The sequence below is a fragment of the Rhodococcus sp. 05-2254-6 genome (assembly GCF_002258565.1).
Lineage (GTDB): Bacteria > Actinomycetota > Actinomycetes > Mycobacteriales > Mycobacteriaceae > Rhodococcoides.
In genome coordinates, this window is record NZ_NOZF01000145.1 from 1 (window position 1) to 56,449 (window position 56,449).

Consider the following 56,449-nt stretch of genomic DNA (forward strand, 5'->3'; position numbering starts at 1 on the left):
TGGTTCAACGCAGCAAGCCGGTGGTGGCAACCCAGTCGGGCGTAGCAGTGCTCCGTTTGGCGCGCCAGATCGACACTCTCACCGAGCAGACGCGGGCAGAACTGAGTGACGACGGCGTCGCTGCGCCCATTTCGCTTGCCGTCAATGCGGATTCGTTGGCAACCTGGGTGCTGCCCGCGCTCGCGCCACTGGCGCGCAACACCACCTTCGATCTGCATCGACAGGACCAGGACCGGACCGCGCAGTTGCTGCACGACGGGATCGTCTCCGCTGCAATAACCTCCGTGGCCGATCCGGTTCGTGGCTGCACCGTTCGACGCCTCGGTGCGATGCGCTACCGGCCGTCGGCAACGCCGGAGTTCATCGATCGGTGGTTCGCTGCGGGAGTGACGGCACAAGCTTTGCGCTGTGCTCCGGTGGTCGTCTTCGATGCAGACGACCGATTGCAGGACAACTACTTACAGCGCTTCGGTGTCGACCCACACGAGCCGCCGCGTCACCTGGTGCCTGCTTCTTCCGACTTCGCGCGTGCTGTCGACCTCGGCTTCGGCTGGGGCATGATCCCCGATCTGCAGGCTCGTGACTCGCTGAAGTGCTTCGACGACAACGGGATCGACGACGTGCTGCTGTACTGGCAGCAGTGGTCGCTGTCGTCTGTCGCACTTCAGCGAGCGGCGGACGCCGTGGCAGCGGGTGCAGAACGAATGCTGCTGTAATTCAGGCCGGACTGTCGTTCGGGACGACCTTGGGCAGTCCGTCGCCGACGGGATCGAGAATCGCAGCTGATCGGGCACCCCACCGCTCGTGAGCCGACTGCCGCGACATTCCGACGGCCGTTCCGATCGTCGCCCACGTTGTGCCCTGAACCCGAAGCACCACAATGGTTTCGATGCCATCGAGGCCGGCTGCGAGTTGCACACGCAGGCTCAACAGATGCCACGCGACGCTTCGCCGTGCGGGCAGGTCGGTCGATTGCTCGGCCTCCCAGTCCGGTGTGCCCGGCAGGGGCCCTGTGCCGATGATCTCGTCGGCGATGCGACCGGCCTCGGTGGCTGCTGCCGTCACGACGGCCCGCGCGCCGGCAGTGATATCTGCCTCGGTTGCGAGGGTGATGGGATCCATGACCGACCTCCTGTGTCAGGAAAAGCCTGACAGCAGGAGGTCAGATTGTCAAGAATTACCTGACACGGGGAACGAAAAGGGTGAGCCGAAAATCGCTGTACCCGACAAGTTGCCGTTGCTACTTTCGGCGGATGACCATTCGCTATCACGTGACCTCGGTACTCAACCGTGAGTCGATTCGGCGGCACGGACTCGACTGGCGTCGTATGGGTGCCGCTCGCGGTATTGCCGGTAGCAACCAACCAGAGCAGGCGGGTTGTTTTCTGGCAGCCGGTGCGTGGGAACGTGATTGGTTCGTGGGCATGAACAACACCGGTGGACCGGTCGATGTCTGGGAAGTCAGTGGAGTCGAAGACGATGATCTCGTGCAGTCGCCGGAGAACTTCTACTTTCGTCCCGGTGTCATTCCGACGTCACAGATTCGGTTGGTGCAGAGAGACATCCCTCCCGAGCGCTAGAGCATGCTCAGCACCCGGTCGATGGACTCGACTGCCTGTGTCAGTTCGGCTTCGGTGATGGTCAGTGCGGGACGGAATCGCACTGCAGCGTCACCGCAGCCGAGCGCCAGTACATGTTCCTCGGTACGCAACAGCTCGATCACTCGGTCGCGGGTGGAAGCGTCGGGCAGGGAGAAGGCGCACATCAGACCTCGTCCACGTACTTCGGATACCACTGTGTGTCGAGTTGCCAAGTCCTGCAACATTGTCAGCAATACGGCTCCGAGTTCACCGGCACGAGGAATGAGCTTCTCGGATTCGACCACTTCCAGGATTCGACGCGACCGCACCATGTCGGTCAGGTTGCCACCCCACGTCGAGTTGATGCGGGAGCTGACAGCGAAGACGTTGTCGTCGATGTCGTCGACGCGACCGCCGGCCATGACGCCGCAGACCTGAACCTTCTTGCCGAAGGCGACGACATCCGGGACGACGTCGAGCTGCTGGAATGCCCATGCGGTACCGGTCATTCCGGCTCCGGTCTGTACTTCGTCCATGACGAGCAAGGCGTCGAACTCGTGGCAGAGCTCGCGCAGCTTCTGCAGGAAGCGCGGCCGGAAGTGGTGATCTCCACCTTCGCCCTGGATGGGTTCGATGATGGCGCAGGCGATGTCGTGCGGGTTGGCCTCGAAGGCCAACCGAGCCGCCGCCAACGATGCGTCCTCGAGTTCGTCCATGTTCGCGTCGGATCGGATGAACGGGGACGGGATTCGCGGCCAGTCGAACTTCGGGAAGCGCGCGACCTTGTTGGGGTCGGTGTTGGTCAGCGACATCGTGTAGCCCGAGCGTCCGTGGAACGCATGCTCGAAGTGCATCACCTGAGAGCCCAAGGACGCGTCCAGACCATGACTTTCGTTCCATCGCGATTTCCAGTCGAATGCGACCTTCAACGCGTTCTCCACGGCCAGGGCGCCGCCCTCGACGAAGAACAGGTGCGGCAGTCGATCGTCACCCAGGACGCGAGCGAACGTGTCGACGAATCGAGCCATGGGGACGGTGTAGATGTCGGAGTTGCTGGGCTTGTTCATCGCCGCCTGCATCAGAGCGGCCCGGAAGTCCGGGTCGTCGATCAACGCCGGATGGTTCATGCCCAGCGCGTTGGACGCGAAGAACGTGAACAGGTCCAGGTAGCGGGTGCCGTCTCTGGCGTCGACCAGCGTGGATCCGGTCGATGCATCGAGGTCGAGCACCAACTCGAAACCGTCGGCCAGCAGGTGTTCACCGATCACGTCACGGACGTTGGCGGCATCGATGGTCACTCCGGTGCGCTGTAATACTTGCGTCATAAGGACGAAGATACGCGTTAATATTCCGTAAGCAAGTCCGTAAGACAGGAAAATATACGGTTCGAGCCTCGATCGGTAGGCTCATCTCCGACGGTTCGGTTCTCTCCACGGAAGGTGTACGCGCATGTCTGCATCCATCACCCACGACGAGTTGAGTGTGCGCACTCGCGCGATCCTCGACCGGCTGGGTGCCACGATCGCGCTCGACGCCCCCGCGGGACCGGACTCGATCATCGCGCGCTCGCCCATCACCGGCGGAAACCTGGCGTCGCTGGCATGTGCTTCGGCGGCCGATGTCGAGACCGTCGTCGCCGATGCGCGCACCGCCTTCGTGTCGTGGTCGCAGGTGCCTGCCCCCGTGCGTGGTCAGGTGATCCGGGAACTGGGCGAACTGCTGCGCGTTCACAAGGAGGATCTGGGCGCGCTGGTGTCCATCGAGGCCGGGAAGATCGTCTCGGAGGGGCTCGGTGAGGTGCAGGAGATGATCGACATCTGCGACTTCGCCGTCGGACTCTCCCGTCAGCTGTACGGCAACACGATCGCCACCGAGCGGCCCGGGCATCGCATGATGGAGCAGTGGCATCCGCTCGGTGTCGTCGGCGTCATCACCGCGTTCAATTTCCCTGTGGCGGTATGGAGTTGGAATACCGCTCTCGCTCTCGTCGCGGGAGACACGGTGATTTGGAAGCCCTCGGAGAAGACTCCGCTGACGGCCGTCGGTGTGCAGGCGCTGTTCGAGCGTGCCGCCGCCGCAGCCGGAGTGGACCCCAAGATCGCGCAACTGCTGATCGGTGACCGCGCGTCCGGCGAAGCGCTGGTGGATGATTCGCGTGTTGCGTTGGTCTCGGCAACCGGTTCGACGCGGATGGGCCGTGCTGTCGCGCCCCGTGTCGCCGAGCGATTCGGCCGGGTGTTGCTCGAGCTCGGCGGAAACAATGCAGCGATCGTGACGCCGTCGGCCGATCTCGATCTTACGACGCGTGGGCTGGTGTTCTCGGCCGCCGGGACAGCAGGTCAGCGATGCACCTCGCTCCGACGCGTCATCGTGCATTCCTCGGTCGAGGACGAGTTGGTCCGCAAGTTGGTAGCGGCATACGAGACGCTGTCGATCGGATCTCCCTTGGCCACAGACACTCTGGTGGGTCCACTGATCGATGCCACCGCATTCGCCGGTTATCAGAAGGCTCTCGAGGCGGCGGTGTCCGACGGCGGAACGGTCGTGGTCGGCGGCGAGCGAGTGAACGTGGTCGACGAGTACTCGTTCTATGTTCAGCCCGCGATCGTGACGATGCCCGCACAGACCGACATCGTCAAGCACGAGACGTTCGCGCCCATCATGTACGTGCTGACGTACGACACCCTCGACGAGGCCATCGCATTGCACAACGATGTGCCGCAGGGCCTTTCGTCGTCGATCTTCACCACCGATCTGCGCGAGGCGGAGCGCTTCCTGTCCGCCGCCGGCTCGGACTGCGGCATCGCCAACGTCAACATCGGACCCTCCGGCGCGGAGATCGGCGGCGCCTTCGGCGGTGAGAAGGAAACCGGTGGCGGCCGCGAATCCGGTTCGGATGCATGGAAGGCCTACATGCGGCGAGCGACGAACACGGTCAACTACTCCAACGAACTGCCCCTGGCGCAGGGAGTGAAGTTCGGCTGACGGCATGATCGGCAGTATGAAAGTACTGTCGATGCTCCTGGCCGGTCTTTCCGTTGGCTATTCGATCAGTGTGATGGCACTCCGAGAGCCGCTTCTGTACAACGATTTCGGCATCGGTGCGTCGGCAATTGTCGACGGTGTGGTCGTGCTCGCCATCGCAGCAGCAGCTACCGCAGTGGTGTTGGCACGCTCGGGCGGACGAGCCGCGCCCTGGATCGCGGTTGCCGCACTGCTGGTGATCGTCTTCGAATCTCTCGGCATGGCTCCGGGTTTGCTGGGCGATTGGGCGGCGGCGCTCAGCGCTGGTGTGCTGCTCGGTACGTCGGCGATCCTGGCCGCATCTCATCGGGGTGCACAGGCCGCTCTCGCGGTCGGACTCCTCGCCGCCGCGCGGGTGGGTGCCGAGCTCGGAACGCTCCTGACCAGCTCGTCCGGCCGTCAGTTCGCCTGGGAGGTCGCCGGCCCCGAGGACGCGGTGGTGCCCCAGAGGGCAGCCATCGCGGTGGTATTGGCTGTGCTCGCCGCGGTATTTCTCGTGGCCGGATATCGAACCTCGTCGGTTGCAACGTCGCAGGCGAGCACTCGAACGCTCGCGGTCGGTATCGCATTGCCTCTGGTGGCGGGCGGGTTCGGTTGGTGGGCCACCGAATACCGCGACAGCACCCTCGTGTGGTTTCTCGCGCTCGCCGGGCTGACCGTAGCGGCGCTCGTTGCTGCTTGGCTCTTACCGAAGCGCGACGGCTCGCTGATCCTCGTGTTGTTCGCCTCGTGGGCGGCCGGAGTCTCGTCATTCGATTTTGCCGACAGGTCCTACGCCTCGGTCGGTCTGACGGTGTTTCTGCTGGCCGTAGGCGGACTGATTGCCTGCCGCTTCCCGCAGATCTACCTCGGGCTTTTCGCGTTGCTGATGGTCGCGGCCGTGGATTTCGCGCAGAACATGGGCGTCGGTCTTCCCTTGTCCATCCAGCAGTGGGTGGTGCCCTTCATCGCGGCCTATGTGCTGGTGTCTGCATTGCCGACGGCACCGACCTCGTTGGCGGTCGGTATGACCGTTCCCTTCACTATGGCGTTGACAGTCACGATCTACGGGGGTAGTTACGGCCCGCTGGATTCGGCAGACGACTTCGAGTTCTTCGGTTCGTCGCAGCCGTCCGCAACCGCACTGTCGATCGGCGGCCTCGTCGTGCTCTCGGTCTGCGCGGCTGGGGTGTGGCTGCTGCGTCGCAGATAGCGGCACGCCCGAAACGCCCAACAGTCGCCGGTCTGCTCATCGGCTTGACAGGTCTGAGGACCTCGGCCGATCGTGCATCTCATGTCCGATCACAGCCGGAACACAGATCTGCCCGACGACGTCTCCGACGTGACTTTGGGTTTCTGCGTCGCCGTCGCGATGTTTCTGCCGTCGTATTTCGGCGCGACGCTCATCACCGACGCGTTGCTGGGCCGGGCAGGTCTGCCGCTGTCCCCGCTCCTGTGGCTGGTCGTAGCGGTACCTCTGGCGATTGCCATGGTGCATGTGGAAGACCGGGTCCAGAGTCGTTCTGACTGGAACCGAATCGAGTGGTTCTGGTACACCGGCGGCGTCGGTGCACTGACTCTGCCGCCGCTGGGGCTGGCGCTGCTCGCACCGCTTCCGACGTTGACCGGTCTCGACCGGGGCGGTCCGTCGATGGTGGTGTTCGTAGCAGTGGCGCTTCTGATCGTGGGCATCGTGGTCCGGGGGAAGCTGCGCGGCACGGCCTGAGTCACGGCCACTTCATGTGACAACACACGAGCCCGCCCACCGAATGAAACAGGTGGACGGGCTCGTGAGCGTTCTGCACGCACTGGACTACGGCGCAGGTACAGCCTCGGTGGTCGTGGGAACCACGGTCTCGGGTGCTGTCTCGACAGCGGTTTCGGTCGCGGTGACGCAGACCGGCGGTGCGCCCTCGGCGGGTGTCTCGCCCTCGACTGCGACCGTGCACTCGGGGGTCGTTGCCGTCTCGGTGGCGGGGGCCGGAGCCGGTGCCGGACTTTCAGCGGCCGGTGCCGGCGCAGCCGGAGCTGCCGGGGTCACGACCGGGCTGGTGGTGACAGGTGCGGTAGTCGTGGCCTTGGGGGTGGCCGTTGCCGAGGTGGTCACCGGTGCCACGATGGTTTCCACCGCTGCTCGTCCCGCCTTCTCCTGCACCTCTTTGGTCTTCACCGGCTCGCCGCGGTTGGCTTCCTCGGCGAGTTCGGTCAGCCATGCCGCGGCGTACTGCACCGAGGTCAGCGGCTTGCCGTTGGCGGCATCGGCGTCGCGCCAGTAATCGAAGTGGTGTCCCGTGCCGGGTCCCAAGGTCAGGCCGTACGGATCGTTCATGATGACCGGAACGGTGTTCTGATTGGACGAGATGAATCCGGTGATCTCGCGGAAGATCTTCTGCGGCAGGTACACGAGGTCGATCATCTGACCGGTTTCGATCGGTTCCTGCTCGCCGTCGACCTTGGCCGAGACGGGAGTCGTGACCGTGCCGGGCTTGTAGCCGGGCTCGGACACCTTGATCAGCACGTCGAGGAATGTCTCGTCGCTCTGCATCCAGTTGGGCTGCGAGGCGATGTCGTTGAAGGCGTTGACTGCGATACGTCCCAGGGCCAGTGCGAGATCTGCTCCGGTGGCGGGGGTGAGCTGCTCGTTCTGCAGTGCGTCGGCATTGACCTGACGACCGACGTTGGCGGCCAGATGAATCAGTGACGTGTTCTCCGGCAGTGCGCAGGTGAGGTCGCCGTCGGAGCAGAAGGACGCCACTCGGCCGTCGAGCGCTCCGAATCCGCCGGACGTGCCGGGCAGTGCGCCCTGTCCGGGAACTGCGGTGTTGCCGTTCTGGTACTTGGTGTCGAAGCCGTCCGGGTTGCCGAACGGGTTCTCGGCACCGGGGAACGGTCCGTCTCCCGACACGCGGCCGGCGTCGGCGAAGATGACGACCCCGACGACCTGGTTGGGATCGACGATTCCGTACGTGCCGTCGGCCGAAACGACCTGATTGCCGACCTCCATCGCGGTGCGGCGGGCAACGTCTGCGCCCTCGCTGTAGCCGACGATGGCGAATCGGGTGTCGGGGCAGGACGCCGAGATCGTCCGCATGATGGTCTGTGAGTTGGTGACGCCGGTCTGCACGGCGTTCTCGTAGCTCGCCAGGTCTGCCGGGTACTCGACGTACACCGCGGCGTAGGAGTCGGGAACCACGTTGCCGTTGTTGGGGGCTCGCACGGCCTGGTCGATCCAGTCGCTGGAGTAGTCGCCGGACATCGCTGCGGGGAGCCGCTCGCCCTCGGGGGTGGTGAGCCACTTGACGCCCTCGCGCGGGGTGTCACCGCGACCGCCGATCGCGATACTCACCATGTCGTAGCACGTGGCCGTCGACACCAGTTCGATGGATGCTTCGGTGGTCGTGGAGGGAGTCGACCACGGTGCGGCCACAACTACTCCGGCACCGAGGGCTCCGATCGCGAACGCGCTCAACGCAACGCGCGCACGCTTCGACTTGCCAACATTCATGTTTTCGATCCCCATCATGTCCGCCCGAACTGATCCCGACTGCAGTTGCCAGTGGGTTACCCGGCATTTCGTCCTCGGGATGGTTCGCGTTACAAAGTGGATGATTTACCGTCGTGCGCATGACAATTCACCCTCGAATTACATCGATGGAATTCGACCTGCCCGACGGGTCGACGTGCGTTGTGCGTGAAGCGGTGGCGTCGGACCTGGAATCGATCGTGGCATTGCTGGTCGACGATCCGCTGGGTGTCACGCGGGAGTCCGCAGACGAGATGTATCGATATCGCGCAGCGTTCGAGGACATCTCCTCGGACCCGCGAAACCTGCAGGTCGTCGTGGTGCACGGTGACGCGGTGGTGGCAACGCTGCAACTGACCTTCATTCCCGGGCTCGCGCGCGGAGGCGCACTGCGGGCACAGATCGAAGCAGTTCGGGTAGGCGCGCAGTGGCGCAGCCGGGGGCTCGGCGGTGCGCTGATCAGGTGGGCGATCGACGAGGCGGAGCGCTGGGGATGCGCTCTGGTGCAGCTGACCTCCGACGCCAGTCGAACGGACGCTCATCGCTTCTACACCCGACTCGGCTTCGTCGACTCCCACGTCGGTTACAAGATGGCCCTCGGAACTACCGCCTAGATACCCTGGGGGGGTAGGGTAGTGCTGTGAACTCAGCACGGCAGGAACTCGACGCACCCACCAAGCTCGTCGGCTTTGTCGTCGGGATCGCTTTCCTGTTCCTGGCGGCGCTGTTCGTCGGGGACAAGATCGGACCCGACGCCCAGGCGACCGCAGCCGCGTCACACACCGGTCACGACGCGCACGACGCGCACGACGAGCCGGCCGCAGTGCCTGCCGGGCTCCAGGCCACCCAGGACGGCTACACCCTCGAGCTCGATCGATCCGTCGTCGAGTCCGGACCGGAGGTACCGGTCACCTTCACGATCAGCGAACCGGATGGGTCTGCGCTGACCGACTACGACGTCATGCACACCGAGGAACTGCACCTCATCGTCGTTCGACGCGATCTGACGGATTTTCAACACGTACATCCGACGCGTGACGCGTCGGGAAGATGGTCGACGGCTCTCGATCTCATCCGGCCCGGGCCCTACCGTCTGTTCGCCGACTTCACCCCGACCGGCGGCGAGAACATCACCTTGGGAGCGGAGCTGACCGTTCCCGGCGACTATCGACCGCAGCCCCTGAGTGCGCAGCCCCTGAGTACGCAGCCCCCGAGTACACCGAATGTGACATCGAGGGTCGACGGTTACACCGTGATGCTCGCCGGTGCAGTGACTGCGGGCGAGAACTCGACCGTCTCTCTGACTATCGATCAGAACGGACGCGAGGTCACCGATCTGGAGCCGTACCTCGGTGCCTACGGACATCTGGTCGCCCTCCGCGCCGATGACCTCGCCTACCTGCACGTCCACCCCGAGGACGGGCCTCCGGGGCCGACGGTCGACTTCACCGTCGACGCGCCGACCGCGGGAACATATGCGCTCTATCTGGACTTCCAGCACCAGGGCGTCGTCCACACAGCCGAATTCACCATCGAGGCACAGGAGGGTGGGGCATGAGCCAGGAAACGGAACTTCTCCTCGGCGGTATGACGTGCGCGTCGTGCGCCAACCGCATCGAACGCAAGCTCAACAAGCTCGACGGGGTGTCGGCGACGGTCAACTACGCCACCGAGAAGGCCCGCGTCACCAGTGACGGCGTGGCCACCGAGGACCTGATCGCAGCCGTCGAAGCCGCCGGCTACACCGCATCCTTGCCGGCTGCCGAACCGGCGGACGAACCCCCGACCGATCCGCTGAAGCAGCGATTGATCCTCTCGGCAGTGCTCAGCCTGCCGGTGATCGCAATGGCGATGGTCCCGGCGTTGCAGTTCACCAACTGGCAGTGGCTCTCGCTCACGCTGGCCGCTCCCGTCGTCGTATGGGGAGCCTGGCCCTTCCACCGCGCTGCCTGGACCAATCTGCGGCACGGCACCTCGACCATGGACACCCTCGTCAGCATGGGAACCCTTGCGGCCCTGGGGTGGTCGCTGTACGCGCTGTTCTTCGGCACCGCAGGAACGCCCGGCATGACGCATCCGTTCGAGTTCACGATCGCGCGAACGGACGGGGCGAGCAACATCTACCTCGAGGCCGCGGCAGGCGTGACCACCTTCATCCTGGCCGGACGATGGTTCGAGAGCCGATCCAAGCGTCAGGCCGGGGCGGCGTTGCGCGCCCTGATGGACCTCGGTGCCAAGACCGTTGCTGTACTGAAAGACGGCAAGGAACAGCAGATTCCGATCGAGCAGTTGGCCGTCGGCGATCTGTTCGTCGTTCGCCCGGGTGAGAAGATCGCCACCGACGGAACCGTCGACAACGGTTCCTCGGCCGTCGATCGGTCGATGCTGACCGGTGAATCCGTGCCGGAGGAAGTCGGCGTCGGCGATGCGGTGGTCGGTGCAACGGTGAACGTCGGCGGCCGAATCACGGTGCGAGCGAGCAGAGTCGGTGCCGATACTCAGTTGGCACAGATGGCGAAAGCAGTCGAGGACGCGCAGACCGGCAAGGCGCAGGCGCAGCGTTTGGCCGATCGTATCTCCGGCATATTCGTGCCGATCGTCATTGCGATCTCGGTCGCGACACTCGGATTCTGGCTCGGTGCAGGCAATTCCGCGGCAGGCGCGTTCACCGCTGCAGTCGCGGTGCTCATCATCGCGTGCCCGTGCGCGCTCGGCCTGGCCACACCCACCGCGCTGATGGTCGGCACCGGACGGGCCGCGCAACTCGGCATCCTGATCAAGGGGCCCGAGATCCTCGAATCCACCCGTCGCGTCGACACCGTCGTCCTGGACAAGACCGGCACCGTCACCACCGGTGAGATGACTCTGCAGTCGGTGCACGTGGCATACGGCGAGGACGAGGACGTGGTCCGCGCCGTGGCGGCGGCGTTGGAAGCGGGTTCGGAGCACCCCATCGCCCGAGCCATCGCGAGTGCGACCCCATCGATGACCGTCGAGGAATTCACGAGCCTCGAGGGCCTCGGGCTGCAGGGTGTCGTGGACGGCCGTGCCGCAGTGATCGGCCGTCGCTCGCTGCTGGCCGACTGGTCGATGCCACTGCCGGCGGAACTGGCCGACGCCTTCGAGACCGCCGAGAATCAGGGACGCACCGCCGTCGCGCTCGGCTGGGACGGCAGGGCTCGCGGAGTGCTTGTGATCTCCGACTCGGTCAAGCCGACCTCGAAGCAGGCCGTCGCGGAACTGCGCGCACTCGGCCTGACTCCGGTCATGCTGACCGGCGACAACGAGGCCGCCGCCCGCACGATCGCCGCCGAGGTGGGAATCGATCAGGTCATCGCCGGCGTCCTGCCGTCGGGCAAGGTCGATGCCGTCCGAGAACTGCAGGCGTCGGGCAAGGTCGTGGCGATGGTCGGCGACGGTATCAACGACGCGGCCGCGTTGGCCACGGCCGATCTGGGACTTGCGATGGGTACCGGCACCGACGTGGCGATCGAGGCCAGCGACCTGACGCTCGTGCGCGGTGACCTGCGGGCCGTCGGTGATGCCATTCGGCTCTCCCGACGCACGCTGAGAACCATCAAGGGCAACCTGTTCTGGGCGTTCGCCTACAACGTCGCTGCAATTCCGCTGGCCGCTGCGGGCCTGCTCAACCCCATGCTCGCCGGTGCCGCGATGGCGTTGTCCTCGGTGTTCGTGGTGAGCAACAGTCTCCGATTGCGCAGGTTCCGCTCCGCGATGTGACTCGTTGGTAGCAGCGAACGGCGCGCTAGTACAGGATGGAGACATGTCCGACGCACACGATGTCCCCATTCGCGACGAATCGATCAGGCTGGGTCAGTTCCTCAAGCTCGCCAACCTCATCGAATCCGGTGCCGAGGCCAAGGGCGTCATCTCCGACGGTTTGGTGAGCGTCAACGGGGACGTGGATGTGCGGCGCGGACGGCAGTTGCAGCACGGTGATGTCGTATCGGTCCAGGGTGGGCCCTCGGCCCGCGTGAGCAAGGAAGAGGCACTGTGAAGGTCGGAAAGAGCGGACTGCCGCGAAACGAAGTTCCCGGGGCATTCGACGTCGGCGCGAAGGCGTACGACCGACTTGTCGGAGCGAACCCCGGTTACCACGAGCACCTGCTCAAGTCGGCCAAGCGGCTGCGGATCCCCGATCTCGGTGCCGGCCTGCGCTTGCTCGACATCGGTTGCGGTACCGGTGCATCCACTGCCGCGTTGCTCGAAGCCGCCCCGCACGCAGAGATCGTCGCCGCCGACGCATCCGCCGAAATGCTCGAGGTCGCTCGGAGCAAGGACTGGCCTTCGAACGTGACGTTCGTGCACTCACGCGTCGAGGATCTGGCCGTGAACGGGGTCGACGGTCCGTTCGACGCGATCCTGGCTGCATACCTCATCCGGAATGTCGACGAACCCGACACCGAGCTGAAATCGCTTCTGGCGCTGCTGCGTCCGGGCTCGACCATCGCGTTCCACGAGTACTCGGTACACGATTCGCTCCGCGCCAGGATCTCCTGGAACGTGGTGAGCTGGGGCATCATCATTCCGCTCGGCTGGCTCGCGACACGTGACGCCACCCTGTACCGACACCTGTGGCGCAGCGTCGTGACCTTCGACGGCGCGTCGGCATTCATGCGGCGGATGCAGCGTGCGGGCTACACCGGCGTCGCGAGAGAAACGATGACCGGGTGGCAGAACGGTGTGGTGCACACGTTCCTCGGCTCTCGTCCCAGGGAGGAAGAGCGTTGACCGACTCCAAGAAGGTCACCCATGCTGCCGCGCAGGGATATTCGGATGCCGGTCAGCTGGCTGACGTCCCGCACGTGGTGGTGGTCGGCGGCGGTATCGCAGGCCTGAGCGCCGCGACAGCGCTGGCCGAGCGTGGTGTGAAGGTGCACCTGGTCGAGCGCGAGAGCTACCTCGGCGGCCGCGTCGGCGGCTGGGACACGACGCTGGAGGACGGCTCGCCCGCGACCATGAGCCGCGGCTTCCATGCGTTCTTCCGGCAGTACTACAACCTGCGAAACCTGTTGCGCCGCACAGATCCAGGATTGTCTCGGTTGCGTCCGGTCGACGACTATCCGCTGATCGACGGCGACGGCCGGATCGACGGCTTCAAAGGGTTGCCCGACACTCCGCCGCTCAACGCGTTCGCGTTCGTCAAGCGCAGTCCGACGTTCCGGTGGAAGGATCTCACCGACCTCAACGGCATCGCCGCCCTGCCGCTGATGACGGTGAGTGTGCCGAAGACCTTCGACGAGCTGGACACCACTCCGGCCGCAGAGTTTCTGCGCAACATCAACTTTCCCGAGGCCGCGCGGCACCTGGCCTTCGGTGTGTTCTCCCGCAGCTTCTTCGCCGATCCCGAGAAGATGTCTGCTGCCGAGCTGGCGATGATGTTCCACATCTACTTCCTCGGCTCGTCCGAGGGCCTGATCTTCGACGTTCCCCGTGACCCGTATCCACAGGCGCTGTGGGACCCGCTGGGGGAGTACCTCACCGGACTCGGAGTCGACATCAGAACCTCCACGCCGTGCGGTGAGATCACCCGCGGCGGCCTGCGAAAGTTCCGCGTCGACGCGGGCGGCATCATCGACGCCGACGCGGTGGTTCTCGCCACCGACATCGCCGGATTGCAGCGTGTGCTCGAGCAGTCATCCGAGCTCGGTACGCCCGATTGGCGCAAACAGGTTGCAGCGCTGCAGAACACACCGCCGTTCCTGGTGCACCGCGTGTGGTTGAGCAAGGCCGTCAACGCCGACCGTCCCGCCTTCATCGGCACCGGAGGCATGCCCCCGATCGACAACATCAGTGTCCTCGAACGCTTCGAGGACGAAGCGGCGCAGTGGGCTGCCCGCACCGGCGGCTCCGTCGTCGAACTGCACGCGTATGCCGCCGAGGAATCCGAGGAGGTCACGCGGGCGCAGCTGATGGATCGGATGCATCAGATCTATCCGGAAACCGCTGATGCAGAGGTGATCGCCGAGCGATCCGAGTGGCGCGACGATTGCCCCATGTTCGGCCTCGGCGCGTTTGCCGAGCGGCCGACCGTCCGCACTCCGGAACCTGCTCTGGTACTTGCGGGTGACGGCATTCGTATCGATCTGCCGGTGGCGCTGATGGAACGTGCGGCCACCACAGGGCTGCAGGCCGCGAACACACTGTTGGCGAGCTGGGGTATCACCGGACACGACATCGAAACAGTGCCGACCAGTGGACGATTCAAGATGTTCGACGCCATCGAGAGACTCATGAACAGGTGACTTCGGGCATGCGGATCGAGGTCGACGATCTGTCGCGTCCGGAGGTGCACGCGCTACTCACCGAGCATCTCGAGGACATGCACGCCACCTCGCCTGCCGAGAGTGTGCACGCCCTCGATCTGTCGGGTCTGCGTGGGCCTGGCGTTACCGTCTGGACCGCCTGGGAGGCAGATGCACTGCTGGGAATTGTTGCTTTGAAGAAGCTTTCACCCGATCATGGTGAGCTGAAGTCTATGCGCACCTCGGCGGTAGCGCGGGGACAGGGTGTGGCATCGCGGCTGCTCGGCTTCGTATTGGACCAGGCTCGGGAGCGGGGCTACGTCAGGGTGAGCCTGGAGACGGGAACTCAGGACTACTTCGCCGCCGCCCGCAGATTGTATGTGCGACACGGATTCGTCGAATGTCCACCGTTCGCGGACTACGTGGTGGATCCATCGAGTGCGTTCTTCTCGTTGTCCCTGTGAACGTTCCGATGAGAAGGGCCGGCACCGAACACTCGGTGCCGGCCCTTCTCGTCAGGCTGCGTGCTGTGTGTGCGGGTAGAGATCGTCGTCGAGAGGTACGGCTCGACACTGATCGAGCGCATCCCCCGTCGAGCATTCCCTCATGCTCGTCTCCACGCCCACAACCGTGCGCCACCAGCGCTCACGGTCGGTCGATTCCGTCCACACCACCGCCTCGGACTGCATAATGCATCACCCCAATGGTTTTCGTGATCTGTTCGCCGGAGTGTTTGGGATGCCCGTGTGTTCTCGGATCAGGTCGACTCGTGTGCGATGGACTTCTGTTCGGCTGCAATGTCGCCGTGTGCGATGTCGACCTTGCGCGGCTTCGCGCGTTCTGCGAGGGGAATCGTGATCGACAGAACGCCGTTGTCGTACGACGCGGAGATGCGCTCGGTGTCGACGCCGTCGCCCAGCGATACTTGGCGACGGAACGTGCCGGCGAATCGCTCCGAGGTGATCCACTGCACGCCAGTGCTTTCCGGAGCGGATCGGTGAGCGGTGAGCGTCAACGTACCGCGATCGACGTCGACATCGATCGATCCGGGGTCGATGCCGGGCAGATCGGCACTGAGCACGTAGTGGTCGTCGACTTTGTAGAGGTCCATCGGCATGAATCGCGGGGCGCGGTCCGAACCGGAAGAGGCACCCAGCATGGCCGAGGTGAGGGAATCGACATCACGGAACGGATCGAAACGAAGCACAGCAACCACCTCCTGTACCCAGATGCACTCACCCCTGTGGTGAGTCGCTCCTCAACTGTGCAGAACAGAAATTAGCACTCTCACCCCTGGAGTGCCAAGAGGGATTTCGAAGGTTCTCAGAAATTTTTCAGATCCAATAGTGCTGTGTCGCAGTGGGCGTCGCGATCGCACGAGCTCGTTCAAACACTTAGCCCTTGCGCTAAGTATTGCGGGAGCGATAGTGTGCCTTATGGCTCAGTATTCGACCGTTCTCGACGATGTATTTCAGGCACTGGCCGACCCGACCCGGCGGGCAGTGTTGAGCAGGTTGGGATCCGGACCGGCCACGGTGGGCGAGCTCGCCGAACCGTTCGACATGACTCTCCCGTCGTTCATGAAACACATTCACCTGCTCGAGCGCAGTGGCTGGATTCGCACGCGCAAGGTGGGCCGCGTACGTGCATGCACGATCGAGCGAACCAATCTGGATGCGGCCGGTCACTGGCTGCAGGAACAACGCGCCGTCTGGGAATCCCGGACGGATCGCCTCGAAGACTTCGTCACCCGGACCTCGAATGAAAGTGAACCGCAATGACATCGATCGATCCTGCTACGGACTTGACCATTTCCCGCGTCATCAGGGCTCCACGGGCAGCAGTGTGGAGTGCGTGGACGGACCCGTCGAAGTTCGAGAAATGGTGGATTCCCGCACCGGCACTGTGTCGCGTGGATGCCTGGGATCCGAAGCCCGGAGGAGCATTCCGCACACTGATCAGTGAATCAGGCGGTGCCTACGAGCCACACATGGACGGCTGCTTTCTCGCCGTCGACGACGGTGAGCGCATCGTATTCACCAACTCGCTCGTCGAGGGTTGGCGGCCGGCACCGCAGTTGTTCATGACCGCGGTGATCACCCTCTCCGACCACCCCGATGGAACCGAGTACCACGCCCACGTGATGCACCGCAACGAAGAAGATCGAAAGATGCACGAGGAGTACGGCTTCCACGACGGCTGGGGCACCGTCATCGCACAACTCGCCGAGTTCGTCGAGGGTCAGGCGCGGCCCTGCGACCGCAACTCGTAACGTCGCTCGGCGTAGTCGAGGTCGTCCTTCCACAGCCGTGCAGCAGTGAAGTTCATCGCCGGCCGCAACAGACCGGATGCCTTGCGTGCCATCTGGAATCCCGGACGATCCGAGCTGGCGATCGTGGCCTCGATGACGGCGGTGCGCGGTGTGCCGTCGGCTGCGGGAGCGAGCGGCGTCGCATGCGTTTCGACGACGCTGCCCGCTCCTTCACCGTCGAGAATGCGCATGACGATGGTGCGGGGACCGGGACAGACGAACTCGGCCCGCACCGGAACTCCGACGCCCCGGCTGACACGGAAGGTCACGTCGACGAGGAAGCGGTCGTCCTCGTCGGGCACATCGATGTCGGTGGGCGCGCTGACGACCTTCAGTCTCGCGAACGAGTACGGGTGGAACCACGCTCCGTGCCAGGGGTCGAGTCGATTGGCGATGATGTCGTCGGGCTCGCACTTGCCGACGAGGGTGACCACTCCGGCGATGGCAGTCGAGGCCGGCGGGCGGATCGGGACCACGGGGACAGGCGTCGGCTCCTCACCGCCGAGCTCGTCGAGACGAACCCACACCAGAACCCCGTCGTCGAATGCGGGAACCGGACGCCAACCGGGCTTGCCCTTCGGCCCGAGTGCAAGACCGTGCCAGCGGCAGACCAACGTGTCGCATTCGATCTTCGCGGTGTCCAACGCGGCACCGAGATGCGGACATGCGCCCGGCCCGATGTGCACCTTGCCTGCCGAGTCACGCCAGGCGACCAGTTCGGTGGTGCCCACGTAGCGGCCGAACGGCTTGTCGGCCTTGACGTCGCGACTGGCAGCGAACACGAACCAATTGCCCGAGGTCCGCGTCTTCGCCCGCTTCAAAGCAGACTCGATGACCTGCGGATTCGCACCCTTCCAGGTGGGCTCCTGCTTGGCCCACGACTCCGACGGCAGCGGCTGCAACGGCATCGTCTTCGGCCAACGTCGTCGTACTGCATCCAGCGCGGTCATTGTTGCTCCCAAAGTCGACAATCGATTCCCGTGTTCTTTCACCATTGTTCCCGTTCGTGGGTACTCAATGTGACATCTGGTGGCCTTTTCGGGGGTCAATGTCACATCGAGTGGACTCGGGGAGCGGTTGTGGGAGGTTGTCGGCGGAGGGAAGTGTGGATGTTCAGGTCACCAGGTTCGCGGTATCGACCACTTGGCGACGCCATTTGCCGAATGATCGGGGCGAGGACACTGCGAGTACGGCGACCGGGTGATTGTCTTGTCGGTAGAGAGCGACGAAGGGTCCGGTGGCGGGGTCGCCCTCGACGATTTCGGCGACGCAGTGGGGTTCGTGGTGTCCGGCGAATTGGATTCGTGCGGCGTATTGGTCCGACCACACGTACGGCAGTCCGGTGAATCTCTTGGACCCACCGGTGAGGAGCGCTTCGACGGCGACGGCCGGTCGGGTGGCGGCGGAGGTCCAGTGTTCGTCGCGTCGAATCACCCCCGCGGCATCTCGCACCGCAGCGCAGTCGCCGACGGCAAGCACAGCCGGGTTCGAGGTGATGCCGCGCTGATCGGTCACCACCCCGCCGCAGATCTCCAGTTCGGACCCATCGAGCCAGCCGACGTTGGGCACTGAGCCCACTCCGAGCACGACCACGTCGGACTCTATCGTCGTGCCGTCCGCCAATTCCACCGCACGCACCCGGCCCGCCTCGACGACGAATCCGGCCACCGATACTCCGGTCAGTAGTGCCGCACCGGCGTTTCGATGCCACCCGGCGATCAGTGAGCCCAGCTCACTACCGAACACGCGGGCAAGCGGAGCCTTCGAGGCCTCGACGACTGTCACCGACGCACCCAGTCCCACTGCAGTGGAGGCTACTTCGCTGCCGATGAACCCGGCTCCGACCACCGTGACCCGAACTCCGGGCACCAACGAACTCCGCAGAGCCAGCGCATCGTCCAAGCTGCGGAGCACGTGAATCCCGTCGACGCCGATGGTTCCCGGCAGGCGGATGGCGGATGCACCCGTCGCGATCACCACGGCATCCGACGTCACATCGCCGGAGACGGTGGAGACCGTCGTTCCCGATAGGCCCGTCGCCGCACATCCGAGTTGCCAGTGGACATCGAGATCGTCGACGTCCAGCGGTACGGCAGATTCGTCGCCGAGCAGAAAAGCCTTGGACAACGGGGGACGGTCGTACGGCCGGTGCACCTCGTCGCCGATCATCGTGATGCGGCCGTCGAAACCCTGATCACGCAGGGCCCGCGCCGCGGCCACTCCCGCGAGCGAGGCCCCGACCACCGTCACCGATTTCACGGGGTGACCGCGATGCGGATGACCCCGTCCTCGACGTGTACGGCGTGCGTTCGCACGGGAACCTTGGCGGGCGCGCCGAGTGCCGCACCGGTGCGGAGATCGAAACATGCTGTGTGCAAGGGGCATTCGACGGCGCAGCCTTCCACCCAGCCCTCGGACAAAGAGGCGTCCTGGTGGGTGCAGGTGTCGTCGATGGCGAAGAACTCACCCTCGACGTTGAAGATCGCGATCGGCGGTGCCCCGGCCGGTGTGACGCGCAGGGCCTCCCCGTCGGGGAGATCCTCGGCGCGACCGACGTCGAGCAGGACGCGGGTGGAGAACGTTGCGGTCATGGTCGGGCCTCCGGGGACCTGAGGGTGTGCAGTGCTCGTGTTGTACCCAGCGTGAGATCGCCCCGTTGCGGCGATGGAACGCTCGAGTTTCGATCGTGTGAATCTGTTGCGCTATACGAAGTGCAGTTCGTATTGTGCAACTAAATCAACTCGACGTACACCCCCTAGGAGCGTGTCATGTCCTCGAGCATCCCGAGGGTTGTGATCGTCGGTGCCGGAATCGTCGGCTGCAGCCTCGCCGACGAACTCACCGCGCGCGGCTGGACCGACGTGACAGTCCTGGACAAGGGCCCGCTCCCGTTCACCGGCGGTTCCACCTCGCATGCGCCGGGCCTGGTGTTCGCCACCAACTCCTCCCGATCGATGTCGCGATTCGCGGCCTACACGGCGTCGAAGTTCAAGGAGCTCGGCTGCTTCCTCGACGTCGGCGGACTGGAAGTGGCCACGACGCCGGAGCGCGTCGACGAGCTGCATCGACGCCACGGCTTCGCGTCGTCCTGGGGACTGACGTCGGAAGTGGTGGACGCCGAGCGATGCCTCGAGCTCTACCCCCTGCTCGATCGCAGCCGCATACTCGCCGGCCTGCACACCCCCGACGACGGGCTGGCCAAGGCCGTGAAGGCCAGCGCGACGCAGGCCGAGCGAGCCACCGCCCTCGGCGCGCGCTTGATCGGCGGCATGGAGGTCACGTCGATAGACCAGAGCAACGGCCGAGTCACGGCCGTGCGTGCGGGCGAGCACACGTTCGAGGCCGACATCGTGGTCTGCTGTGCCGGGTTCTGGGGGCCGGAGCTCGGTGACCTCCTCGGCATGCAGGTACCCCTGCAGCCGCTGGCGCATCAGTACGCACACACCACGGCACTGGACCTGCCCTCGCGTCGAGCCGGAACCGAGGCCACGCTGCCCATCCTCCGGCATCAGGACGAGCGGTTGTACTACCGCGAGCACGGCGACCATCTCGGCATCGGCTCGTACCACCATCGGCCGATGCCCGTCGATTCGCGCGACCTCGGATCGAGCGAGAACGTGACCGCCGAGAACATGCCGTCGTCGATGCCCTTCACCGAGGCCGATTTCGCCGACGCCTGGCAGCGCAGTACCGAGCTGATTCCCACGCTCGGAGGAGCGAAGGTAGAACACGCGTTCAACGGCATCTTCTCCTTCACCCCGGATGGAGCGCCGATCGTCGGCGAATCTCGAGATGTCCAGGGACTGTGGGTATCCGAGGCGATCTGGGTGACGCATTCTGCCGGCGTGGCGAAATCGCTTGCCGAGCAGATGATCACCGGCCATAGCGAGATCGACATGCACGAGTGCGATCTGTACCGATTCGAGAAGACCGACCTGGTGCCGTCCAACGTCGCGCGGACGAGCGCGCAGAACTTCGTCGAGGTCTACGACATCATTCACCCGCTTCAGCCGAAGGTGGAACCACGACCACTGCGAGTGAGTCCGTTCTACGGCCGCCAGCAGGAACTCGGCGCGATGTTTCTCGACGGTGCCGGCTGGGAGCGGCCGCACTGGTACGAATCGAACAGTGTTCTGCTCGAACAACTTCCGGAGCAGTGGCAGGCACCCAAGCGCGAGCCGTGGTCGGCGCAGTTCTGGTCGCCGGTCAGCGCTGTCGAGGCCTGGCGCACTCGTGAAGCCGTCGCGATGTACGACATGACGCCGCTACGACGCCTCGAGGTCGGCGGACCCGGTGCACTCGCGCTGCTGCAGAAGTTGACGACCAACCAGCTGGACAAGAAGGTCGGCAGCGTCACCTATGCCCTGATGCTCGACGCGACCGGCGGAATCCGGAGCGACGTGACGGTGGCGCGGGTGGCCGTGGATCGTTTCCAGGTGGGAGTGAACGGCCCGCTCGACGAGGACTGGATGCTCCGCCATGCCGGGAGCGATGCCTACGTTCGCGATATCACCGGTGCGACAGCCTGTATCGGACTGTGGGGGCCGCTGGCCCGAGAGGTGCTGGCACCCCTCACCTCGGCCGACATCTCGCATTCGGGTCTGAAGTATTTCAACGGCAGAGCGATCGCTGTGGGCGGAGTCGACGTCCTGGCGCTGCGACTGTCCTATGTGGGCGAGCTCGGCTGGGAGCTCTACACCGACGCCGATACCGCACTGCGCCTGTGGGACACGCTGTGGGAGGCCGGGCAGGCGCACGGCGTCGTGGCCGCGGGACGGAGTGCGTTCAACAGCCTCCGGCTCGAGAAGGGCTACCGGTCGTGGGGTACCGACATGACGACCGAACACGATCCGTATCAGGCGGGGCTCGGGTTTGCGGTGCGAAAAGCAAAGGGCGACTTCATCGGAGCCTCGGCACTGCAGGAAGAACGCGGCGGTCCGGTGTTGACCTGCCTGACGTTGGACGACCCGTCGCACGTGGTGATGGGCAAGGAACCGGTCTTGATCGACGGTACCGTGGCTGGCTACGTCACCAGTGCCGCCTACGGCTACACGATCGGCAAGACGGTGGCCTACGCCTGGCTACCGGCAGGGCTGCAACCCGGCGATCACGTTGCAGTGCAGTACTTCCGTGACCTACTACCCGCGACGGTCATGGCCGAACCGCTGGTGGATCCCGATATGAACAAGATCAGGTGTTGATATGACCTATGACGTGATCGTCCTCGGTATCGGCGGCATGGGCAGCGCCGCCGCCTGTCACCTCGCCCGACGCGGACAGCGGGTGCTGGGTATCGACCAGTTCGGTCCCGCGCATGCGCTGGGATCGAGTCACGGTGGCTCCCGCATCTACCGGCAGTCGTACTTCGAGGACCCGGCCTACGTACCGTTGCTCCTGCGCGCGTACGAACTGTGGCACGACCTCGCCTCGGACAGTGGACGGGACGTGTTCACCGAAACCGGAGGCCTCTATGTGGGAAGGCCGGACGGGCTCACGTTCGGCGGTAGCCTGCGTGCCTCGGAGAAGTGGGGTCTGAAGCACGATGTTCTCGACCCCACCGAGGCGCAGCGGCGCTTCCCGACGGTACGGCTGCAGCCCGACGAGTTCGCCCTCTTCGAGGAGAAGGCGGGAATCGCGCGACCGGAGACGACGGTCGCCGCGCATCTCGATCTGGCCGAGGCTGCGGGTGCCGAACTGCGATACGACGAGAAGGTGCTCGGTTGGGAATCCACCGACTCCTCGGTGACCGTCACGACGGTCGCCGGCACGTACACCGCTGGTGCACTGGTCATCTCACCGGGAGCGTGGGCACCGAAGCTGCTGGCCGAGATCGGCGTACCGATGGTGGTCGAACGGCAGGTGATGCACTGGATCACCCCGGAGTCCGGTGAAGCACCGTTCGACAGTTCGCACCACCCGGTCTACATCTGTGGCGACGGGCCGGATCAGATCTACGGCTTTCCGGCCATCGACGGGGAGGGCGGCGGCGTGAAGATCTCGTTCTTCCGCGCCGGAACGCCGTGCGATCCCGACACCATCGATCGCACAGTGCATCCCGAGGAGATCGCACGACTGCAGCAGCGCATCGTCACCACGTTTCCGGCGCTGTCCGGGCCACACCTGGACGCCAGGACGTGCATGTACACCACGACACCCGACGAGCACTTCGTTGTCGCCAAGCACCCGGACCACGCGAATGTGACGGTGGCGTGCGGGTTCTCGGGGCACGGCTTCAAGTTCGTTCCGGTGATCGGAGAAGTCCTCGCGGACCTCGCGATCGACGGCGAGACGAAGCACCCGATCGCGCTGTTCGATCCCGCCCGATCGATTGCCGACCAGGTGGTGTCGGCATGACGATGCTGGAGCCGGAGTTGGATCCCGAGCCGACCTTACTTCCCACGTTGGGAGGTGACACCTACGTCGATCCGGCATATTTCGTCCGCGAGCAGGATCGGATATTCGAGCAGATGTGGTTCTGTGCCATCAGGTCGGACGACATCGTCGAGCCGGGCAACTTCCGGACGGTTCAAATCGGGCGAGAGTCGGTTCTGATCAGTCGCAATCGAAAGGGCGGTGTGACCGCGTTCTTCAACATCTGCCGTCATCGCGGCGCGACACTGTGCACCGAGGAGTCGGGAACGGTGCGTCGAAACTTCCAATGCCCCTATCACGCATGGACGTACGACCTCGACGGGAAACTGATCGCAGCTCCGAACCTGATCGACATGCCGATGATCGACCGGGTGGAGTACGGGCTGCGAAAGGTGCACGTTCGGGAATGGCTCGGGTACGTCTGGGTGTGCGTGGCCGAGGATGTGCCGTCGTTCGAGGACACGGTGCAGGGTGATGTTCGCGAACGGCTCGGCGGTGTGGGTGCCATCGACTCGTACGACATGGACTCGCTCGCCCTGGGGCGTCGGATCGTCTACGACGTCAAGGCCAACTGGAAGCTCATCGTCGAGAACTTCATGGAGTGCTATCACTGCGCAACGATTCACCCCGAGCTCACCGAGGTGCTTCCGGAGTTCGCCGATGGCATGGCAGCGCAGACGTACGTGGGCCACGGTGCCGAGTTCGGCAGCGACATAGCCGGTTTCACGGTCGACGGCTCCCATGGGTTCGACGCCCTCGACGGTGTGAGCGAGGACCGTGATCGACGGTACTACGCGATCACGATCAGGCCGACGGTGTTCGTCAACCTGGTTCCCGATCACGTCATCATCCATCGGATGTTCCCGATGTCTGCGGATCGGACGGTCGTCGAATGCGATTGGCTCTATGCCCCTGCGGTGGTGGCAGATCCGCACAGTGCGGCGACGATGGACAAGTCGGTGGAGCTGTTCCATCGCGTCAACGAGCAGGATTTCGAGGCGTGCGAGCGGTGTCAGCCGGCGATGTCGTCACGGATGTATCGCGACGGAGGCGTGCTGGTGCCGGCCGAGCATCACATCAGGGTGTTCCACGACTGGGTCGGATCACGCGTGTCCGGACCAGCCCAATAGCTTCGAAACGCGCTGCGCAGCAGCGAGAACGGATACCCCTGCCGCCGAGAGGCGGTCCTCGTCCAGTCGATAGGCGGGACCCGAGACGGTGATCGCACCTACCGCGGAACCGTCATAGCTGATGATGGTGGCTGCTGTCGCGTTGAGTCCGATCTCCAACTCTTCACGGGCGTAGGCGATTCCGGTGGCACGGACCGTCTCGATCTCGTCGAGCAGATCGGCCTTGGTGGTGATGGTGTTCGCGGTGAACAGTTCGAGATGACCGTCGACGCCGGCTTTGAGGAGCGAGTCGTCGTACGCCATCAGGGCTTTCCCGCTCGACGTCGCGTGCAGAGCCGACCTTTCGCCGAGCCAGTTGTGACTGATGATCGACGAGCCGCCCCGCACCTGATCGATGTTGACCGTGACGTTTCCGTCGGGCACAGCGATGTTGACGGTCTCGCCGATGGTGTCTGCGAGTTCCTGCAGGATCGGTCGGGCTATGCGGGTGATGTCGAGTTGAGCGGATACGGATGTGGCGAGGCGGATCAGGCCGATGCCCAGGCGATACTTGCCGCGTTCACCCGGTTGCTCGACGAGTCGGCGAAATTCCAGTGCGCTGAGCAGGCGAAAGGCCGTGGACTTGTGGACCTCGAGGTGCGCCGCAACGTCTTGAACCCCGGATTCGCCGTGGTCGGCCAGGTATTCGAGCACCTCGATCGCACGGTCGACGGACTGGACAGGGGACTCGGACACCACCCCAGTCTTGCAGACTCAGCTGACGCCGACCCATCGAAGTCCCGCAGTGGTGGCAGCCGCGGCGAGAACGATGACGACGAACGGCGCTCGTCGCCAGGCAAGTACGGCGGCAACGGCGACTCCTGCGGGCAACGCGAATCCGGCGAAGTCCTTGCCCACGAGGAGGGTCGATGTGGCGACCAGTGCCACGAAGATGACGGCGACGGCAGTGGTCATCGCCTTGTCGATCCGGGGTGAGATGGCGACTCGGGTTCTCAGTGCCGGACCGGCGATGCGGAGCGCGTAGGTGCCGATGACCAGTGCGAGCAGGGGAATCGTGAGGTTCATGCGGATTCCTTCTGTGCAACAGGAGTATTGGAGAGCATGACCGGTACGACGGCGACCAGTGCCAAGAGCACGGGTAGTCCGCTGGGCAGAAACATCGAGGCGACGAGCGCAATGCATGCTCCGACGAGGGCTGCGTTGCGGGTGGCCCGGTCTCGGAGCGCGGGCATGATCAGTCCCAGCAGGATCGCCGGGAATGCGGCATCGAGACCGAGTGCGGCGGTATCGGTGATCGCACCGCCGCCGAGCGTGCCGATGACGACGCCGATGTTCCAGGTGACGAACAGTCCGATCCCGCACAGCCAGAACGCTGTTCGACGGCTGCCCTCGTCCTTCTCGGCAACGCTGAAGGCGACTGCCTCGTCGGTGATGAGGTGGGTGCCGAGCAGTCGCTTGACCGGCGACAGGTTCTGAAAGACCTCGCCGACGGAGAAGCCGAGCGGCACCAGTCGAGTGTTGGCGAGCAACGCGCTGGCGACGGCGGCAACGGGATTGCCGCCTGCCGCCAGAATGCCGACGAAGATGAACTGGGACGACCCGGCGAAGACCACCAGTGACATCACGACCGGCAGCCAAAGGGGCAGACCCGCTGCCACCGAGATGGCACCGAACGATGCCCCGACCAGAGCGTCGGCCAGGCAGACCAACGCGATGTCGCGGATGTTGACCCCGGGAAGGGTTCGCCATGTCGAACGCATGGTCGTTATAGTGGACGATGTTAGGCTGTTCGTCAAATCAAACGAACGTACCGATGGAGTGAACGAATGGCGGATACCGGTCCACCGATCGCGGCAATAGCTGCCGCTCTCCAGCAGGAACGACGACGCGTGGGGCTTTCGCTCGCAGAAGTTGCGCGTCGTGCAGGGATTGCGAAATCGACTCTGTCGCAGCTCGAATCGGGTACCGGGAACCCGAGCCTCGAAACTCTCTGGGCGCTCAGCGTCACCCTGGACGTGCCGTTCTCCAGGTTGGTCGAGCCCGCGAAGCAATCGGTCCGCCTGATTCGTGCGGGGGAGGGTCCGAGATTCGCGTCGGACAGAGCGGACTACACGGCGACGCTGCTGGCGTCGTCTCCACCGAACGCTCGACGGGACATCTACCTGATCAGCGCCGACGTCGGTGAACCGAGGCGCTCGGACCCACACTCGCCGAATGTCGTCGAGCATGTGGTGCTCAGCGCGGGACGGGCGATGGTGGGCCCGATGGGGGAGGCCGTCGAACTGGTGCCGGGCGACTACGTTGCCTACCCCGGCGACGTGCCGCACATCTTCGAGGCCCTGGAGCCGAACACCATGGCAGTGATGATCACCGAACACAGCTGACGTAGGGGGAATAGTCGGCGGGCATGCCTCGTTGGACTCTTTCGACGGCGTTCGCTTGGCAAGCCCCGGGCCTCACCCCATTTGTCGCTTCGAGCGACCACTCGCCGAGAGGCGTTTGCAGCGGACGTCGTCCCTACTTTTGTCCGCACATGGAGAGGGACAGGATTCATGGCACCGAAGACGTGGTTCATCACCGGCACATCCAAGGGATTCGGACGCGAGTGGGCCATCGCGGCCCTCGAACGCGGAGACCGGGTGGCAGCAACGGCTCGCAACACCGACACGCTGAAGGATCTCGTCGAGCAGTACGGGGACGCGATTCTGCCGATCGAACTCGACGTGAACGACCGGGCGGCCGACTTCGCGGCCGTGCAGCAGGCTCACGAGACGTTCGGCTCACTCGACATCGTGATCAACAACGCCGGCTACGGCCAGTTCGGCATGATCGAGGAACTGTCCGAAGAGGACGCCCGCGCGCAGATCGAGACCAACGTCTTCGGTGCGCTGTGGGTGACCCAGGCCGCACTGCCGTTCATGCGTGCGCAGGGCAGCGGCCACATTCTGCAGGTGTCGTCCATCGGCGGCATTTCCGCGTTCCCGAACGTCGGTGCGTACCACGCCTCCAAATGGGCCCTGGAAGGATTCAGCCAGGCACTGGCGCAGGAGGTCGAAGACTTCGGCATTCACGTCACGCTGATCGAGCCGGGCGGATTCTCCACCGACTGGTCCGGCCCGTCTGCGAAGAAGTCCACCGACATCGCCGCATACGACCCGATTCGCGACAAGGCCACGAAGCTGCGCAGCGCCAGGCAGGCGACTCCCGGTGATCCGACTGCAACGCGGTCGGCTCTGCTGAAGGTCGTCGACGCCGAGAAGCCGCCGTTGCGAGTCTTTTTCGGCGAGGCTCCGCTGAAGATCGCGACGAAGGACTACGAGTCGAGGCTCGCGAGCTGGCGCGAATGGCAGCCCGTGGCCGTCGAGGCACACGGAGGCTGATCAGCCCGCACCTGAGCGTTCACTATCGCATCTGATCGGCGACTTCCCGCGCATCGATGTCGATGGTGAACCGTCAGGTCCGGTTGGGGCCACCCCTTTCGCGTTGTGGTCGATCAGTTCTCCGGAGTCAGCGCAGTGATGTTCGCCGACGTTCGCTCATCGGTGTCGGACGTCTCCTGGAAGTAGCGACGGAAAAGCATCCGCATCGATTCGATGACGTCGATGTGCTGCTGAAGAATGATGTCGAGAGAGCGATCTGTGCCGGTGGCCAGGCTGAGAAACTTCGCCTGCAGATCCTGAGCGGACTTGAGGTCGCCCCAGGATGTCGTCATGCTCAGCTTCGTCGCGTCAATTTTCATTTTGTCGAGGTGCGCAAGGTAGGCGGCACAGGCCGCATCGCATTTCGCGGCAACGTCGGCGGGAATGGTGACAGTGCCGTCGTCGGCTTGGGCATTGAGATCTCGCCAGTACGCAATCAGGTCCGGCTGTGAATCGGTCACGGTTTCGGCATCCTTCATTTCGACACTTCTAGCCCGGGAGCTCGGGATCGAGCCGGACTACGAGTTCACTGAGTTCTGTGCATGGGTCGTACTGCAGGGAATCGGCCAGTGCGCTCGTGTTCAGCGTCGTCATGATCAATTCGGCTCCAACCGTGAAGGCAAGGGCGCAATTCAGGGATGCATCGGCACCGAACTGCTGGTACTGGGTGGCGTCCCGCGTTCCCACTCGAGTCGGCTGGAGTCGGTCGAAGGTGGTCGCATCGCCTATGTAGTCGAGACCTTTCAAACCCACGAATATCGAGAAGTAGTATTTGCTCGCCGTCGGCTGGTTCTCCCAGCCGCAGATCTTGAATCCATTTTGATCGCGTCCGAATATCCCCGATTCCTTTGTCTCGGCGTTCAATCCCGCTCGCTCGATGGCCTCGTCGGGGATGGTGCAGGGATCCCATGGCATCGTGGGTGCTGCGATGGTAGTGCTGGCCGCGGTCGGAGTCGCGTCGTCCCCTGTAGCGCTTGCACAGCCCGTGAGCAGCAGAAGTATCGCCATTGCCGGGAGCCATCGACGTGCCCTGTGCATCGCTGTCGTCCATTCCTCGAGAACACCTATGTTCTTGGACGCAGTTCCGCCTCGTCCGGTTCCCGAGACATTCGAATTCACGCCCCTCGTCGGAATTCACACCGCGTTCAGGGGGTGAGGATTCCCACGAGGGGCGTAGATCGGCGGTACTCGAGCGCTATCACCCGATGGGCCGCCATCGTAGGTGCGTCTCCGCTGCGCAGATAGTAGGGCTGACCCCCGAATATTGTGTAGTGCGTGCGTCACTGTGCGAGGCTGCTGAAACAGGTTCGATCAGTTCATGATTCGGCAGAAGGAGCCTGCGGTCCGGCTCGACGAAGTGCGAAAGGTGCACGGCGCGAACGATCGCGCCGTTACCGCTCTCGACGGGATAACGATGGAATTTGCGCGGGGTACTTTCACCGCGATCATGGGCCCGTCCGGCTCGGGTAAGTCGACGCTGTTGCACTGCGCAGCAGGCCTCGACCGCCCGACCAGCGGCACCGTCACGATTGCCGGTACCGACATCGGCGAGCTGAACGAGAATGCCCGGACGCAATTGCGTCGACGCCACGTGGGATTCGTTTTTCAGGCGTTCAATCTCGTGGGTTCGTTGACCGCGGCGCAGAATGTCGAGTTACCAGCGAGATTCGCCGGTCGGCGTGTCCCGGCACGCGAGGTGGCGGCAGCGCTGGAAGCGGTGGGACTCGAGGATCGCGCGTTGCATCGCCCTGCCGAACTATCGGGTGGTCAGCAGCAACGCGTTGCGTTGGCGCGTGCGCTGATCACCCGGCCGGACGTCCTGTTCGCCGATGAACCGACCGGTGCATTGGACTCCCGGTCGTCCAAAGACGTTCTTGCGCTGATGCGTAACCTTGTCGACGATCACGAGCAGACCGCGTTGATGGTCACTCACGACCCGCATGCGGCCTCCTACGCCGACGCAGCGATCTTTCTCGACGACGGCCGCATCGTCGACTCGATGGAGGTCGAACGCGGACGGCCGGACAACTCGGCCGTGATCGCGGCACGGATGGCCGGACTGGAATCATGATGCTTGCGGCGGCAAATCTACGCACGCATTGGCGAAGCTTTCTGGCCGCGCTGCTGGCCACCACGTTCGGAGTCGCCGTGATCAGCGCGACACTCATCGTTTACGACTCATCCCGGCCGGTGGTGCAACCACGATTGGAGGGCGCGGACGTACTCGTACTGCCGGCGCAGGCCGACAACGAGTTCGGCAACGAGTCGGACCTCATCCCGTGGAGCGCGGACGGAGCCCGCCAGATTGCCGCCGATCTCGGGGGAGTGCCCGGTGCGGAGGCCGTCGTCACCGATCGGTCGTTCTACGCCCAGCCGTTCATCGACGGTGTGCCGATCGAGGACGAGGGAGCGCAGGATGCCGGACACGGTTGGTCGAGTGCGCTGTTGTCGCCCTATCGACTGACAGCCGGTGTAGCGCCGGCAAATCCAGACCAGGTTGTCGTCCCGAGTTCGTTGGGCCCGACTGCCGGCGAATCGGTAACGGTCAATCTCGCTGCGGGACTGAAGAGTTTCACGGTGTCGGGAACAATGGACGGGCCGGGCATCTACTTCACAGACGATCGTGCCGAACAGCTCGACCCCGGTGTGCGTGCGATCGGCATCGTGGCGGCGTCGGACGTGCGGATCGACGACCTGGAGACGACGGCCGAAGAACGGCTAGGTGACCGCGGACGCGTTGTCACCGGGATCGATCGAGCAGCACTGGAACCGGAGTTCGTCTCTCACCGGCGAAATCTGGGCAATCAGCTGATCGTCGCAATGTCCACGATCGGCCTGTTCACGACGGTCTTCGTCGTCGGTTCGACTTTCTCCCTCGCCACGGCCGAACGCCGACGGGAGATCGGATTGCTTCGCACCGTCGGTGCTGCAACGGGCCAAGTTCGACGCATGGTGCTCGGTGAGGCTGCAGCGATCGGGCTCATCGGTGGCCTCGTCGGTGCGGCCCTCGGCGTGGCCGCGGCACCTGCGCTGCGGGCACTGCTGCTGAATCTCGACGTCCAGCCACCCGACTTTCGGATTCAGATCTCGGCGTGGCCGTTGACGTTAGCTGTGGGGATCGGAATCTTCGTGGCGGTGATCGGCGCGTGGGCGGCGGCTGGATCGGCCACCAGAGTTGCTCCGATGGAGGCGCTGCTCGCCGCTGCCGTGGAACGACGGCCGATGACTCCACTGCGTTGGACCGCTGCGCTTGTCGCGCTCGCCGGAGGTTCGGGCGCGACGGTGCTGACAACCACAGCGGCAACGGACAGCAGAGTCAACATTGCCGTCGGTGCAGCCATGTTGCTGATCCTGGCGGCCGCATTGCTCGCACCGGTGGTGATCGGTCCGATTTCCTGGACGGTCACTGCGCCGCTCGCGAGCCGGTTTCCCTCGGCCGCAGCGATGCTCGTCGGAGCCGAACTGACCACGGGGACCAGGCGCGCGGCCGCTACGGCTGCTCCCGTCATCGCTGCCGTCGGCTTCGCGGTGCTGTTGAGCGGAATCGTCCAGACGATGGCCGTGGCGTATCCGGCCCAGCAGACCGAGCAATTACGAGGTCTTGCGCTCGTGACACCCGACGGAACCGCGGGCCTGAGTGATCAGGTGGTCGCCGAAACGGGCGCCGGACCGGTCGGAACGCGCGCCGGACTGCCTACCCGTGTGTTCGTGCCCGGCGAGCACGGCGGGGTGACCGTCGTCGACGCCGTGGGCAGCCTCGACGAGCGGTACGCGGCACCGGGTCGGGCAGTGTTGGACGAGGCAACCGCGGGCCTGCTCGGTGCGCAGAGCGGCGAGACGATGTCGGTGACATTCGCAGATGGGAAATCCGAGAGCGTGGTGGTGTGGCAGGTGCTTCCGCTCGATCCCGCTCGTGGACCGTTCGTGCTGCCCCGAGATCTGGTCCGCGAGCACGACCCGTCGGCTTTGACCGATACCGTCTTCGTCCCGCAGGACAGGGCACCGACGCACTTGACCGTCGGTGCCAGGGTCGAGGATGCATACAGTTTCGCTCTGCAGGACTACAGGGTGGACGCGCGGCTGACCAATTGGCTTGCAGCCGTTCTCATCATCATGGCTGTCGGCTACAGCGGGCTTGCGGTTGCGAACAGCATGGCGATGTCGGCGTATCGGCGCAGGCTGGACACCGCTGTCCTGAAGATGTCCGGGGGCACCGACCGGCAGCTGATGTCGATGGCCGTCGGCGAGACTGCTGTGGTCGTTCTGATCGGTTCCGCCCTCGGTCTGATCGTCACCGTACCGCCGCTGCTGGCAATGGCGGCCGGTCTGTCTCGGGTGACGGAAACCCAGGTGGGTCTACAGATCGAGTGGTCGACGGTGCTGGGGGTGATCGCGGGGTGCTTTGCTCTCGCCTCGGCGGCGACAGTAGCGGTAACCCGCCGGGGACTTCGAACGCGGTCGGGAACGTCATCAGCAGTGTGACTACCCTGTGTCGGGCTGTGTCACAGTCGCTTTCGCGCTTGCAGACGCTCCACGAGTCCCGGATTGAATCTTTCGATGTCCTCGACGGCGAAGGTGTCGTCGCCGACAAGTGCGAGAGAGGGGCGTCGCAGGAAATGCTCACCGCCCACGGGGATGCTCACCAGTTCGACCAGGCGCTGGAGCCATCGAACGACCCGCAAGGACGAGGGTACGTGGTCGGCCAGCAGAAGGGTTCCGCCGGGCCGCAGCACTCGTGTCATCTCCGCGAGAGCGACGTCGGGTGAGGGGATCGCGCACAGGGAGAAGGTGCAGACGACGGTCTCGAACGATGCGTCGGGGAACTCCAGTCCATGCGCATTGCCGAGCATCAGATTGGCATCGGGCATCACCGACTCTGCACGAGTTCGACCGCGCGCCAGCATGTCCGGGCTCAGTTCGATCCCGGTCAAGGCCGTCCGCTCCGGGTAGTGATCGAGGTTGAGGCCGGTTCCCACCGCGATCTCGAGCACTTCGCCGGTGGCTCGAGAGCAGATCCAGGATCGGGTGTCTCGAAACAGAACGCGGTCGAGAAAGTTCATGTGCTTGTCGTAGTGGACCGACTGTTTGTCCCAGTATCGCTGCCACCTGTCATGTCGTCGATTCATGGCTTCGCGCACGGTGTCGATTGCTCCATGCCCAATCGTCGCATCACAAGACTCGCCGGACACCATCCCACTGCCGAGTAGAACACGAGGTTTCCGCCGACGAACGCCGTCAGTGCTTGCCATCGACGGTCGTGTAGTCGGGTGAGCGCGAGGCTCGCGAGCACCACGGTGCCTGCCAATGCCGGTACTGCGCGATCGATACTCGGGCGGACGGATCCTGCAGCACATGACATGAGGAGATGCTCGATTCTCTGAGTGAACGGGGTTGTTGATGTATACCCTAGGGGGTACAAGTTCAGGTGTCATTGATACCCCCGGGGGTACCGTGCTACCGTTCGGACACCGCCCCCGACCTTTAAGGACACACAGTGAGTTCTACGGACGTTCGAACCGACGAGAGTTCTGCAGACAGCTCGCCGCCAGGGATCACCGGGGGGCCGTTGGCGCGCTTCGGCGCGCGCATGGCAGGCAATTTCAAGTGGGTGGTCACCGCGTGGCTCGTGGTCATCATCGGATTGGGAGCGTTTGCCCCGTCGGTGTTCGGCTCTCTCGCCGGTGCCGGTTGGCAATCCAACGGATCGGAGTCGGTCCAGGTTCGCGAACTCGCACAGGAGCACTTCGGCGGGAACTCTTCTGCCGCGATACAGGTGGTCGTGCACTCGGACACCGAGCAGGTGACGGATCCCGCTGTCGCGGCAGTCATTTCCGAGGTCACCGACATTCTGGCCGCTGACTCGCGGATTTCCGAGGTGATCCCCCCGCAACCGGGGATGTCGATCAGTCCCGACGGGCACACCGGAATCCTCATCGGTGGAGCGAACGGGACGACCGACGAGATGGTGAAGGCCGTCGACGATCTCAAGGGTGACTTGACCGCAGCCTCCACGGACTCGATCGAGGTCTACCCGACCGGAGCATCGGCGCTGTGGAGTGACTTCAACAAGGCCAACCACGACGCGATGATCAAGGCCGAGATCATCTCCTGGCCCGTCACTTTGGCGATCATGGTGCTTGCGTTCGGATCGCTCGTCGCGGCAGGTCTGCCCCTGCTGTTGACGCTGGCCGGTCTGGTCGCATCCGCGGGTGGCTTGGTTCTGCTGAACGAGATCACGCCGATCTCGGTGTGGGCCATGAACTTTGCGATGATGTTCGCGCTGGCGCTCGGTATCGACTACGCGCTCTTCCTCGTCGTTCGATTCCGGGATGCGCTCCGAAAGACCATCGACGCCGGACGGATCGACCCGCAGCGTGCAGTGGCAGAAACCATGGACACGGCAGGCAAAGCCGTGTTGCTGTCCGGTCTGACCGTGCTGATCAGCTTGTCTGCCGTGCTTCTCGTACCGGCACCTGCGGTACGCACGATGGCCGTGGGCATCATGCTCGCGGTGGTGTTCGTGCTCGCGGCCACCCTCACACTGCTCCCCGCAGTTCTGGGCAAGCTCGGAGCCAAGGTCAATGCCGGCTCCCTCCCGTACGCGAAGCGTCAGGTGCACCGTTCGCCGAAATTCGCGTCCTGGGGTCAGTTGCTGCACAAGCATCCGTGGCCGTTCGCCATCGGCTCGCTGTTGATTCTGGTGGCGCTGTCGATTCCGGCTCTGGGTCTGAAGGTCGCCATGCCGTCCATTTCGGTTGTGCCCGAGGACGCTCCGGTCCGGCAGGGCTACGAACTGGTGCAGGCACAGATGGGCGAAGGTGCACCAGGCATGCTGCAGATCATCGCCCCCACATCGGAGGCGGAGCAGACCGCGCAGATCGCAGCGAGCGTCGACGGCGTATCGATGGTGACGCCGCCCATGCCCGCCATGGACGGATCCGACTTCGTCATGCTGCAGGCCATCCCAAACGTGGACCCGTCGGACCCCGCACTCGAGACCACACTCGACGCCTTGCGCGCCGAGCTGCCCGAGGGAGCGATCGTCGGCGGTGCACCCGCGGAGAACCTGGACCTGCAGACAGCGTTGAACGAGTATCTGCCGATCGTGGTGTCGGTGATCCTCGTGCTCGGATTCCTGCTGCTGCTGATCGCGCTGCAGGCACCGCTGATCGCTCTGCTGGGGACCGTGGTCAGCCTGCTGTCCACCGGAGCGGCATTCGGTGTGGCGAAGCTGATCTTCCAGGACGGTCACGGCTCGTCGCTGCTCGGATTCACGCCGCAGGGATTCCTGAACGGTTGGGGCCCGGTGTTCTTCTTCGCGATGATCTTCGCAATCGCGATGGACTACACGGTGTTTCTGCTGTCGAGCGTCAAGGAACACTACGAGAACACCGGTGATCCGCACGGTTCTCAGGTCGACGGAATGGCGCATTCGGGTCGGGTGATCTTCGCGGCGGCAGCGGTGATGATCGCGGTGTTCTTCTCGTTCGCGCTCGCCGAACCACTGCCACCCAAGGAGATGGGAATCATTCTGGGTGTCGCCGTATTGCTGGACGCGATTCTCATCCGCTTGGTTCTGCTGCCGGTGTTGTTGCGCTTGACCGGCCACGCCGCATGGTGGTCACCCGCGTGGTTGCGTGCGGTACTCCCCAAGATCGGCTTCTCGCACAGCTGAGTGTCACCGATCCAGAGCAACACGGTGGTGGCCGAGGCCGTACGGCTTCGGCCACCACGACCACTCTTACCCCTAGGGGTAAACTGGAGTTTCATCGAACGAAGGACTGAACGACATGACCGGTGACACCGAAAGCATCGCATTGGTATTGAACCGTCTGCGGCGTGCGCAGGGTCAGCTTGCAGGGGTGATCGCCATGATCGAGAGCGGTCGTGACTGCAAGGATGTCGTCACCCAGCTGGCCGCGGTGTCGAAGGCTCTCGACCGGGCAGGCTTCAAGATCGTTGCCACCGGACTCCGTGAGTGCATCACGGGAGCGGAGACAGGCGAGAAGATGAGCGAAGCGGAACTCGAGAAGCTGTTTCTCGCCCTCGCCTGAGAATCTTCTGCCCACCCCGCAATGGAACGGGGTGGGCAGGACTATTTTCTGGAGAACATGCGGGACAGGAACCCTGGAGACGGCGGATCGGCATCGTGACCTTTGCATCGATTCGACGAGGGAACGCCCCGCATCACCTGGTCGATGTGCTGGCCGCACCCTGCCCACGTCGTCTTTCCGCACTTCTTGCACGTGACGGCTCTACACATGATTTCTCCTCTGTCACTCGAACACCTGACTCCACTATACCCAAGGGGGTATAGCGGTCAGGTCGAGTGGTCGTTCACACGACGGCGCTGTCGCCGCCCAACGTCATGATTGCCGCCTGCAGCAGCGCAGTGGCCTCGTCGGCCACGTCGGCAAGTCCGGAGGCATCGGACAATCCGACCATGACCTGCGGATTCATCGCCTCCACGATCGTGCTGCCTCCGTCGGCTCGGACGACTACGTTGCAGGGCAGCAGCAACCCGACCTGCCGATCCGTATCGATCGCTCCCTTCGCCAATCGCGGATTGCAGGCACCGAGGATGACATAGCGTTCGATGTCGGCGTCGATCTTCGACTTCAACGTGGCCTGCATGTCGATTTCGGTGAGGATGCCGAAACCTTGTTCGGACAGCGCTTTTCGAGTGGCGTCCACAGTGTCCTCGAACGTGGTGCTCACTCGCGTGCTGATGGCCAATTCGGTCATGATGTTCCGATCCTTCGGTTGTCGAGGGTGACAATCTCGAGCATACCCGCATGGGTATCGCACAGCCGGTGAGATGTCGCGTATCCCGCTGACAGACCGGCGTCGATTTGGCATGGTGGAGGTATGCAGCGGCGTGCGGGCGAGAGTTGGTCCGCGGGACCGGTCTCAGTGTTTTGGGTCGCTCCGCGGGCTCCGCTCTCAGGGGCAACCCCTGGGTACAGCACGAGAATCGATCACTGCGTCCGAAGCAGCTCGGCACGCTTCGCGTGCTTGACTGCTCCGAGGACGAAAGATTTCGGTCGCCCCGCGCCGTTGCATGTCACAGCGCTTCACCTGATCGACAGCCGTCCATGACCGAACGCGAATTGTCCCCACGGGCCGCTGCGACACTGGCTCGATTGGCGGCCGATGCCGAATGGACGCGATCGGGCCTCGAGGTCGCGTTTGCGCGTCTCACGCCTGAAAAGGCGTCGTGGTTGGCCGATCGCATCATCAATCTGTATCCGAGCCCGCCGTTCGACGAGGCATCGATATTCGTTCTGTTGCGCGACCTTCCGTTCATCTCGGAGCCTTCGAGGTCTTCGCAGCGACCGCAAGTGCGCACCGGCCGCAAACCCTGGCGATTCGAGGTGCCGCGCTACGAAACGACCGGTCAGCTCGCGCGATCCCTCGACCTGACGATCTCCGAAATCGAATGGTTCGCCGATCTGCAGGGCAGACTCCGAACCGCACCGTTCCCGTTGCAGCACTATCGGTCTGCGCGACTCGACAAGCGGCAGGGAATCCGCCTGCTGGAGGTTCCGAAACCGCGACTGCGCGAGATCCAGCGAAAGATATTGCGCCGCATCCTCGACCGAATACCGGCGCATCCGGCGGCGCACGGCTTTCGAAAGGCGCGGAGCCCGCGAACCTTTGCGATGCCCCACGCCGAACGCGACGTGGTGATCTCGGTGGATCTCCGACGCTTCTTCCCGTCCATCGGCTTCGATCGAGTGGTCGCGATCTTCGAGGCGGTCGGCTACCCACGGAGGGTTGCGGCAAATCTCGCAGCGCTGTGTACGACGGTCACCCCCGCCGGCGAGTTGATCGGGATGGACCGTCCCACCGCAGCGAGACTTCGTGCCACACATCTGCCGCAGGGTGCGCCCACGTCTCCTGCGTTGGCGAATCTCGCTGCGCGACAACTCGATATCCGAGCCAGTGGACTGGCCCGATCTGTTGGAGCTCGCTACAGCCGATACGCAGACGACCTGGCGTTCTCCGGCGGTGCGGATATCGACATCGACAGACTGCTGTGGCTGACCTCCCAGATCGCCCACGACGAAGGCTTCACGATCCATCCGGACAAGACCAGGGTCCGACGCGCGCATCAGAGACAACAGCTCACCGGACTCGTCGTCAACTCGTGGCCGGCAGTGCCCCGAGAAGAGTACGACAATCTCAGGGCACTGCTGCACAACTGCATCACCGCCGGCGTTGCCGAACAGAACCAGAGCGATCACAACGACTTTCGTGCTCACGTCTACGGACGTATAGCCCGAATCGGCGAAACGAACGAGACCCGTCGGGCAAAGCTGCTGCACATGGCCTCACAGGTGGAGTGGGAGAGGTCGGTGTTCGAGTAGGGGAATTCGGGTAACCGGACCGAACACCCCACTGCAGGAGGAGACTCGATGAACGACCTGACCTTGACCATCGGGCACGAAGAACTCGTGATCCGTCAGCGATGGGAAGTCGTCAGCATTATCAACGACATTCTGATTGCAGTGTGGTTCATCATCGGCAGCATCTTGTTCTTCCACGAAAGCACCACTGTGGCCGGAACGTGGCTGTTTCTTCTCGGGAGTATCGAGCTGCTGATCAGGCCGATGATCCGGCTGGCCCGACGCGTGCACCTGACGAGGATCGGCCGCGGCCGGTCGGCCTCGGACAGCGACGAGGACTACTGACCGGGGCACCCGACGCGCGTCAGACGGAGTGCACCCGTAGCAACACACCGGTCTGCGGGAACAACACCGGGACTGCCACGCCGGCTCGGGCGAGTGCCGATCCCGAGAGTTCGATCACTCCGGAGTCTGCGATCCACGGTGGCAGCGCAATGCCGTTGCCGAGATCGCTGAGCTCACGTACGAATTCGATGCGATACCTGAGGGAGGGATCGAGACCCGGGAGGCGCACGCGATCCGTGCGGTCCTCGGCCGAGGTGTCCATCCGCACCACTGCGTACGCGGCCTCGGAGAAGTCCGCTGCCACGACTCCGTGCACCCAGACGCTCGGGTCGGGGTGGTCGGAGCGCACCACGTCACCGGTGTGCAGTAGCCCGCGCAGTTCCTTGTACAGCGTGGTCCAGGTTGCCAGGTACTCGTGATCCTCGGACGATAGTTCCGTGACGTCCATCTCCAACCCGGCGTGACCGAACAGCGCTGTCAAGCAACGGAATTGGAGAGTGGACCACCGGCCGGATGTGTGCGCGATCTGCGGCCCGACATGGGATCCGATCAACTCCGGCGGCAGCAACTGCGTCGTCCACCGCTGCAGCCGTTGACGTTCGAGTGGATCGTTGGTGTCCGACGCCCAGACCCGGTCGGTGTGTTCGAGGACCTCGAGGTCGATGCGGGCTCCGCCCGATGCGCAGGACTCGAACTCGACCTGTGGATGTCGGGATCGCAAGGCGTCGAGTAACCGATAGAACGCCGAGGTCTGGGCGTGCACAGCAGCGCGTCCTTCGGTATCGACCGCGAGCATCAAGTCGCGGTTGTGATCCCACTTCACGTAGTCCGGCCGCTCGGTCGCCAACACGGTATCGATGGCCGAGAGGAGATAGTCGAAGACATCCTGGCGCGTCAGATTCAGCACGTGCTGATGACGCCACTCGAGTGGAACTCGACCCGGTGCTGCGAGCAGCCACTCCGGATGCGCCCGAGCGATATCGGAATCCAGGTTCACCATCTCCGGCTCGAACCACAGGCCGGGGCTCATGCCGAGCTCTCGGACGTGATCGAACAGCGGAGCCAGCCCATCGGGCCAGACGCCCTCGTCCACCTGCCAGTCTCCGAGACCGGCCCGGTCGTCGCGTCGGTGGCGGAACCAGCCGTCGTCGAGAACGAATCTCTCAACGCCCACTCGTGCGGCGACGTCCGCGATGCCGCGCAGCCGGGTGAGATCGTGATCGAAGTAGACGCCCTCCCACACGTTCAGCACCACAGGCCGCGGGGATGTGGGATGTGCTGGGCGGGAGCGCATCCAGCGATGCAGCGACTGCGCCGAACCGTCCAATCCGGCAGAGGAGTACACGAAATGCACCCACGGAGTCGTGTACGTCTGACCTGTCTGCAGCACCACCTCGCCGGGGGCGAGCAGCTCACCGCCGCCCAGCACGCCCGAGGCCTGACCGGCACGCTCGGGCAGACGCTCGGCCAGGTGCAGGTGATCGCCGCTCCAGGCGACATGGGCACCCCACACCTCGCCGCTGCGGAAGCCGAAGCCCTCGCTGCCTGCGGTGAGTACCAGGGTGGCGTCGTGCCCGGTTCTTCCGCGACGCGAGGCACGCGCCACCGTGCCGTGATCGAACCGTCGACGCTGCGGGGTGCGTTCGCGGCAGTGCCGGCCGGTGAGGTCGAGCAGTTCGGTTGCCGTGTCCGGCAACGGCATCAGGGTCACGACGCCGTCGACGGTCAAGGGTTCGCCCGAGACGTTCCGGACACCCTGACGCACCCGCAGTGATCCGCCGACCTCGAGCGACAGTTCGATCGACCACGAGATGCCCAGCTGGCTGTCGGAAGCGGCCACAGTGCAACCGAATTCGGTAGCGGAGACGTTCACGTCTGCCCACCGCGGGTACTGCACCGAACCGTCGCGATGCATGGCCAGAGCTGGGGTGCCCTGCCAGGCGTCGTCGCCACCGGGTGCCAGGGTGAGCCACCGAGGTACGTCGACACTCGAATGCGGAACCGCGGGTATTGCGGCTCGGCGCAGTTCGGTGAGGTCGTGATCGGAGAGTTCACCGAGATCGGTACCCCAGTGCAGCACGGCCGGAACTGCGGTGGAGGACGGGCCGAGGATCACCATGACTCCGTCACGGCGCAGGACGGTGAAACTCACTTGTTGGCACCCATCGTCAGACCGGATACGAAATGTCGTTGCAGCGCAATGAAAACCAACACCGTAGGCAGTGCCACCAGCACCGATCCGGCCGCGAGTAGATTGGTGTCGGTGAAGAAGCTGCCCTGCAGATTCTGCAGCGCCGTCGTCACCGGGAGCTTGTCACCGCTGACCATCAGGGCCAGAGCCCAGAAGAAGTCGTTGTAGATCCACGTCACCATGAGTGTCGCGAGGGCAGCCAGTGCGGGCCGGCACAGCGGCATGACGACCTGCCAGTACTGCCGGAACAGCCCGGCTCCGTCGACGGTCGCCGCCTCGAGCAATTCGTGGGGCACGGTCTTCATGTAGTTGCTGAGCACGAAGACGCAGAACCCGGTCTGGAATGCGACGTGCACGATGATCAGGCCCCAGTAGCTGTCGTACAGCGAGCCCGAGGAACTCATCCAGTACGGAACCGGAATTGCGTTGTACAGCCGGAACAGTGGGGTCAGCAGCGTCTGCTGGGGTAGCAGGTTTCCGGCGATGAACACCGCCAACATGAAGATGTTGAACTTCCAGCTGAACCGCGCCAGGATGAACGCCGCCATCGAGCCGAAGAACAGGATGAGCAGCACCGACGGAACGGTGATGATCAGCGAGTTGAGGAAGTAGTGCGGGATGCCGCCGATCTGCCACGAGTCGATGTAGTTGTCCAACGTGAATCCGCCCACCGACAGGTAGCCGTTGAGCAGCACGTAGTCGTAGCTGCGGAACGAGTTGTACACCGCCCACGCCAGTGGAAACAGCCAGGCCACTGCCATGACCGTCAGCAGCACGTAGATCGCGATCTGCGCGGTGCCCGCGCGTCGACGATTGGCGACGGCCGCGCGATTGCGGGTCAGCGGATCGCGCTCGGGAGGTGCTGTGCGCGTGAGTGAAGTGGTCATCAGTCTTTGCTCCGAAGAACGATGGCGAGGTACAGGGCGATGAAGACGAGTGAGATGCCGAGTATGATCGTGGCCAGTGCCGAACCGAAGCCGATGCGGCTCGCCTCACCGACCACGTTGGCCGTCACGAGCGCCGAGATCAGCTCGAGTCCGTTGCGGCCCTTGTTGATCACCCACACCAGGTCGAAAGCGCGTAGCGCCTCGATGACGGTGATCACGATGATCAGTAGGTTGGTGTTCTTCATCAGCGGGAAGATGACGCTGAAGAACGTGCGAATCGGTCCGGCGCCGTCCATCACCGCGGCCTCGCGGACGGACGGGTCGATGGCCTTGAGGCCGGCCAAGTACAACAGCATGATGTAGCCGGTGTGCCGCCAGCCTGCTGCGACCATGACGGCCCAGATGTTGATGTCCGGATCGCCGAGCCAGTCGACGTCGGTACCGAGCAGGCTGTTGAGGACGCCGCCCTCGGTGGAGTAGATGAGCTGCCAGATGAAGCCGATGAGGGCCATCGACAGCACCACGGGGATGTAGAAGATGCTCTGGTAGAGCCGAGATCCCTTGAGGTTCTTGTCCAGCAGGATCGCCAGCAGGATGCCGATGACGGTGGGGACGAGGAACAGGAACACGAGCCACAGCACGTTGTTCTGCAACGCCTGCTGGAACGGTGGGTACGCCTGGACCGCGTCGACGTAGTTCTGGGTACCGATCCACTCGATACTCGACGTGCCGCCGATGCCGTCCCACCGTGCAAACGACAGGATGACCGTGAAGACCGTGGGGATCCAGACGAGTCCGATGACGATCATCGCGGGAACGCCGAGCATCATCGCGATGGTCCACTTCTCGCGAACACTGCGCCTGATCTTCGGCGACTTGACCCGTTCGGGTGCGGTCATGGCATTACCTGATCTCGACGTGGGTGAATGAATTGGGGGCAAGCGGGATTCATGTTCCGAACACCGCCGACTTCTGACGCTCGATGCTGCGGACCAATCCGTCGACGTCGTTCGGGTTGCCGATGAACTGTTGCAGGGCCGGGATCATGACGATCGACGCGAAATCGGGGCGAGTATCGCGGTCGAAGAACTGCGTGATCTCTCCGGCGTTCTGGACGAGGTCTGCCGACTTACGCACCAGCGCAGGGAAATCCGACAGGTCGGCGTCGCGGTGGGCGGGGATGGCCTGCGGATCCTGCTTCGCGTAGGCGACGGCAGGTTCGGGGCCGGTGAGGAAGGTGAGCAGCTTCTCGGCACCGGGGAGATTGCGCGGATCGGCCCGCATCATGAAGCCGTCCATCGGGGCCTCGACCGCGGAACTGCCGATGGCGGAGTCGAGTTCGGGGAAGGGAAAGAAGTCGAGGTCGTCGCGGTCGGGCCCGGCGGGAAAGCTTTGTGCGACGAACATGCCGGCGACCAAGGACCCTACGCTCTTGTTGAGCAACGCCGTCTGAGCGTCGGCGATCTTTCGACCCAGCGGTTGTGGCTGATGGAACGGCAGAAGCTCACGCCACGTGTCGAATACGGTGCGGACTCGATTGTCGGTCCAGCTGACGTCACCGGCCAACAGTGTGCGGTGGAAGTCGACTCCGTTGAGGCGCAGGTTCAGGTAGTCGAACGTCCCCATCGGCGGCCAGCCGTCACGCGCACCGAAGCCGATCGGGGTGACGCCGTCGGCCTGCATCTGCTTGCTCAGGGTGACCCACTGGTCGTAGGTCCTGGGCGGTTCGTACCCGCGCTCGGCCCACAGGCTCGGGCGGTAGAACACGGCCCACGGGTAGTAGAAGAACGGAATCAGATACTGATTGCCGTCGGATCCGGTCGAGTTCTCCTTGAAGGAGTCGCTGTATCCGCCGCCGTTGCTCGCCCACACGCTCGAGACGTCCTCCACCAGACCCTTGTCTGCGAAGTACTTCATTCGATAGCCGCCCATCCAGGTGAACACGTCGTCGGGCGTGCCCTGGAGGTAGTTGTTGACGTTCTCCTGGAACGACGTCGAGTCGACGGTGTTGACGCGGATGTCGCCACCGGTCTGCTGCCGATACATGGCGACGACATCTTCGACGCCGACCTTGGAGTTCTTGTCCGACAGCCGTGAGCCGAGCGTGATCGTGTTGGGATCGAGACTGCTCGAGCACGACGACAGCACGCCACCTGCGGTGATCGCACCGGCGGCGACGAGCGCAGACCTGAGGAAATCGCGCCGGGACGGCTGCCAGGTACGCGGCCACTCGTGTGGGTTCATGAGAGTCCTTCGACGGAAAATATCGATAACGATCAGAAGTGAACATTCCGCTGTGCGTTCCGCGGTACTCGTCTGACCGTTCGGGGTGATGCAGGTTACAGAAACACGACGCCACGGCGTCTGTCAAGCTCTTCGAGGCCCGCTCACCAGCATCAGTAAGAAAATGTTCATTCATGTTGACATCTGAGGACGTCTCGTTCATATTGTGAGCATGGACACAGCGCGACGCAGCACCTGGCCGACCCAGGGAATCTCCTTCGGGGGCGACTACAACCCCGAGCAGTGGCCCGAGGACGTCTGGCGACGTGACGTCGAACTGATGCACGAGGCCGGTGTCGACTTCGTGACCGTCGGTGTGTTCTCCTGGGCTCGTCTGCAGCCGACCGCCACGACGTGGGACTTCGAGTGGCTCGATCGCGTCATGGATCTGATGCACCAGGGCGACATTCGCGTGGACCTGGCCACGGCCACCGCGTCGCCGCCGCCGTGGTTGGCCACTGCGTACCCGCAGATGCGTCCGGTCGACGAGCGCGGCTACCGCTACGCCATCGGCAGCCGTCAGACGTGGAGCCCCAGTTCCGCTGTGTACCGCGAACATTCACTGGTACTGGTCGAGAAGATGGCCTATCGTTACGGCGAGCACCCCGCGCTCGCGATGTGGCACGTCTCCAACGAACTCGGTTGCCACAACGCCCTGTGCTACTCCGACGACAGCGCGCACGCGTTCCGGGAATGGCTCAGCGCCAAGTACATCGACCTCGAAACCCTCAACACCGCGTGGGGCACCGACTTCTGGAGCCAGCGGTACAGCGACTGGGACGAGATCGTTCCCCCGTCGGTGAGCACCACGTTCGGTAATCCCACGCACCAACTCGACTGGCGCCGTTTCTGCTCCGACGCGCTCCTCGAGCAGTACCGCGCCGAGAAGGCGGTGCTGAACCGCATCACCCCTGGCGTGCCGGTCACCACCAACTTCATGGTGGGTATGGGCCAGGGCCCCGCACTCGCCGGCAACATGGACTACGCGTCCTGGGCCCCCGAGCAGGACATCGTCTCCACCGATCACTACCTCGTCGGTCCCGAGACCGGCGATGCCGCAGCGCATCACAAGCTTTCGTTCTCGGCCGACCTCACTCGTGGCGTTGCCGGCCGTCGACCCTGGTTATTGATGGAGCATTCCACCAGCGCCGTCAACTGGCAGCACATCAACCGCGCCAAGGTCCCCGGCGAGATGATGCGAAACTCACTGGCACACATGGCTCGCGGAGCAGACGGCATCGCCTATTTCCAGTTCCGCGCCTCCAAGGCCGGGGCAGAGAAGTTCCATTCGGCTCTGGTTCCGCACGCAGGCGAGGACTCCGCCCGCTGGCGCGAGGTCGTCGAACTCGGTGCGGCACTGCGTCGCATGGCCCCGGTGGCAGGCAGCACCGTCGACGCGCGGGTCGCCGTGCTCTTCGACTGGGCCTCGCAGTGGGCGTGCGAGCAGGAGGGTCATCCGTCGATGGCGATGCAGCCCATGGAGATTGCCCGCCGCGCCCATCACGGGTTCACCTCTGCTGGCGTGACGTGCGATGTCGTTCCGTCGTCGACGGACCTGAGCGACTACGACGTGATCGTGGTTCCGGCCCTCTACCTGTGCAGTGATGAGACCGCTGCACGGATTGCCGACGCGGCCGAGGCGGGTGCGCAGGTGCTCGTCACTGCTTTCTCGGGAATCGCCGACGAGGACGACCACGTGCGACTCGGCGGCTACCCGGGAGCTTTCCGAGAGTTGCTCGGAGTCCGCGTCGAGGAGTTCTTCCCGCTCGCCGAGGGCGAGACCCTGCCCCTCGACGACGAGACCGTCGGTGAGATCTGGAGCGAATACCTCGCTGCGTCCGAGGATGTCGATGTCCTCGCGCGGCATACCCAGGGCCATCTGCGCGGTGTTCCCGCGCTGACCAAGCGAACCGTCGGCACCGGCGCTGCCTGGTATGCGGCCACCGTTCCCGACGCGGCGGGCTGGGCCACGCTGGCCGACAAGCTCTGCGCTGGAGCCGGTATCGAGACTCGACGAGATCTGGGATTTGATGTGGAGATCGTGCGGCGCTCGGCGGGGGAGCAGTCCTGGCTCTTCGTGCTCAACCACGGAAGTGACAAGGTGAGTGTGCCGGCCACCGGCACCGATCTGGTCAGCGGCGCACACGTCGACGGCGAGCTGATCGTGGCTGCCGGCGGTAGTGCAGTGATTGCCGAGAACAGCTGATGCTCGCCCATCAGCGTCAGCAGAAGATCCTCGACCAGGTGACGGCGCAGGGTGCGGTCAAGGTCGCCGATCTGGGCACTGCACTGTCGGTGTCGGACATGACCATTCGACGCGACATCAACGAATTGGTGGCTCGCGGTCTGGTCGAGCGGGTGCACGGCGGTGTCACGCTGCCACGATCGGCGAGCGTGTTCGAGCCGGGCTTCTCCGCGAAGTCCGAACTGGATCGAGATGCCAAGGCGGACATAGCCAAGGCCGCAGCGCGATTCGTGCGACCGGGGACCTCCATCGGCATCTCCGGCGGTACCACCACGCATGCGCTCGCTCAGGAACTACTCGACATCCCGGACATCACCGTCGTCACCAATTCGCTTCCCGTCGCCGAGGTCTTCCACACCGGTGGCCGAACGGATCAGACCGTCCTGCTCACCGGCGGACAACGCACGCCCTCCTATGCGCTGGTCGGACCACTCACCGTCAGCGCGTTGCAGAGCATCCACCTGGACATGCTGTTCCTCGGAACGCACGGAGTGGACATCGAATCAGGGCTCACCTGCCCCAATCTGATGGAAGCACAGACCAATCAGGCGCTGGTGGCATCGTCCCGACGCGTCATCGTGCTGGCCGACCACACCAAATGGGGCGTCCGCGCGCTCGCCAACACCATCCCGCTCTCCCGCGTCGACGTGTTCGTCACCGATGCCGGGCTCGACCCCGGCGTGCAGGACGCGTTGTCGGAGGTGGTCGACGACGTGGTGATCGCCGGAGGACCCGTCGACACGAACGAGGAACGAGTACTCGATGACCGCGCATGACGCCACGACGCACGCACTGCGCAAGACGTCGACCACTCTGGCCGACGGCCGCGAGCTGATCTACTACGACGACACCGAGCCCTACGTCTCCGGCGGAGCCACCCGAGACTTGGTCGATACCCGCGCTCTCTCACCGTCGATGTCGCAGTCGCAGATGCGATTCGACGTCCTCACGGGTGAATGGATCGTCATCGCGGCGCAGCGAATGGACCGCACGTTCCTGCCCCCGGCCGACGCGTCGCCGTTGGCACCGAGCCGCCCCGACAGGCCGGCGACAGAGATTCCAGCTGCGGACTACGACGTGGTGGTGTTCGAGAACCGGTTCCCATCACTGTCCGAAACTGCTGCACAACAGACGCTTCCGACAGAGGTGGACGGCGAGGCGCTGTGGCCGCTCGCGCCAGGCACCGGACGCTGCGAGGTGATCTGTTTCGCCAGTGATCCCGACGCCTCCTTCGTGTCGTTGGAGCTCTCTCGCGTCCGCACCATCATCGACGTCTGGGCCGACCGTACGGCTGCCCTCTCGGCTGTCCCCGGTGTGGAGCAGGTCTTCTGCTTCGAGAACCGCGGAAAGGAAATCGGCGTCACGCTGACGCACCCGCACGGTCAGATCTACGCCTACCCCTATCTCCCGCCCCGCACCGACGCGATGATGCGACAGTCGCGCACACACTTCGAGCGCACCGGTCGAGTCCTGCTCGCCGATGTACTCGCGGCCGAGCTGCGTTCGGGTCGACGCATCGTCGTCGACGCCGAACACTGGGTCGCGTACGTCCCGGCGGCGTCGCGCTGGCCCGTCGAGGTACATCTCGCTCCTCGTCGTGACGTGGCGGACCTGGCCGAGTTGAACGGTGCCGAGCGGGACGAACTGGCCGGGGTCTATCGCGATCTGCTGCGCGGCGTCGATGCATTCTTCGAAGGCGTCGACGAAGTGCCGTACATCTCGGCGTGGCATCAGGCCCCCGTCGGAGCCGATCGCGAACTGGGACGTCTGCATCTGCAACTGTTTTCGATGATGCGCTCACCGGGCAGGATGAAGTTTCTGGCCGGGTCGGAATCGGCGATGGGCGCGTGGGTCAACGACACCACGCCCGAGCGGATCGCCGATCGCCTGCGCGAGGTGCTGGCATGAATTGGCTCGAGGTGGTGCCCGAGGAGGATCTCGCCGACGCAGCAGCGGCGTTGTTCCGCAGTGCATTCGGCGGCGAACCCGACGGCGTCTGGATCGCTCCCGGACGCGTCAATCTCATCGGTGAGCACATCGATTACGCAGGCGGACTCGTGTTGCCGTTCGCGCTGCCGTACGCAACCGCAGTCGCTGTCCGGCGCCGCGAGGACACTGTGATGCGCGCCGTATCGACACATACCGACGAGTCGTGGACGGGTGAGCTCGCGGAGATCGGTCCGGGCACGCCGTCGGGTTGGGCCGCGTACGTGGCAGGTGTGTCCTGGGCACTGCAGGTTCACGGCGTCGGCGGAGTCGATGTGGCCGTGCACTCCTCGGTACCGGTGGGCTCGGGGTTGTCGAGCTCGGCGGCCCTCGAATGCTCGTTCGCGCTGGCGCTCGACGACCTCTTCGATGTGCAGGTCGATCGGAAAGTGTTGATCGACGCCAGTATTCGGGCCGAGAACGAGATCGCCGGTGCGTCGACCGGAGGCATGGATCAGAACATCGCGATGTCGGCCCAGTCGGGACATGCGCTGCTACTCGACTGTCTCGACGGTTCGACGCGTCAGATTCCCCTCGATCTCGCCACGTCGGGAACTCGGTTGCTGGTGATCGACACCAACGCGCCGCATCGGTTGGTCGACGGTCAGTACGGAGAACGCCGGAATGCGCTGGACACCGCGTACGCCGAATTGGGGGTGACGACGCTGCGCGGTCTCGATCTGGACAAGGCGGTATCGGGACTCGTCGACGACACCCTGATCGCGCGAGTTCGCCACGTGATCAGCGAAATTCGCCGAGTGGAGGAGGCCGCCGAACTGCTCGACCGCGGCACCGCAGGAGCCGAACTCGGTGAGTTGATGACGGCCTCGCACGCGTCCTTGCGAGACGACTACGAGGTCAGCTCACCGGAGCTGGACAGTGCGGTCGATGCGGCGCTGCGCGCGGGTGCATACGGGGCCCGGATGACCGGCGGGGGATTCGGCGGCTCGGCCATTGCGCTGGTGCCCTCGGAGCTGGTCCAGGCTGTGGCGGACGAGATCGCTACCAGCGCAGCACGATCCGGACTGCCGGAACCCACTTTTCTGACCGCCGAGCCCTCCGGCTCCGCGCATCGATTCTTCTAACCTCTACAAAGGAGCACTCCCATGGCACAGGTCACGTACGAAGGAGCGACCAAGCTCTATCCGGGATCGGACGTCGCGGCGGTCGAATCGTTGGACCTCGCCATCGAGGACGGCGAGTTTCTGGTTCTCGTCGGTCCGTCCGGCTGCGGAAAGTCCACCTCGTTGCGCATGCTCGCCGGGCTCGAGGACGTCGACTACGGTGCCATCAAGATCGGCGATCGCGACGTCACCTCGCTGGCACCCAAGGAACGCGACATCGCGATGGTGTTCCAGAACTACGCGCTGTACCCGCACATGACCGTCGCCAAGAACATGGGCTTCGCACTCCAGATCGCCGGGATGGACAAGGCCGAAGTGGGCCGACGCGTCGAGGAAGCGGCGAAAATACTCGACCTCACCGACTACCTCGGCCGTAAACCCAAGGCGCTCTCCGGCGGTCAGCGTCAGCGCGTCGCGATGGGCCGCGCGATCGTGCGGAACCCGCAGGTGTTCCTCATGGACGAGCCGCTGTCCAACCTCGACGCCAAGCTTCGCGTTCAGACCCGCACGCAGATTTCCTTGTTGCAGCGCAGGCTCGGCACCACCACGGTGTACGTCACCCACGATCAGGTCGAGGCCATGACGATGGGTGATCGTGTGGCGATCATGAAAGCCGGTGTGCTGCAGCAGTGTGCCAGCCCGAAGGAGCTGTACGAGCGCCCGGTCAACGCATTCGTCGCCGGGTTCATCGGCTCTCCCGCGATGAATCTGTTCGAGGTGGACGTGGTCGCCGGAGCCGCGAAGCTGGGCTCGCTGTCGGTCCCCATCGAGCGCGCCATCGCCGACCGGATCGACGGCAGCCGCGTGACGATGGGCGTGCGACCGGAAGCGTGGACGCTCTCCGAGTCCGGAACGGACATCGTCGTCGATGTTGTCGAGGAACTCGGTGCGGACGCCTACATCTACGGCCGGACCGTCGAGGACGCGTCGAATCTCGGCACCGTCGGGGCACAGATCGTCGCGCGCATCCCCGATATCGCAACCCCGTCGCAGGGCGATGTCCTTCGACTCGCCCCACGCGCCGAGTCCGCTCACTACTTCTCGACGACAACAGGATTGAACCTGCGCCCCTAGGCCTCCTCTCGCTTCTCAACGGCTGTTGCGTTAGTCTCCTCGGCGGGGTGAGTCCGATCTGCACCGATTGCGGATCCACGTTTTCCGGGGGATACGAAATGTCGAAGAAGTGGTTGCGCGGCGTCGTGGTGTCTGCAGCGGCGGTCGCGTTGTGTCCGATTGCTACGGCCTCGGCGGATCCTGCGCCGAGTCCGGCACCAGCGACCATCATGGGGTCCATCGACAACGGGCCGGGTCACTTCAGCGTTTTCCGTACCGTCGACAGCGGCCAGCGTCCGACCGCGGAGGACAACGCGGCGTGCAACGACTACTTCCGCTCCCCGCGTTAGTCGACCGTGGTCGAACGCCTCGACGCGCGGATGTACACCTTCACCAACGACCCGTCGACGGGCTTCTTGCAGAACCCCACGGCTCAGAACGTCGGACCGATCTACGTGTGCGCCGGGCCGACCGTCGACGGCCAGGCCTTCCTCGACCAGTGGGGCGCACTGACAGCCCCCGGACTGGGCGAGTTGTCGATGTACGGGCCGTGCGGGATCGAGTTCATGATCGGGTTGCCCGGCCGCGCGGCCGTCGATTGTGTTCTGCGAGTGAACCCCAACGATTCCGGGGTCACCGACGGTGTCGCGACCAGCAACTCGATCGTCAACCCGCTTCGCCTGCCGGACGGACGCACCGGCTCGCTGTGGACGCTCTACACACTCGGTGAAGGCACCGCTCCCGTGCCGGAACCCGTTGCGGGAACGCCGCAACCGACCGGTTCCGTGAAGTACAGCGTCGGGCGCGAGGTGAACTCGGTCTCGACCGGAAGCACCCCCGCATGCCCGGGTGGAGTGCGCACGACGGAGATTCACGCGGTGTCGGTGGACGCCGCCACCGGCGCGGCTTCGACCGAGCCCTCCGCGGACGTCGCAGCCACAGCATCGATCTGCTACCAGAATCCGTCGTCTCCGGATTTCGGCGCGTCGTTGAGCATCACGAGCTACGGTGTCACGCCTGCGCTCACGGCCACGTCCACCGGACAGTGCCGTCGTATCGATCTGCCGATCGAGCCGGGCACCGTGCAGCAGTCCTGCGGCTTCACCTTGCCGCCGCAGCCTGCTCTCGGCCTGACCGGCGGCCAGGTGACACTCAACGGTCTGGTTCCGACGAACGATGCTGCAGGATCGGCAAACTCGGCCATCTGGACCACCTCGTTCCTCGGTTCCATCACCCCTCGATGAACAGACGTCGGATCGGGGCGCGCCTCGATCCGGTGCTACCGTCTGCCGGTGCACCTCGTCGTTCCCTCCGATGACTTCGCCGCCGCCTGGCGGGAGGCTCATGCCGAGTGGGGGCCTGGGTTCCACGAGGACGGCTTCGGGCTGACGGCCGGCGATGATGTCGAGTCGGCACAGGGCTTTTCGGACTGGGTCGAGCGGCTTCGGGCCGACGCCGAGTGCACGTACCGCTGGATCGTGCAGGGCGAACGCGTAGTGGGTGCCGTTGCACTCAGACACGACAGCCATGAACTCGCCGACCGTCTCGGGCACCTCGGCTACGGGGTTCGACCGTCCGAACGAGGTCGGGGAGTTGCCTCTTGGGCAGTAGTCGAGGTGCTGAGGCTCGCCGCTGATGTCGGCATGACCCGGGTAACGGCGGTATGCGGGGTGGACAACGCGGCCTCGATCGCGACGCTGGAGCGAGCCGGAGGCCTACGTGTCGACTTCATCGGAGCGGCGGTTCGCTTCTCGATTTCCGTGCCCTGAAGAATCGGGTGCAGCTGACCGCGCTCACCGCGGTCCAGTGCACCCGATTTTGCGCTCTTGACCCTCACACTGTGTGAGACGAGAACCTCGGAGGGTCATGTTCAGCATTGGAGAGTTCGCATCGATCGGCCGGGTGTCGGTTCGCATGCTTCGGCATTACGACGAGATCGGGCTGTTGACGCCGGCACGGGTGGATCCGTTCACGGGCTATCGCTCGTACGACGGTTCACAGTTCGAGGTTCTGGGACGCATTCTCATGTTCAAGGACCTCGGATTCAGGCTCGACGAGGTGACGCAGATCGTGCACGGCCAGGTCGATGATGATCGGCTACGCGAGATGCTTGCCGCGAAGCGTGACGATGTCGCGCGTCGACTCGATCTCGATGCCGCTCGTCTGCGTCGCATCGATGCGCGTCTCTCCCACACCGAAGGGATTTCGATGATCACCGTGGACACCAAGTCGTTGCCACCCACCCGTGTTGCTCTCGTCACCGAGACCGCCGCCGGGTTCGGGCCGGAGAACATCGGCCCGGTCATCGGCCCGATGTACGCCCGACTCGCCCAGACGCTCGCTGGGCACGGCGTGACGTTCGGGCCGTCGTCGATCGCCATGTACGAGGCCGTCGACGACGGGGACGGCAGCGGCATCACCGTGCATGCCGCCTTCGAGGTGACACCTGAGGTCGTTTCGGGTGAGGGCTTCGAGGTTCGTGAGCTTCCGCCCGTCGAACTCGCGGTGACCACCGTTCACCACGGTTCGATGGCCACGATCGGTGAGACCTGGGAACAGTTCATGGCGTGGATCGAGGCCAACGGTTACGAACTCTCCGGCATCTGCCGCGAGTACTACCTGGTATCGGAGCCGCAGCCGCAGGAGAACTGGGTCACCGAGTTGCAGCAGCCGGTGGTTCGACGTCAGGACGCCTGAGCGAACTCCACGAGGGCAGTGCACTGGCAGCCGCCGGTGACCTCCTCGCATTCGAGCACCAGGAAGTGGCGGACGTACTCGAGGTCCACGCAGTCCGGCTCCGTGCACTCCGCACCGCCGACCGCGTGGATCACGAGTGTGCCGTGGCAGGTATCGAAGCGTGCGGACATGCGAATCCCTTTCTGTCGTCTCTCTCTACATCCTTGATATCACCGGGCTCCGACAAGTTCGGGAGAAGACGAGCGTGTTCGACGCCTGAGCTGGGTCGCGATCATGATCGTCAGGGCCGGAATCCAGGCGTATCCCAGGGCGGTCCTGATGATGGTCCGGTCGCCCAGCCATGCTCCGGCCGACACCAGTACACCTGCCCACACGACAGCGGCCAGCAGGCTGAGCACCACGTATTCGCGATGCCGCAGTGAGGAGGTCGCGACGAGTCGGGGCGTGATGGTGCGGACACCCCCGATGAGGTGACCGGCAGCGGCGACAGTGCGTGGTCGTGATCGTGCGTGTGTGGCCAGCCCGTGGACAACCCTGGTCACCGCGGCAGGCAGCGCCGACTCCGCACGCCCGAGACCCAACACCGTGCCGGTGCGGCGACCGTGCCAGAACGCCCACTGCGCCCCCAGGCTCGACGCGACCGCGGCGGTGACGACGGCAGGGAGCCACGGTACGACGCCGATCGACGTCAGCACCCCGAGCGTGATCGGGACGCTGTTTCCTGGTGTGAAAAGACCGAGCAACGACGCGGACTCGAACGCCAGCAGCACGAATACGACGGCGAAGACGACCCATACGGGCACGGACGACAACCGGTCCACATCGAGGATGTTCAGGTTCATACTTGTCGAATCTGGTCGACCGTGGCGCGGAGAACACCACGATCGACCCACGGATCGACGGTAGGGCCAGCCCTACCTCGGGCCGTGGGTTCACACTGCGGACAAGCCGACGACACCCGACTTAGGCTGATCCGCATGAACGAGGCTCTACCGATTCCCGTGAATCCACTCAGGGCGTGGATATCGCCGCACTGGTGGCTTGCGGTGGCGTCGTTGCTGGCATCGACGGTGGCCGGACTGGGCGGTTGGATGATCCTGGGCCTGCTGATCCTGGCGGTGTGCGCACTGCCGTTTGCGCTCAGCGGGGTGCTCGTCTTCGCGCTGACGATAGTGGCGCTCAAGTGGATGGACCGTGCAGCGCGTGCCGGAATCGGTTTCACCGGTGGAATTGCCATCGAGGGCCCCGAAGTGACCGTGTACCCGACCAGTTGGCGCAAGTTCGTCTGGTGCCTTCGCGACATCGGATTGTGGAAGTCGTTGTGCTACTGGCTCATCCGTATTCCGGTCTCTGCTGTTCTGCTGTTCTTGCTGCCGGCGCTCTTCGTGGCCCTGCCGGTTCTCGCGCTGGCCCCGGTCGCCTGGATCGTGTCGAATCCGGTCGCCGATCAGCTCGAAATCGGCGAGCGGGTGGGCTATCCGTTCGTCGCGTTGGTCGGTTTCGCGTCTTTGGTGACCTTCGTTGCGGGAGTTCCGCTGCTGCTCACCGCCCTGGCGCGACTCGACTGGTGGAGTGCCGCAGCCCTTCTCGGCCGATCGGAGTCCAGTAGGAGAGTGGACGAATTGACGGTGAGTCGAGCTCGTGTCGTCGACGCTGCGGATGCCGAACGCCGTCGCATCGAACGCGATCTGCACGATGGGGCCCAGCAGCGGCTCGTTTCGGTGGCGATGTCACTGGGGCAGGCGAAGTCGCGTGTCTCTGCGAGCGAGGACGCGGTGTTGAAAGAACTGCTGGACGACGCACACCGAGAAGCAAAGAACGCGATCGGCGAGATCCGCACCCTCACCCGCGGTTTGCATCCACCGATCCTGACCGACCGTGGCCTCGACGCCGCACTGTCGTCCGTCGCGGCGTTGTGCACGGTACCGGTGACGTTCCGGATAGACCCTGCCCTTTCCGGTGATCGACGCCCGGACGCCACCGTCGAGTCGACGGTCTACTTCGTCGTCTCGGAGGCCCTGACCAACGTGAGCAAGCACGCGAAGGCCGACCACGTCCGAGTGGACGTCTCGAGAGTCGAGTCCGCAGTGCGGGTAACGGTGGTCGACGACGGTTGTGGCGGAGCGCATCCGGCACCGGGAGGCGGCCTGGCCGGGCTCGAGGACAGGCTCAGCGGAATCGACGGAACCCTGTCCATCACGTCGCCGTCCGGTGGCCCGACGCGGCTCGAGGTGAGCATCCCGTGCGAGTGATCATCGCCGACGATTCGGTTCTGTTGCGAGAGGGCGTCGCTCGCCTGCTGACCGATACCGGAGCCGACGTGATCGGCAAGGTGGCCGACGCGTCGGAATTGCTCGCGGCCATGTCTGCTGCCGATCCGCTTCCCGATGTCTGTGTGGTCGATGTACGCATGCCGCCCACCTTCCTGGACGAAGGTCTGCGCGCAGCGCTGGTCATTCGCCAACGGTGGCCCGCTGTAGGGGTTCTCGTGCTCTCGCAGTACGTGGAGGAACGGTACGCTGCCGAGCTCATTCGGCAGAGCACGGACGGCGTCGGCTACCTGTTGAAGGACCGGGTAGCCGACGTGGACGAATTCGCCGATGCCGTCCGGACCGTTGCCACCGGTGGCACGGTCATCGATCCAGAAGTGGTGCAGCAGATTCTGGCTCGGGCCCCACGATCGGATCCACTCGATTCGCTGACCCCACGCGAGCGGGAAGTGTTGACCGCCATGGCCGAAGGCAAGTCGAACGCCGGAATTGCCGCTGCTCTGGTGGTCGGTCAAGCAGCCGTGGAGAAGCACATCGGAAACATCTTCGCCAAGCTCGGGCTGCTCGGAGACAGCGCCGATCACCGCCGTGTCATGGCCGTCCTGCGATATCTGGGAGCGATTCAGTGAGAAAAGTTCTGTGGCGCACTGCTGTCGCCGTGTCGGTTGCCGTCGTAGTGGTGGGTACCGCAGGAGCGGCCACGACGGCCACCCTCGCCGTCGGCTTCACCACCCCGAAGATGCAGTCTTTCGATTACTCCGCCGATACGGCGATCGTCGGGAACAATCTCTCCGTCACAACCAGATTCGCCAAGGTGTCGGTGTCCATGAGCCCCGACTCGGACCTGCACGTACGGGCCGACGGGTCCTACCGAGGGGATACTCCGACGGTCGACATCAGTGACGACGGCTCGACGATCGCTGTGGAGTGTTCCTACCGCAAGCGAGGCAGCTGCGACATCGGCCTCGAACTACGGATACCCGCCGGCTCGATTCTCGACATCGACGCAGCAGCAGGCGACGTGGAGCTCTCCGACGTGGACGCGCAGGCATCGGTGTCCACGTCCGCGGGATCCGTGACAGCTCGGGGATCTGCCGGAACCCTGGACATCACCACCGGATTCGGTGACGTCGACATCACCGACGCAGCTGTGTCGGCAGTCGAGGTGGACACGACGTTCGGTCGGGTCGCCCTGGATTCGAGGGTGCCACCGGACTCGGTCCGTGTACAGAACATGCAGGGCGACAGCACGATCGAACTGCCGGCGGCCGATTTCTACGACGTCGAGGCGACGTCGGAGAAAGGAGATGTCGACATCGACGTCGTCGACGATCCGAATTCCCCGAGGTCGGTGTCGATCACCAGTGAAGACGGCCGGATTTCGTTGCAGCGGAGATAGTTTCGGTCGGTGACTT

General features: G+C 64.4%; 58 protein-coding genes. 37 read left to right on the forward strand and 21 right to left on the reverse strand.

Features of this window, described 5'->3' with window-relative positions; all coding sequences use genetic code 11:
- Positions 1-716 (forward strand): ArgP/LysG family DNA-binding transcriptional regulator (locus CH256_RS19760; protein WP_094670398.1); only part of this gene is annotated, 716 nt, incomplete at its 5' end.
- A 1-nt stretch (position 717) separates the two neighbouring features.
- Here CH256_RS19760 and CH256_RS19765 read toward each other — a convergent pair.
- On the reverse strand, positions 718-1,122 hold the full coding sequence (locus CH256_RS19765; protein ID WP_094638457.1) for a hypothetical protein: 405 nt from the start codon (positions 1,120-1,122) through the stop codon (positions 718-720).
- A gap of 131 nt (positions 1,123-1,253) precedes the next feature.
- On the opposite strand from CH256_RS19765, the gene CH256_RS19770 reads away from it, so the two are divergent.
- Complete coding sequence (locus CH256_RS19770) at positions 1,254-1,580, forward strand: hypothetical protein (RefSeq protein WP_094638458.1); 327 nt, start codon at positions 1,254-1,256, stop codon at positions 1,578-1,580.
- Here CH256_RS19770 and lat read toward each other — a convergent pair.
- A complete protein-coding gene (lat, locus tag CH256_RS19775) occupies positions 1,577-2,905 on the reverse strand; it encodes an L-lysine 6-transaminase (protein ID WP_094638459.1) in 1,329 nt (442 codons plus the stop codon). The two genes, CH256_RS19770 and lat, sit on opposite strands and share 4 nt — an antisense overlap.
- A 124-nt stretch (positions 2,906-3,029) precedes the next feature.
- On the opposite strand from lat, the gene amaB reads away from it, so the two are divergent.
- The 3 genes from amaB (at position 3,030) to CH256_RS19790 (ending at position 6,309) form a co-directional block, all read left to right on the forward strand.
- Positions 3,030-4,565 (forward strand): L-piperidine-6-carboxylate dehydrogenase, encoded by a 1,536-nt coding sequence (gene amaB / locus CH256_RS19780; protein WP_094638460.1) that lies wholly within the window; start codon positions 3,030-3,032, stop codon positions 4,563-4,565.
- A gap of 16 nt (positions 4,566-4,581) precedes the next feature.
- Positions 4,582-5,796: a hypothetical protein gene (locus CH256_RS19785; RefSeq protein ID WP_141215233.1), complete on the forward strand. Its 1,215-nt coding sequence runs from the start codon at positions 4,582-4,584 to the stop codon at positions 5,794-5,796.
- Between the two features lie 81 nt (positions 5,797-5,877).
- Positions 5,878-6,309: a hypothetical protein gene (locus CH256_RS19790; RefSeq protein WP_094638462.1), complete on the forward strand. Its 432-nt coding sequence runs from the start codon at positions 5,878-5,880 to the stop codon at positions 6,307-6,309.
- 87 nt (positions 6,310-6,396) lie between these two features.
- On the opposite strand, the gene CH256_RS19795 is transcribed toward CH256_RS19790, so the two are convergent.
- A complete protein-coding gene (locus tag CH256_RS19795; RefSeq protein WP_176460256.1) occupies positions 6,397-8,103 on the reverse strand; it encodes a cutinase family protein in 1,707 nt (568 codons plus the stop codon).
- Positions 8,104-8,207: 104 nt separating this feature from the next.
- Between CH256_RS19795 and CH256_RS19800 the strand changes: the two genes are divergently transcribed.
- Genes CH256_RS19800 through CH256_RS19830 form a run of 7 tightly spaced genes read left to right on the forward strand, consistent with a single transcriptional unit; the run spans position 8,208 to position 14,836 of the window.
- The gene (locus tag CH256_RS19800) at positions 8,208-8,720 is read left to right on the forward strand and encodes a GNAT family N-acetyltransferase (protein ID WP_256989490.1); all 513 of its coding nucleotides are present in this window, start codon (positions 8,208-8,210) and stop codon (positions 8,718-8,720) included.
- Between the two features lie 26 nt (positions 8,721-8,746).
- Positions 8,747-9,664 (forward strand): hypothetical protein, encoded by a 918-nt coding sequence (locus CH256_RS19805; protein ID WP_094670400.1) that lies wholly within the window; start codon positions 8,747-8,749, stop codon positions 9,662-9,664.
- Positions 9,661-11,847 (forward strand): heavy metal translocating P-type ATPase, encoded by a 2,187-nt coding sequence (locus CH256_RS19810; RefSeq protein ID WP_094670401.1) that lies wholly within the window; start codon positions 9,661-9,663, stop codon positions 11,845-11,847. Before CH256_RS19805 ends, CH256_RS19810 begins: the two co-directional genes overlap by 4 nt.
- A gap of 43 nt (positions 11,848-11,890) precedes the next feature.
- Positions 11,891-12,124 carry an RNA-binding S4 domain-containing protein gene (locus CH256_RS19815; RefSeq protein ID WP_068045369.1) on the forward strand — a complete coding sequence of 78 codons (234 nt, stop codon included), beginning with the start codon at positions 11,891-11,893 and terminating at the stop codon, positions 12,122-12,124.
- Positions 12,121-12,858 carry a class I SAM-dependent methyltransferase gene (locus CH256_RS19820; protein WP_094638467.1) on the forward strand — a complete coding sequence of 246 codons (738 nt, stop codon included), beginning with the start codon at positions 12,121-12,123 and terminating at the stop codon, positions 12,856-12,858. Before CH256_RS19815 ends, CH256_RS19820 begins: the two co-directional genes overlap by 4 nt.
- Positions 12,855-14,372 carry an NAD(P)/FAD-dependent oxidoreductase gene (locus CH256_RS19825; RefSeq protein WP_094670402.1) on the forward strand — a complete coding sequence of 506 codons (1,518 nt, stop codon included), beginning with the start codon at positions 12,855-12,857 and terminating at the stop codon, positions 14,370-14,372. Before CH256_RS19820 ends, CH256_RS19825 begins: the two co-directional genes overlap by 4 nt.
- Positions 14,373-14,380: 8 nt before the next feature.
- Positions 14,381-14,836, forward strand: coding sequence for a GNAT family N-acetyltransferase (locus CH256_RS19830; protein WP_068045351.1), 456 nt, complete (start codon positions 14,381-14,383; stop codon positions 14,834-14,836).
- A 293-nt stretch (positions 14,837-15,129) separates the two neighbouring features.
- On the opposite strand, the gene CH256_RS19835 is transcribed toward CH256_RS19830, so the two are convergent.
- Positions 15,130-15,579, reverse strand: coding sequence for an Hsp20/alpha crystallin family protein (locus CH256_RS19835; protein ID WP_179272157.1), 450 nt, complete (start codon positions 15,577-15,579; stop codon positions 15,130-15,132).
- A gap of 229 nt (positions 15,580-15,808) precedes the next feature.
- Here CH256_RS19835 and CH256_RS19840 point away from each other — a divergent pair, with 229 nt between their 5' ends.
- Complete coding sequence (locus CH256_RS19840; RefSeq protein ID WP_094670403.1) at positions 15,809-16,153, forward strand: ArsR/SmtB family transcription factor; 345 nt, start codon at positions 15,809-15,811, stop codon at positions 16,151-16,153.
- Positions 16,150-16,644: an SRPBCC family protein gene (locus CH256_RS19845; RefSeq protein WP_068045342.1), complete on the forward strand. Its 495-nt coding sequence runs from the start codon at positions 16,150-16,152 to the stop codon at positions 16,642-16,644. Before CH256_RS19840 ends, CH256_RS19845 begins: the two co-directional genes overlap by 4 nt.
- On the opposite strand, the gene CH256_RS19850 is transcribed toward CH256_RS19845, so the two are convergent.
- The 3 genes from CH256_RS19850 to CH256_RS19860 all read right to left on the reverse strand — a co-directional run bounded on the left by CH256_RS19850 (position 16,614) and on the right by CH256_RS19860 (position 19,274).
- Positions 16,614-17,633, reverse strand: coding sequence for a DUF5914 domain-containing protein (locus tag CH256_RS19850; RefSeq protein WP_176460232.1), 1,020 nt, complete (start codon positions 17,631-17,633; stop codon positions 16,614-16,616). The genes CH256_RS19845 and CH256_RS19850 overlap by 31 nt on opposite strands.
- Before the next feature lie 163 nt (positions 17,634-17,796).
- Complete coding sequence (locus CH256_RS19855; RefSeq protein WP_179272158.1) at positions 17,797-18,942, reverse strand: NAD(P)/FAD-dependent oxidoreductase; 1,146 nt, start codon at positions 18,940-18,942, stop codon at positions 17,797-17,799.
- Complete coding sequence (locus tag CH256_RS19860) at positions 18,939-19,274, reverse strand: bifunctional 3-phenylpropionate/cinnamic acid dioxygenase ferredoxin subunit (protein WP_197477884.1); 336 nt, start codon at positions 19,272-19,274, stop codon at positions 18,939-18,941. The genes CH256_RS19855 and CH256_RS19860 overlap by 4 nt, the downstream gene beginning before the upstream one ends.
- Positions 19,275-19,451: 177 nt before the next feature.
- Here CH256_RS19860 and CH256_RS19865 point away from each other — a divergent pair, with 177 nt between their 5' ends.
- The 3 genes from CH256_RS19865 to CH256_RS19875 are packed head-to-tail and all read left to right on the forward strand — an operon-like array spanning position 19,452 to position 24,185.
- Positions 19,452-21,884, forward strand: a complete 2,433-nt coding sequence (locus CH256_RS19865) for a GcvT family protein (RefSeq protein ID WP_094670404.1) — start codon at positions 19,452-19,454, stop codon at positions 21,882-21,884.
- 1 nt (position 21,885) lies between these two features.
- Positions 21,886-23,037 carry an N-methyl-L-tryptophan oxidase gene (gene solA, locus CH256_RS19870; protein ID WP_094638472.1) on the forward strand — a complete coding sequence of 384 codons (1,152 nt, stop codon included), beginning with the start codon at positions 21,886-21,888 and terminating at the stop codon, positions 23,035-23,037.
- The gene (locus CH256_RS19875) at positions 23,034-24,185 is read left to right on the forward strand and encodes an aromatic ring-hydroxylating oxygenase subunit alpha (protein ID WP_094638473.1); all 1,152 of its coding nucleotides are present in this window, start codon (positions 23,034-23,036) and stop codon (positions 24,183-24,185) included. The genes solA and CH256_RS19875 overlap by 4 nt, the downstream gene beginning before the upstream one ends.
- Here CH256_RS19875 and CH256_RS19880 read toward each other — a convergent pair.
- Genes CH256_RS19880 through CH256_RS19890 form a run of 3 tightly spaced genes read right to left on the reverse strand, consistent with a single transcriptional unit; the run spans position 24,159 to position 25,945 of the window.
- A complete protein-coding gene (locus CH256_RS19880; protein WP_094670425.1) occupies positions 24,159-24,920 on the reverse strand; it encodes an IclR family transcriptional regulator in 762 nt (253 codons plus the stop codon). The two genes, CH256_RS19875 and CH256_RS19880, sit on opposite strands and share 27 nt — an antisense overlap.
- A gap of 18 nt (positions 24,921-24,938) precedes the next feature.
- Positions 24,939-25,250 (reverse strand): AzlD domain-containing protein, encoded by a 312-nt coding sequence (locus CH256_RS19885; RefSeq protein ID WP_068282078.1) that lies wholly within the window; start codon positions 25,248-25,250, stop codon positions 24,939-24,941.
- A complete protein-coding gene (locus CH256_RS19890; RefSeq protein ID WP_094638474.1) occupies positions 25,247-25,945 on the reverse strand; it encodes an AzlC family ABC transporter permease in 699 nt (232 codons plus the stop codon). Before CH256_RS19890 ends, CH256_RS19885 begins: the two co-directional genes overlap by 4 nt.
- Before the next feature lie 66 nt (positions 25,946-26,011).
- On the opposite strand from CH256_RS19890, the gene CH256_RS19895 reads away from it, so the two are divergent.
- Positions 26,012-26,569 carry a helix-turn-helix domain-containing protein gene (locus tag CH256_RS19895; protein WP_068045319.1) on the forward strand — a complete coding sequence of 186 codons (558 nt, stop codon included), beginning with the start codon at positions 26,012-26,014 and terminating at the stop codon, positions 26,567-26,569.
- 168 nt (positions 26,570-26,737) lie between these two features.
- Positions 26,738-27,565 carry an SDR family oxidoreductase gene (locus tag CH256_RS19900; RefSeq protein ID WP_094670405.1) on the forward strand — a complete coding sequence of 276 codons (828 nt, stop codon included), beginning with the start codon at positions 26,738-26,740 and terminating at the stop codon, positions 27,563-27,565.
- 113 nt (positions 27,566-27,678) lie between these two features.
- Here CH256_RS19900 and CH256_RS19905 read toward each other — a convergent pair whose 3' ends face one another.
- Positions 27,679-28,065, reverse strand: a complete 387-nt coding sequence (locus tag CH256_RS19905) for a hypothetical protein (RefSeq protein ID WP_094638563.1) — start codon at positions 28,063-28,065, stop codon at positions 27,679-27,681.
- A 28-nt stretch (positions 28,066-28,093) separates the two neighbouring features.
- The gene (locus CH256_RS19910; RefSeq protein ID WP_256989491.1) at positions 28,094-28,723 is read right to left on the reverse strand and encodes a DUF3558 domain-containing protein; all 630 of its coding nucleotides are present in this window, start codon (positions 28,721-28,723) and stop codon (positions 28,094-28,096) included.
- A 199-nt stretch (positions 28,724-28,922) separates the two neighbouring features.
- Between CH256_RS19910 and CH256_RS19915 the strand changes: the two genes are divergently transcribed.
- Together CH256_RS19915 and CH256_RS19920 are read left to right on the forward strand one after the other, a co-directional pair.
- Positions 28,923-29,675, forward strand: coding sequence for an ABC transporter ATP-binding protein (locus CH256_RS19915; RefSeq protein ID WP_094670407.1), 753 nt, complete (start codon positions 28,923-28,925; stop codon positions 29,673-29,675).
- Positions 29,675-32,086 (forward strand): ABC transporter permease, encoded by a 2,412-nt coding sequence (locus tag CH256_RS19920; protein WP_179272159.1) that lies wholly within the window; start codon positions 29,675-29,677, stop codon positions 32,084-32,086. The genes CH256_RS19915 and CH256_RS19920 overlap by 1 nt, the downstream gene beginning before the upstream one ends.
- 20 nt (positions 32,087-32,106) lie before the next feature.
- Here CH256_RS19920 and CH256_RS19925 read toward each other — a convergent pair whose 3' ends face one another.
- Both CH256_RS19925 and CH256_RS19930 read right to left on the reverse strand, forming a co-directional pair.
- Positions 32,107-32,730, reverse strand: a complete 624-nt coding sequence (locus tag CH256_RS19925) for a class I SAM-dependent methyltransferase (RefSeq protein ID WP_094670427.1) — start codon at positions 32,728-32,730, stop codon at positions 32,107-32,109.
- Positions 32,727-32,963, reverse strand: coding sequence for a YgaP family membrane protein (locus CH256_RS19930; protein WP_068045302.1), 237 nt, complete (start codon positions 32,961-32,963; stop codon positions 32,727-32,729). Before CH256_RS19930 ends, CH256_RS19925 begins: the two co-directional genes overlap by 4 nt.
- Positions 32,964-33,098: 135 nt before the next feature.
- Here CH256_RS19930 and CH256_RS19935 point away from each other — a divergent pair, with 135 nt between their 5' ends.
- Together CH256_RS19935 and CH256_RS19940 are read left to right on the forward strand one after the other, a co-directional pair.
- Positions 33,099-35,279, forward strand: coding sequence for an MMPL family transporter (locus tag CH256_RS19935; protein WP_094670408.1), 2,181 nt, complete (start codon positions 33,099-33,101; stop codon positions 35,277-35,279).
- Positions 35,280-35,394: 115 nt separating this feature from the next.
- Positions 35,395-35,658, forward strand: coding sequence for a metal-sensitive transcriptional regulator (locus CH256_RS19940; RefSeq protein WP_011331580.1), 264 nt, complete (start codon positions 35,395-35,397; stop codon positions 35,656-35,658).
- Positions 35,659-35,941: 283 nt separating this feature from the next.
- Here the strand turns inward: CH256_RS19940 and CH256_RS19950 are convergent, their stop codons facing one another.
- A complete protein-coding gene (locus tag CH256_RS19950) occupies positions 35,942-36,349 on the reverse strand; it encodes a DUF302 domain-containing protein (RefSeq protein WP_094638480.1) in 408 nt (135 codons plus the stop codon).
- Between the two features lie 350 nt (positions 36,350-36,699).
- On the opposite strand from CH256_RS19950, the gene CH256_RS19955 reads away from it, so the two are divergent.
- The gene (locus CH256_RS19955) at positions 36,700-37,974 is read left to right on the forward strand and encodes a reverse transcriptase family protein (protein WP_094638481.1); all 1,275 of its coding nucleotides are present in this window, start codon (positions 36,700-36,702) and stop codon (positions 37,972-37,974) included.
- 48 nt (positions 37,975-38,022) lie between these two features.
- Positions 38,023-38,298 carry a YrhK family protein gene (locus CH256_RS19960; protein ID WP_094638482.1) on the forward strand — a complete coding sequence of 92 codons (276 nt, stop codon included), beginning with the start codon at positions 38,023-38,025 and terminating at the stop codon, positions 38,296-38,298.
- A gap of 19 nt (positions 38,299-38,317) precedes the next feature.
- Here CH256_RS19960 and CH256_RS19965 read toward each other — a convergent pair whose 3' ends face one another.
- The 4 genes from CH256_RS19965 to CH256_RS19980 are packed head-to-tail and all read right to left on the reverse strand — an operon-like array spanning position 38,318 to position 43,620.
- Positions 38,318-40,450: an alpha-galactosidase gene (locus CH256_RS19965; protein ID WP_256989492.1), complete on the reverse strand. Its 2,133-nt coding sequence runs from the start codon at positions 40,448-40,450 to the stop codon at positions 38,318-38,320.
- Positions 40,447-41,376: a carbohydrate ABC transporter permease gene (locus CH256_RS19970; protein ID WP_082898537.1), complete on the reverse strand. Its 930-nt coding sequence runs from the start codon at positions 41,374-41,376 to the stop codon at positions 40,447-40,449. Before CH256_RS19970 ends, CH256_RS19965 begins: the two co-directional genes overlap by 4 nt.
- The gene (locus tag CH256_RS19975) at positions 41,376-42,275 is read right to left on the reverse strand and encodes a carbohydrate ABC transporter permease (RefSeq protein ID WP_094670409.1); all 900 of its coding nucleotides are present in this window, start codon (positions 42,273-42,275) and stop codon (positions 41,376-41,378) included. The genes CH256_RS19970 and CH256_RS19975 overlap by 1 nt, the downstream gene beginning before the upstream one ends.
- A 49-nt stretch (positions 42,276-42,324) precedes the next feature.
- Positions 42,325-43,620 (reverse strand): ABC transporter substrate-binding protein, encoded by a 1,296-nt coding sequence (locus CH256_RS19980; RefSeq protein WP_094670410.1) that lies wholly within the window; start codon positions 43,618-43,620, stop codon positions 42,325-42,327.
- Between the two features lie 211 nt (positions 43,621-43,831).
- Between CH256_RS19980 and CH256_RS19985 the strand changes: the two genes are divergently transcribed.
- The 9 genes from CH256_RS19985 to CH256_RS20025 all read left to right on the forward strand — a co-directional run bounded on the left by CH256_RS19985 (position 43,832) and on the right by CH256_RS20025 (position 52,764).
- On the forward strand, positions 43,832-45,865 hold the full coding sequence (locus tag CH256_RS19985) for a beta-galactosidase (RefSeq protein WP_094670411.1): 2,034 nt from the start codon (positions 43,832-43,834) through the stop codon (positions 45,863-45,865).
- Positions 45,865-46,680, forward strand: a complete 816-nt coding sequence (locus CH256_RS19990) for a DeoR/GlpR family DNA-binding transcription regulator (RefSeq protein WP_068045263.1) — start codon at positions 45,865-45,867, stop codon at positions 46,678-46,680. The genes CH256_RS19985 and CH256_RS19990 overlap by 1 nt, the downstream gene beginning before the upstream one ends.
- A complete protein-coding gene (gene galT, locus CH256_RS19995) occupies positions 46,667-47,812 on the forward strand; it encodes a galactose-1-phosphate uridylyltransferase (protein WP_094670412.1) in 1,146 nt (381 codons plus the stop codon). The genes CH256_RS19990 and galT overlap by 14 nt, the downstream gene beginning before the upstream one ends.
- A complete protein-coding gene (gene galK / locus CH256_RS20000; RefSeq protein WP_094670413.1) occupies positions 47,809-48,975 on the forward strand; it encodes a galactokinase in 1,167 nt (388 codons plus the stop codon). The genes galT and galK overlap by 4 nt, the downstream gene beginning before the upstream one ends.
- 21 nt (positions 48,976-48,996) lie before the next feature.
- Positions 48,997-50,088 (forward strand): ABC transporter ATP-binding protein, encoded by a 1,092-nt coding sequence (locus CH256_RS20005; RefSeq protein ID WP_094670414.1) that lies wholly within the window; start codon positions 48,997-48,999, stop codon positions 50,086-50,088.
- Between the two features lie 98 nt (positions 50,089-50,186).
- Entirely contained in the window at positions 50,187-50,417 is a 231-nt protein-coding gene (locus CH256_RS20010) for a hypothetical protein (RefSeq protein ID WP_094670415.1), read from the forward strand.
- A gap of 6 nt (positions 50,418-50,423) precedes the next feature.
- Positions 50,424-51,311: a hypothetical protein gene (locus tag CH256_RS20015; RefSeq protein WP_094670416.1), complete on the forward strand. Its 888-nt coding sequence runs from the start codon at positions 50,424-50,426 to the stop codon at positions 51,309-51,311.
- 48 nt (positions 51,312-51,359) lie between these two features.
- A complete protein-coding gene (locus CH256_RS20020) occupies positions 51,360-51,836 on the forward strand; it encodes a GNAT family N-acetyltransferase (protein ID WP_094670417.1) in 477 nt (158 codons plus the stop codon).
- A gap of 97 nt (positions 51,837-51,933) precedes the next feature.
- Entirely contained in the window at positions 51,934-52,764 is an 831-nt protein-coding gene (locus CH256_RS20025; RefSeq protein WP_094670418.1) for a MerR family transcriptional regulator, read from the forward strand.
- Here the strand turns inward: CH256_RS20025 and CH256_RS20030 are convergent.
- Both CH256_RS20030 and CH256_RS20035 read right to left on the reverse strand, forming a co-directional pair.
- Positions 52,752-52,934 carry a hypothetical protein gene (locus CH256_RS20030; protein ID WP_068045244.1) on the reverse strand — a complete coding sequence of 61 codons (183 nt, stop codon included), beginning with the start codon at positions 52,932-52,934 and terminating at the stop codon, positions 52,752-52,754. The genes CH256_RS20025 and CH256_RS20030 overlap by 13 nt on opposite strands.
- Positions 52,935-52,973: 39 nt before the next feature.
- Entirely contained in the window at positions 52,974-53,606 is a 633-nt protein-coding gene (locus CH256_RS20035; RefSeq protein WP_094670419.1) for a DedA family protein, read from the reverse strand.
- A gap of 135 nt (positions 53,607-53,741) precedes the next feature.
- On the opposite strand from CH256_RS20035, the gene CH256_RS20040 reads away from it, so the two are divergent.
- Genes CH256_RS20040 through CH256_RS20050 form a run of 3 tightly spaced genes read left to right on the forward strand, consistent with a single transcriptional unit; the run spans position 53,742 to position 56,433 of the window.
- The gene (locus CH256_RS20040) at positions 53,742-55,016 is read left to right on the forward strand and encodes a sensor histidine kinase (RefSeq protein WP_082898539.1); all 1,275 of its coding nucleotides are present in this window, start codon (positions 53,742-53,744) and stop codon (positions 55,014-55,016) included.
- Positions 55,007-55,663, forward strand: coding sequence for a response regulator transcription factor (locus tag CH256_RS20045; RefSeq protein ID WP_068045236.1), 657 nt, complete (start codon positions 55,007-55,009; stop codon positions 55,661-55,663). The genes CH256_RS20040 and CH256_RS20045 overlap by 10 nt, the downstream gene beginning before the upstream one ends.
- Complete coding sequence (locus CH256_RS20050) at positions 55,660-56,433, forward strand: DUF4097 family beta strand repeat-containing protein (RefSeq protein WP_094670420.1); 774 nt, start codon at positions 55,660-55,662, stop codon at positions 56,431-56,433. Before CH256_RS20045 ends, CH256_RS20050 begins: the two co-directional genes overlap by 4 nt.
- Positions 56,434-56,449 lie beyond the last annotated feature (16 nt).

Coding starts and splice junctions, on each gene's coding strand:
- CH256_RS19980 (WP_094670410.1), bottom strand. CDS start 43,620: ATGAACCCACACGAGTGGCCGCGTACCTGGCAGCCGTCCCGGCGCGAT.
- CH256_RS19845 (WP_068045342.1), top strand. CDS start 16,150: ATGACATCGATCGATCCTGCTACGGACTTGACCATTTCCCGCGTCATC.
- CH256_RS19950 (WP_094638480.1), bottom strand. CDS start 36,349: ATGACCGAATTGGCCATCAGCACGCGAGTGAGCACCACGTTCGAGGAC.
- CH256_RS19970 (WP_082898537.1), bottom strand. CDS start 41,376: ATGACCACTTCACTCACGCGCACAGCACCTCCCGAGCGCGATCCGCTG.
- CH256_RS20005 (WP_094670414.1), top strand. CDS start 48,997: ATGGCACAGGTCACGTACGAAGGAGCGACCAAGCTCTATCCGGGATCG.
- CH256_RS20025 (WP_094670418.1), top strand. CDS start 51,934: ATGTTCAGCATTGGAGAGTTCGCATCGATCGGCCGGGTGTCGGTTCGC.
- CH256_RS19925 (WP_094670427.1), bottom strand. CDS start 32,730: ATGAATCGACGACATGACAGGTGGCAGCGATACTGGGACAAACAGTCG.
- CH256_RS19985 (WP_094670411.1), top strand. CDS start 43,832: ATGGACACAGCGCGACGCAGCACCTGGCCGACCCAGGGAATCTCCTTC.
- CH256_RS19955 (WP_094638481.1), top strand. CDS start 36,700: ATGACCGAACGCGAATTGTCCCCACGGGCCGCTGCGACACTGGCTCGA.
- CH256_RS19800 (WP_256989490.1), top strand. CDS start 8,208: ATGACAATTCACCCTCGAATTACATCGATGGAATTCGACCTGCCCGAC.
- CH256_RS19920 (WP_179272159.1), top strand. CDS start 29,675: ATGCTTGCGGCGGCAAATCTACGCACGCATTGGCGAAGCTTTCTGGCC.
- CH256_RS19815 (WP_068045369.1), top strand. CDS start 11,891: ATGTCCGACGCACACGATGTCCCCATTCGCGACGAATCGATCAGGCTG.
- CH256_RS19840 (WP_094670403.1), top strand. CDS start 15,809: ATGGCTCAGTATTCGACCGTTCTCGACGATGTATTTCAGGCACTGGCC.
- CH256_RS19860 (WP_197477884.1), bottom strand. CDS start 19,274: ATGACCGCAACGTTCTCCACCCGCGTCCTGCTCGACGTCGGTCGCGCC.
- CH256_RS19940 (WP_011331580.1), top strand. CDS start 35,395: ATGACCGGTGACACCGAAAGCATCGCATTGGTATTGAACCGTCTGCGG.
- galK (WP_094670413.1), top strand. CDS start 47,809: ATGAATTGGCTCGAGGTGGTGCCCGAGGAGGATCTCGCCGACGCAGCA.
- CH256_RS19830 (WP_068045351.1), top strand. CDS start 14,381: ATGCGGATCGAGGTCGACGATCTGTCGCGTCCGGAGGTGCACGCGCTA.
- CH256_RS19975 (WP_094670409.1), bottom strand. CDS start 42,275: ATGACCGCACCCGAACGGGTCAAGTCGCCGAAGATCAGGCGCAGTGTT.
- CH256_RS19960 (WP_094638482.1), top strand. CDS start 38,023: ATGAACGACCTGACCTTGACCATCGGGCACGAAGAACTCGTGATCCGT.
- CH256_RS19795 (WP_176460256.1), bottom strand. CDS start 8,103: ATGGGGATCGAAAACATGAATGTTGGCAAGTCGAAGCGTGCGCGCGTT.
- CH256_RS19765 (WP_094638457.1), bottom strand. CDS start 1,122: ATGGATCCCATCACCCTCGCAACCGAGGCAGATATCACTGCCGGCGCG.
- CH256_RS19850 (WP_176460232.1), bottom strand. CDS start 17,633: ATGACCGCGCTGGATGCAGTACGACGACGTTGGCCGAAGACGATGCCG.
- lat (WP_094638459.1), bottom strand. CDS start 2,905: ATGACGCAAGTATTACAGCGCACCGGAGTGACCATCGATGCCGCCAAC.
- CH256_RS20040 (WP_082898539.1), top strand. CDS start 53,742: ATGAACGAGGCTCTACCGATTCCCGTGAATCCACTCAGGGCGTGGATA.
- CH256_RS19930 (WP_068045302.1), bottom strand. CDS start 32,963: ATGTCATGTGCTGCAGGATCCGTCCGCCCGAGTATCGATCGCGCAGTA.
- CH256_RS19770 (WP_094638458.1), top strand. CDS start 1,254: ATGACCATTCGCTATCACGTGACCTCGGTACTCAACCGTGAGTCGATT.
- CH256_RS19785 (WP_141215233.1), top strand. CDS start 4,582: ATGAAAGTACTGTCGATGCTCCTGGCCGGTCTTTCCGTTGGCTATTCG.
- CH256_RS19990 (WP_068045263.1), top strand. CDS start 45,865: ATGCTCGCCCATCAGCGTCAGCAGAAGATCCTCGACCAGGTGACGGCG.
- amaB (WP_094638460.1), top strand. CDS start 3,030: ATGTCTGCATCCATCACCCACGACGAGTTGAGTGTGCGCACTCGCGCG.
- CH256_RS19890 (WP_094638474.1), bottom strand. CDS start 25,945: ATGCGTTCGACATGGCGAACCCTTCCCGGGGTCAACATCCGCGACATC.
- solA (WP_094638472.1), top strand. CDS start 21,886: ATGACCTATGACGTGATCGTCCTCGGTATCGGCGGCATGGGCAGCGCC.
- CH256_RS19895 (WP_068045319.1), top strand. CDS start 26,012: ATGGCGGATACCGGTCCACCGATCGCGGCAATAGCTGCCGCTCTCCAG.
- CH256_RS19810 (WP_094670401.1), top strand. CDS start 9,661: ATGAGCCAGGAAACGGAACTTCTCCTCGGCGGTATGACGTGCGCGTCG.
- CH256_RS19865 (WP_094670404.1), top strand. CDS start 19,452: ATGTCCTCGAGCATCCCGAGGGTTGTGATCGTCGGTGCCGGAATCGTC.
- CH256_RS20010 (WP_094670415.1), top strand. CDS start 50,187: ATGTCGAAGAAGTGGTTGCGCGGCGTCGTGGTGTCTGCAGCGGCGGTC.
- CH256_RS19900 (WP_094670405.1), top strand. CDS start 26,738: ATGGCACCGAAGACGTGGTTCATCACCGGCACATCCAAGGGATTCGGA.
- galT (WP_094670412.1), top strand. CDS start 46,667: ATGACCGCGCATGACGCCACGACGCACGCACTGCGCAAGACGTCGACC.
- CH256_RS20030 (WP_068045244.1), bottom strand. CDS start 52,934: ATGTCCGCACGCTTCGATACCTGCCACGGCACACTCGTGATCCACGCG.
- CH256_RS20035 (WP_094670419.1), bottom strand. CDS start 53,606: ATGAACCTGAACATCCTCGATGTGGACCGGTTGTCGTCCGTGCCCGTA.
- CH256_RS19885 (WP_068282078.1), bottom strand. CDS start 25,250: ATGAACCTCACGATTCCCCTGCTCGCACTGGTCATCGGCACCTACGCG.
- CH256_RS19790 (WP_094638462.1), top strand. CDS start 5,878: ATGTCCGATCACAGCCGGAACACAGATCTGCCCGACGACGTCTCCGAC.
- CH256_RS19875 (WP_094638473.1), top strand. CDS start 23,034: ATGACGATGCTGGAGCCGGAGTTGGATCCCGAGCCGACCTTACTTCCC.
- CH256_RS19915 (WP_094670407.1), top strand. CDS start 28,923: ATGATTCGGCAGAAGGAGCCTGCGGTCCGGCTCGACGAAGTGCGAAAG.